Annotated in this window: 52 protein-coding genes; 31 read left to right on the top strand and 21 right to left on the bottom strand. The window is 74.5% G+C overall.

Annotated elements, in window-relative coordinates; genetic code table 11:
• The first annotated feature begins 508 nt into the window (after window positions 1–508).
• Window positions 509–1,234, top strand: a complete 726-nt coding sequence (locus ABT015_RS32565) for a DUF4097 family beta strand repeat-containing protein (RefSeq protein WP_350885607.1) — start codon at window positions 509–511, stop codon at window positions 1,232–1,234.
• A 144-nt stretch (window positions 1,235–1,378) separates the two neighbouring features.
• On the opposite strand, the gene ABT015_RS32560 is transcribed toward ABT015_RS32565, so the two are convergent.
• From ABT015_RS32560 to ABT015_RS32545, 4 genes are all read right to left on the bottom strand, one after another.
• Window positions 1,379–2,029: a hypothetical protein gene (locus ABT015_RS32560; RefSeq protein ID WP_350885605.1), complete on the bottom strand. Its 651-nt coding sequence runs from the start codon at window positions 2,027–2,029 to the stop codon at window positions 1,379–1,381.
• 208 nt (window positions 2,030–2,237) lie between these two features.
• Window positions 2,238–2,912: a response regulator transcription factor gene (locus ABT015_RS32555; RefSeq protein ID WP_350885603.1), complete on the bottom strand. Its 675-nt coding sequence runs from the start codon at window positions 2,910–2,912 to the stop codon at window positions 2,238–2,240.
• Window positions 2,909–4,234: a sensor histidine kinase gene (locus tag ABT015_RS32550; protein WP_350885601.1), complete on the bottom strand. Its 1,326-nt coding sequence runs from the start codon at window positions 4,232–4,234 to the stop codon at window positions 2,909–2,911. Before ABT015_RS32550 ends, ABT015_RS32555 begins: the two co-directional genes overlap by 4 nt.
• 222 nt (window positions 4,235–4,456) lie before the next feature.
• Window positions 4,457–6,646, bottom strand: a complete 2,190-nt coding sequence (locus ABT015_RS32545; RefSeq protein ID WP_350885599.1) for an MMPL family transporter — start codon at window positions 6,644–6,646, stop codon at window positions 4,457–4,459.
• Between the two features lie 425 nt (window positions 6,647–7,071).
• Here ABT015_RS32545 and ABT015_RS32540 point away from each other — a divergent pair, with 425 nt between their 5' ends.
• The 3 genes from ABT015_RS32540 (at window position 7,072) to ABT015_RS32530 (ending at window position 10,341) form a co-directional block, all read left to right on the top strand.
• Window positions 7,072–8,196 carry a DegT/DnrJ/EryC1/StrS family aminotransferase gene (locus tag ABT015_RS32540; RefSeq protein WP_350885597.1) on the top strand — a complete coding sequence of 375 codons (1,125 nt, stop codon included), beginning with the start codon at window positions 7,072–7,074 and terminating at the stop codon, window positions 8,194–8,196.
• A gap of 111 nt (window positions 8,197–8,307) precedes the next feature.
• Complete coding sequence (locus tag ABT015_RS32535; RefSeq protein WP_350885595.1) at window positions 8,308–9,249, top strand: NAD-dependent epimerase/dehydratase family protein; 942 nt, start codon at window positions 8,308–8,310, stop codon at window positions 9,247–9,249.
• A 12-nt stretch (window positions 9,250–9,261) separates the two neighbouring features.
• On the top strand, window positions 9,262–10,341 hold the full coding sequence (locus tag ABT015_RS32530; protein WP_350885593.1) for an MGDG synthase family glycosyltransferase: 1,080 nt from the start codon (window positions 9,262–9,264) through the stop codon (window positions 10,339–10,341).
• A gap of 108 nt (window positions 10,342–10,449) precedes the next feature.
• Here the strand turns inward: ABT015_RS32530 and ABT015_RS32525 are convergent, their stop codons facing one another.
• From ABT015_RS32525 to ABT015_RS32510, 4 genes are all read right to left on the bottom strand, one after another.
• Entirely contained in the window at window positions 10,450–11,187 is a 738-nt protein-coding gene (locus ABT015_RS32525; protein WP_350885591.1) for a polysaccharide deacetylase family protein, read from the bottom strand.
• Between the two features lie 5 nt (window positions 11,188–11,192).
• Entirely contained in the window at window positions 11,193–11,924 is a 732-nt protein-coding gene (locus ABT015_RS32520) for an SDR family NAD(P)-dependent oxidoreductase (RefSeq protein ID WP_350885589.1), read from the bottom strand.
• Between the two features lie 135 nt (window positions 11,925–12,059).
• Entirely contained in the window at window positions 12,060–12,986 is a 927-nt protein-coding gene (locus tag ABT015_RS32515; RefSeq protein WP_350885587.1) for a DMT family transporter, read from the bottom strand.
• 98 nt (window positions 12,987–13,084) lie between these two features.
• Entirely contained in the window at window positions 13,085–13,888 is an 804-nt protein-coding gene (locus ABT015_RS32510) for an SAM-dependent methyltransferase (protein WP_350885585.1), read from the bottom strand.
• A gap of 223 nt (window positions 13,889–14,111) precedes the next feature.
• Here ABT015_RS32510 and ABT015_RS32505 point away from each other — a divergent pair, with 223 nt between their 5' ends.
• Both ABT015_RS32505 and ABT015_RS32500 read left to right on the top strand, forming a co-directional pair.
• Window positions 14,112–14,786: an RNA polymerase sigma factor gene (locus ABT015_RS32505; protein ID WP_350885583.1), complete on the top strand. Its 675-nt coding sequence runs from the start codon at window positions 14,112–14,114 to the stop codon at window positions 14,784–14,786.
• A gap of 86 nt (window positions 14,787–14,872) precedes the next feature.
• Window positions 14,873–15,520, top strand: a complete 648-nt coding sequence (locus ABT015_RS32500) for a hypothetical protein (protein ID WP_350885581.1) — start codon at window positions 14,873–14,875, stop codon at window positions 15,518–15,520.
• Between the two features lie 30 nt (window positions 15,521–15,550).
• Here the strand turns inward: ABT015_RS32500 and ABT015_RS32495 are convergent, their stop codons facing one another.
• The 4 genes from ABT015_RS32495 to ABT015_RS32480 form a co-directional block, all read right to left on the bottom strand.
• Window positions 15,551–17,281, bottom strand: a complete 1,731-nt coding sequence (locus tag ABT015_RS32495; protein WP_350885579.1) for a condensation domain-containing protein — start codon at window positions 17,279–17,281, stop codon at window positions 15,551–15,553.
• 158 nt (window positions 17,282–17,439) lie between these two features.
• On the bottom strand, window positions 17,440–18,219 hold the full coding sequence (locus tag ABT015_RS32490) for a hypothetical protein (RefSeq protein ID WP_350885577.1): 780 nt from the start codon (window positions 18,217–18,219) through the stop codon (window positions 17,440–17,442).
• A gap of 4 nt (window positions 18,220–18,223) precedes the next feature.
• Window positions 18,224–18,514 (bottom strand): phosphopantetheine-binding protein, encoded by a 291-nt coding sequence (locus ABT015_RS32485; RefSeq protein ID WP_079136143.1) that lies wholly within the window; start codon window positions 18,512–18,514, stop codon window positions 18,224–18,226.
• A gap of 69 nt (window positions 18,515–18,583) precedes the next feature.
• Window positions 18,584–19,516, bottom strand: a complete 933-nt coding sequence (locus tag ABT015_RS32480) for a 3-oxoacyl-[acyl-carrier-protein] synthase III C-terminal domain-containing protein (RefSeq protein WP_350885575.1) — start codon at window positions 19,514–19,516, stop codon at window positions 18,584–18,586.
• A gap of 144 nt (window positions 19,517–19,660) precedes the next feature.
• Here ABT015_RS32480 and ABT015_RS32475 point away from each other — a divergent pair, with 144 nt between their 5' ends.
• The 4 genes from ABT015_RS32475 to ABT015_RS32460 all read left to right on the top strand — a co-directional run bounded on the left by ABT015_RS32475 (window position 19,661) and on the right by ABT015_RS32460 (window position 23,082).
• Entirely contained in the window at window positions 19,661–19,984 is a 324-nt protein-coding gene (locus tag ABT015_RS32475; RefSeq protein WP_350885573.1) for a hypothetical protein, read from the top strand.
• Window positions 19,981–21,174: a glycosyltransferase gene (locus tag ABT015_RS32470; protein ID WP_350885571.1), complete on the top strand. Its 1,194-nt coding sequence runs from the start codon at window positions 19,981–19,983 to the stop codon at window positions 21,172–21,174. Before ABT015_RS32475 ends, ABT015_RS32470 begins: the two co-directional genes overlap by 4 nt.
• Before the next feature lie 146 nt (window positions 21,175–21,320).
• Window positions 21,321–22,295: an ATP-binding cassette domain-containing protein gene (locus ABT015_RS32465; RefSeq protein ID WP_350885569.1), complete on the top strand. Its 975-nt coding sequence runs from the start codon at window positions 21,321–21,323 to the stop codon at window positions 22,293–22,295.
• Window positions 22,296–22,317: 22 nt separating this feature from the next.
• Window positions 22,318–23,082: an ABC transporter permease gene (locus tag ABT015_RS32460; protein WP_350885566.1), complete on the top strand. Its 765-nt coding sequence runs from the start codon at window positions 22,318–22,320 to the stop codon at window positions 23,080–23,082.
• Window positions 23,083–23,165: 83 nt separating this feature from the next.
• On the opposite strand, the gene ABT015_RS32455 is transcribed toward ABT015_RS32460, so the two are convergent.
• The 4 genes from ABT015_RS32455 to ABT015_RS32440 all read right to left on the bottom strand — a co-directional run bounded on the left by ABT015_RS32455 (window position 23,166) and on the right by ABT015_RS32440 (window position 27,440).
• On the bottom strand, window positions 23,166–24,464 hold the full coding sequence (locus tag ABT015_RS32455) for an aminotransferase-like domain-containing protein (protein ID WP_350885564.1): 1,299 nt from the start codon (window positions 24,462–24,464) through the stop codon (window positions 23,166–23,168).
• Entirely contained in the window at window positions 24,461–25,396 is a 936-nt protein-coding gene (gene lipP1, locus ABT015_RS32450) for a LipP1 family hormone-sensitive lipase (RefSeq protein ID WP_350885562.1), read from the bottom strand. Before lipP1 ends, ABT015_RS32455 begins: the two co-directional genes overlap by 4 nt.
• Window positions 25,397–25,501: 105 nt before the next feature.
• Window positions 25,502–26,296 (bottom strand): class I SAM-dependent methyltransferase, encoded by a 795-nt coding sequence (locus ABT015_RS32445; RefSeq protein WP_350885560.1) that lies wholly within the window; start codon window positions 26,294–26,296, stop codon window positions 25,502–25,504.
• A gap of 49 nt (window positions 26,297–26,345) precedes the next feature.
• Complete coding sequence (locus ABT015_RS32440) at window positions 26,346–27,440, bottom strand: alpha-hydroxy acid oxidase (protein ID WP_350885558.1); 1,095 nt, start codon at window positions 27,438–27,440, stop codon at window positions 26,346–26,348.
• Between the two features lie 181 nt (window positions 27,441–27,621).
• Between ABT015_RS32440 and ABT015_RS32435 the strand changes: the two genes are divergently transcribed.
• The 12 genes from ABT015_RS32435 (at window position 27,622) to ABT015_RS32380 (ending at window position 39,399) form a co-directional block, all read left to right on the top strand.
• A complete protein-coding gene (locus ABT015_RS32435; protein ID WP_350885556.1) occupies window positions 27,622–29,058 on the top strand; it encodes a class I adenylate-forming enzyme family protein in 1,437 nt (478 codons plus the stop codon).
• A 33-nt stretch (window positions 29,059–29,091) separates the two neighbouring features.
• Entirely contained in the window at window positions 29,092–29,373 is a 282-nt protein-coding gene (locus ABT015_RS32430; protein WP_350885554.1) for a phosphopantetheine-binding protein, read from the top strand.
• Window positions 29,370–29,624, top strand: coding sequence for an acyl carrier protein (locus tag ABT015_RS32425; RefSeq protein ID WP_350885552.1), 255 nt, complete (start codon window positions 29,370–29,372; stop codon window positions 29,622–29,624). The genes ABT015_RS32430 and ABT015_RS32425 overlap by 4 nt, the downstream gene beginning before the upstream one ends.
• Window positions 29,621–30,769, top strand: a complete 1,149-nt coding sequence (locus ABT015_RS32420) for a beta-ketoacyl synthase N-terminal-like domain-containing protein (protein WP_350885550.1) — start codon at window positions 29,621–29,623, stop codon at window positions 30,767–30,769. The genes ABT015_RS32425 and ABT015_RS32420 overlap by 4 nt, the downstream gene beginning before the upstream one ends.
• A gap of 61 nt (window positions 30,770–30,830) precedes the next feature.
• The gene (locus tag ABT015_RS32415; RefSeq protein WP_350885548.1) at window positions 30,831–31,448 is read left to right on the top strand and encodes a hypothetical protein; all 618 of its coding nucleotides are present in this window, start codon (window positions 30,831–30,833) and stop codon (window positions 31,446–31,448) included.
• A 267-nt stretch (window positions 31,449–31,715) separates the two neighbouring features.
• The gene (locus ABT015_RS32410) at window positions 31,716–33,338 is read left to right on the top strand and encodes a class I adenylate-forming enzyme family protein (protein ID WP_350885546.1); all 1,623 of its coding nucleotides are present in this window, start codon (window positions 31,716–31,718) and stop codon (window positions 33,336–33,338) included.
• Window positions 33,335–34,591 (top strand): beta-ketoacyl-[acyl-carrier-protein] synthase family protein, encoded by a 1,257-nt coding sequence (locus ABT015_RS32405; protein ID WP_350885544.1) that lies wholly within the window; start codon window positions 33,335–33,337, stop codon window positions 34,589–34,591. The genes ABT015_RS32410 and ABT015_RS32405 overlap by 4 nt, the downstream gene beginning before the upstream one ends.
• A gap of 42 nt (window positions 34,592–34,633) precedes the next feature.
• Window positions 34,634–35,620: a 4-hydroxyphenylpyruvate dioxygenase gene (gene hppD, locus ABT015_RS32400; RefSeq protein ID WP_350885542.1), complete on the top strand. Its 987-nt coding sequence runs from the start codon at window positions 34,634–34,636 to the stop codon at window positions 35,618–35,620.
• Between the two features lie 33 nt (window positions 35,621–35,653).
• Window positions 35,654–36,568 carry a phytanoyl-CoA dioxygenase family protein gene (locus ABT015_RS32395; RefSeq protein ID WP_350885540.1) on the top strand — a complete coding sequence of 305 codons (915 nt, stop codon included), beginning with the start codon at window positions 35,654–35,656 and terminating at the stop codon, window positions 36,566–36,568.
• Window positions 36,565–37,605, top strand: a complete 1,041-nt coding sequence (locus ABT015_RS32390) for a thiamine pyrophosphate-dependent dehydrogenase E1 component subunit alpha (protein WP_350885538.1) — start codon at window positions 36,565–36,567, stop codon at window positions 37,603–37,605. The genes ABT015_RS32395 and ABT015_RS32390 overlap by 4 nt, the downstream gene beginning before the upstream one ends.
• Entirely contained in the window at window positions 37,602–38,570 is a 969-nt protein-coding gene (locus ABT015_RS32385) for an alpha-ketoacid dehydrogenase subunit beta (RefSeq protein WP_350885536.1), read from the top strand. The genes ABT015_RS32390 and ABT015_RS32385 overlap by 4 nt, the downstream gene beginning before the upstream one ends.
• Window positions 38,571–38,610: 40 nt before the next feature.
• Window positions 38,611–39,399: a DUF3050 domain-containing protein gene (locus tag ABT015_RS32380; RefSeq protein ID WP_350885534.1), complete on the top strand. Its 789-nt coding sequence runs from the start codon at window positions 38,611–38,613 to the stop codon at window positions 39,397–39,399.
• 54 nt (window positions 39,400–39,453) lie between these two features.
• Here the strand turns inward: ABT015_RS32380 and ABT015_RS32375 are convergent, their stop codons facing one another.
• Window positions 39,454–40,725, bottom strand: a complete 1,272-nt coding sequence (locus ABT015_RS32375; RefSeq protein WP_350885532.1) for an acyltransferase — start codon at window positions 40,723–40,725, stop codon at window positions 39,454–39,456.
• A gap of 214 nt (window positions 40,726–40,939) precedes the next feature.
• Here ABT015_RS32375 and ABT015_RS32370 point away from each other — a divergent pair, with 214 nt between their 5' ends.
• From ABT015_RS32370 to ABT015_RS32355, 4 genes are all read left to right on the top strand, one after another.
• Complete coding sequence (locus ABT015_RS32370) at window positions 40,940–43,351, top strand: ABC transporter ATP-binding protein/permease (protein WP_350885530.1); 2,412 nt, start codon at window positions 40,940–40,942, stop codon at window positions 43,349–43,351.
• A gap of 129 nt (window positions 43,352–43,480) precedes the next feature.
• Window positions 43,481–44,071: an SH3 domain-containing protein gene (locus ABT015_RS32365; RefSeq protein WP_350885528.1), complete on the top strand. Its 591-nt coding sequence runs from the start codon at window positions 43,481–43,483 to the stop codon at window positions 44,069–44,071.
• A 110-nt stretch (window positions 44,072–44,181) separates the two neighbouring features.
• Complete coding sequence (locus tag ABT015_RS32360) at window positions 44,182–45,168, top strand: serine/threonine-protein kinase (RefSeq protein WP_350885609.1); 987 nt, start codon at window positions 44,182–44,184, stop codon at window positions 45,166–45,168.
• A gap of 52 nt (window positions 45,169–45,220) precedes the next feature.
• The gene (locus ABT015_RS32355; RefSeq protein ID WP_350885526.1) at window positions 45,221–45,595 is read left to right on the top strand and encodes a DUF1304 family protein; all 375 of its coding nucleotides are present in this window, start codon (window positions 45,221–45,223) and stop codon (window positions 45,593–45,595) included.
• 21 nt (window positions 45,596–45,616) lie between these two features.
• On the opposite strand, the gene ABT015_RS32350 is transcribed toward ABT015_RS32355, so the two are convergent.
• On the bottom strand, window positions 45,617–46,999 hold the full coding sequence (locus tag ABT015_RS32350) for a streptophobe family protein (RefSeq protein WP_350885524.1): 1,383 nt from the start codon (window positions 46,997–46,999) through the stop codon (window positions 45,617–45,619).
• A gap of 464 nt (window positions 47,000–47,463) precedes the next feature.
• On the opposite strand from ABT015_RS32350, the gene ABT015_RS32345 reads away from it, so the two are divergent.
• Window positions 47,464–48,711, top strand: a complete 1,248-nt coding sequence (locus tag ABT015_RS32345; RefSeq protein ID WP_350885522.1) for a DUF6777 domain-containing protein — start codon at window positions 47,464–47,466, stop codon at window positions 48,709–48,711.
• Window positions 48,712–48,777: 66 nt separating this feature from the next.
• Here ABT015_RS32345 and ABT015_RS32340 read toward each other — a convergent pair whose 3' ends face one another.
• Window positions 48,778–49,221 (bottom strand): winged helix-turn-helix transcriptional regulator, encoded by a 444-nt coding sequence (locus ABT015_RS32340; RefSeq protein WP_350885520.1) that lies wholly within the window; start codon window positions 49,219–49,221, stop codon window positions 48,778–48,780.
• Window positions 49,222–49,357: 136 nt separating this feature from the next.
• Between ABT015_RS32340 and ABT015_RS32335 the strand changes: the two genes are divergently transcribed.
• Both ABT015_RS32335 and ABT015_RS32330 read left to right on the top strand, forming a co-directional pair.
• Window positions 49,358–50,623: an MFS transporter gene (locus ABT015_RS32335; RefSeq protein WP_350885518.1), complete on the top strand. Its 1,266-nt coding sequence runs from the start codon at window positions 49,358–49,360 to the stop codon at window positions 50,621–50,623.
• Window positions 50,624–50,689: 66 nt separating this feature from the next.
• A complete protein-coding gene (locus tag ABT015_RS32330) occupies window positions 50,690–51,142 on the top strand; it encodes a hypothetical protein (RefSeq protein WP_350885516.1) in 453 nt (150 codons plus the stop codon).
• 73 nt (window positions 51,143–51,215) lie between these two features.
• Here the strand turns inward: ABT015_RS32330 and ABT015_RS32325 are convergent, their stop codons facing one another.
• Together ABT015_RS32325 and ABT015_RS32320 are read right to left on the bottom strand one after the other, a co-directional pair.
• Window positions 51,216–52,808 (bottom strand): LCP family protein, encoded by a 1,593-nt coding sequence (locus ABT015_RS32325; protein ID WP_350885514.1) that lies wholly within the window; start codon window positions 52,806–52,808, stop codon window positions 51,216–51,218.
• Window positions 52,801–53,376: a DUF6542 domain-containing protein gene (locus tag ABT015_RS32320; RefSeq protein WP_350885512.1), complete on the bottom strand. Its 576-nt coding sequence runs from the start codon at window positions 53,374–53,376 to the stop codon at window positions 52,801–52,803. The genes ABT015_RS32325 and ABT015_RS32320 overlap by 8 nt, the downstream gene beginning before the upstream one ends.
• A gap of 259 nt (window positions 53,377–53,635) precedes the next feature.
• On the opposite strand from ABT015_RS32320, the gene ABT015_RS32315 reads away from it, so the two are divergent.
• Complete coding sequence (locus tag ABT015_RS32315; RefSeq protein WP_280680643.1) at window positions 53,636–53,842, top strand: antitoxin; 207 nt, start codon at window positions 53,636–53,638, stop codon at window positions 53,840–53,842.
• Window positions 53,843–53,926: 84 nt separating this feature from the next.
• Window positions 53,927–54,610: a transglycosylase SLT domain-containing protein gene (locus tag ABT015_RS32310; RefSeq protein WP_350885510.1), complete on the top strand. Its 684-nt coding sequence runs from the start codon at window positions 53,927–53,929 to the stop codon at window positions 54,608–54,610.
• Window positions 54,611–54,764 lie beyond the last annotated feature (154 nt).

Genomic DNA, 54,764 nt, shown 5'->3' with positions numbered 1-54,764 from the left:
CAGACCGCCGCCCCACCCGCGTCCACGCACTCTGCACCCAACACGGCATCACAGCAACGGCCTGACCCAGATCAAATACTTCGCCAGCAGAGTCGACCCGCCGACTTCCTGTGCGACCGGCGAGTCGGAGGCACCCGACGGAGAAGAAATATACCGACCGGTCTACAGATTTCTTTCTACCCAGGAGGACGCCGGGCTCGTTTCCGTGCAGGAAGTCGGACCCGCCGACTTCCTACGCGGAAAACAGCTCCGCAGCCGCCTCCGGAAAATATATAGGCCGGTCTACAGATTTCTTCCCGGGGCGACGGCTGGGGCGACAGCGGGCGCGGGCGGGCCCAGGTGGGGGTGGGTGGGGCGGCACCGGGGGCTGACTGGAGTCGCTTTAGGGGGGTTAATACCACCGACCTGGGCCACCACGTGCGGTTACTGTCGTCGGGACGGCTCCGGACGGGGGCGGTCACCAGGGGCTATCGCGCAACAAGCAGCGCAGGACACATGGGGGACGAACATGGGCAGGTACCACCGTTTCGCGGGGGCTCTCGTGGTCGCAGGGCTCTCCGTCGGGGTGCTCAGCGCCTGCAACCCGATCGGGACCAACTTCACCGACGACGCCACCGTCACGGACAAGATCACCGGCATCCGGCTGGACAGCGACGCCGGGGAGGTGACCGTGCGCGGCAAGGCCGGCGCCACCCAGGCCGCCGTTCACCGCAACATCACGTACCGGAGCGACAAGCCGGGCGCGAGCACCCGGGTGGACGGTGGCGTGCTGGTGCTCGGCGGCTGCGGACGCAACTGCTCGGTGGACTACACCGTCGAGCTGCCGCCGGGGCTGCCGATCACCGGGGGGACGTCGGCGGGCGGGATCAAGCTCACCCAGGTCGGAGACGTCTCGGTGCACACCAGCTCCGGCGACATCACGCTCGACGACGTGGCCGGGCCGGTCGATGTGCGGACCAACAACGGCGAGATCAAGGGCACTTCGCTCAAGGGCGACCGGGTCAGCGCCAAGACCGACAACGGCGGGATCAAGCTCACCCCCGGCAAGGCCCAGAACATCACGGCGAAGACCTCCAACGGCGAGATCAACGTGACCGTGCCGACCGCCTCCTACCACGTCACCGCCTCGACCGACCTGGGCGAGAAGCACATCGGCGTCCAGAGCGACCCGAACGGCCAGTACAAGCTGGACCTCGGGACGAACATCGGCGAGATCACCGTCAAGACGGGCTGACCGACCCGGTCGGCTGGGCCGCCAACGGGGCGCCGTGACGGCCGAGTTCGCACCGGTGCGCGGCCGCCCGGCCCCGCCGGGGGGCGTAGCGGGGCCGGGGCGCGGCGGGGCCGGGGGCAGGGGCGGGGCCGGGGGCAGGGGCGGTCAGAGACCGACCTGCACCTCGGCGCGGTGCCGGATGTACTCGTCGGGGTGCGCCCTCGCGATGGCCACCGCGGCCTCCACCAGGTCGTGCAGCCGCGACGGGTAGGCACGCGGCACGAGCGGCAGCCCGGGGAGGATGCAGCGCCGCACGTCCAGGTCCTCGTTGGCGACGAACTCCCGCAGCGCGGCCTCGTACCAGGCGTCCCGCACGGTCGACCCCTCGTCGGCGGCGGCCGTGCTGCGGCCGTCCCCGACCGACAGGGACGTCCAGTACCAGGCCCGGGCGGCGCCGGCACGCTCGGCGTCGGTGCCGGTGTGCAGGTAGCCGAGCAGGGTCAGCCGTACCCGGCGCTGGCCGAAAGCGAGCAGGGCCGGCTCGACGAAGCGCCGGTTGAAGCTCGGGTTGGGGTCGTAGACCGCCGCCTCCAGCAGCGCCTCGAAGTACTCCTCGGGCAGGTCGGTGCGCCCGGAAAGCGCCTTGTGGACCTCCCACCGGGCCGCGCTCGGGAAGTCCGCGCCGTGCGCGGCCTCAGCCCCGAGCAGGCGGAGCAGACGCGTCAACCGCAGGTCGAACTCCTGCGATCCGTCCGCCGTGCGCCCGGGCAACGGCTGGAGAATCCGCACCTCGCCTGCCGTGTCCTTGGTTTCCACGAACACCCTCCTCATCCTGAGTCATCGGCAGACTACTCGCTGATACACCAGTTCGGAGGTCGTTTTCGGGCAGGCTGGAATCCAGATCACCGACATATGGCCGGAGTTTGACGGTCGATCAGTCCTGCCACCGCCGCAAACCAGGCGAGTTGGACGGACGGGCCGATGGACGAGTCGGCGGACGAGCCGGCCGGCGGACCTTCGCCGGTCAGGCCGGACGGCCCGGCGGGACCAGGCCGGACTGGTAGGCGATCGCGACGAGTTGGGCCCGGTCCCGGGCGTCCAGCTTGGCCATCGCGCGGTGGACGTGGGTGCGGACGGTGAACGGGCTGACGAACATCCGCTCGGCGATCTCCTCGTTGGTGAGCCCGGTGGCGGCCATCGACATCACCTCGCGCTCGCGCGCGGTGAGCACGGACAGCCGCTCGGCGGTGCCGCCGGCCGCCGGATCGGGCTGGGCGAGGAACTGGTCGATGACGGCCCGGGTGGCGGCGGGCGAGAGCAGGGCGTCCCCGGCGGCGACGGTGCGGACGGCCGCGAGCAGTTCCGCCGGGTCCGCGCCCTTGCCGAGGAAGCCGCCCGCGCCGGCCCGCAGCGCCTGGGCCACGTACTCGTCGATCTCGAAGGTGGTGAGGATCAGCACCCGGGTGCCGGCCAGTTCCTCGTCGCCGCAGATGGCGGCCGTCGCACCGAGGCCGTCGGCGCCGGGCATGCGGATGTCCATCAGGACGATGTCGGGGCGGGTGGCGCGGGCGAGTTCGACGGCCTGGTGGCCGTCGGCGGCCTCTCCGACCACCTCCATGTCGTCCTCGGCGTCGATCAGCACCCGGAACGCACCGCGCAGCAGCGCCTGGTCGTCCGCGAGCAGTACCCGGATGGTCATGCGTGGTCCTTCTCTCCTCGAACGGCACGGTCGGCTCGAACGGCACGGTCTTCCCGGACGGCACGGTCTTCCCGGACGGTGCTGACGGCGCGGCCGACACAGCCACCACGACCGGCGCCGTCGTCCCGGGCGCCGGTGCGCAGCGGAAGTTCGGCGGTGACCAGGAAGCCGCCGTCGGGCCGGCTGTCGGCGGTGAGGCGGCCGCCGACCGCGCCGGCCCGTTCGCGCATGCCGATCAGCCCGAAGCCGCCCTCGCCGGGGGCCGGGTGGGGCAGCAGGGCCTGCCGGGGGCGGGCGCTGGTCGGCGGGCGTCCGTTGGCGACGCTGACGGCGACCCGGCTGCCGCTGTAGGCGAGGGTGATCTCGGCACCCGCGCCCTGGGCGTGCTTGGCGACGTTGGTCAGGGACTCCTGGACGATCCGGTAGGCGGTGAGGTCCACGCCGGGCGAGAGCGCGCGGGCCTCGCCCTCGACGGTGAGCCGTACCGGCAGGCCGGTGCGTTCGAAGGCGTTGATCAGTTCGGGGAGCCGGTCGAGGCCGGGGGCCGGTTCGAGCGGCGCGGGCTCCTCGGCGCGGCGCAGCAGGCCGACGGTGGCGCGCAGCTCCTGGAGCGCGGAGCCGGTGGCGTCGGTGATGTGGCTGAGCACCTCGCGGGCCTGGGTGGGGTGGCGGTCCATGAGGTAGACGGCGATGCCGGCCTGGGCGTTGGCGAGGGCGATGTGGTGGGCGACGACGTCGTGCAGGTCGCGGGCGATCCGGATCCGCTCGTCGGCGACCCGGCGGCGGGCCTCCTCCTCGCGGGTGCGTTCGGCGCGTTCGGCCCGTTCCTCGATGGCGGCGAGGTGGGCGCGGCGGTTGCGGATGGAGTCGCCGAGGGCGCCGGGCAGCAGGGCCCAGGCGAGGACGCCGAGCCGTTGGCCGATCGGGCCGCCGCCGTCGCCGATCAGCGAGGTGCCGGTGAGCAGGACGGCGGAGGCGATCGAGGCGCGCAGCGCGGTGGCCCGGTCGGTGCGGACGGCGAGGAAGTAGAGGGCGAGCAGCAGCGGGGTGGCCAGCCCGGGGGTGAGGCGGGGGGTGGTGAGGATGAGGGCCATCGTGCAGATCAGCGTGATGAGGACCACGGTCCGCGGGTACCGGCGGTGGGCGAACACGGTGACGGCGGAGGCCAGCGCGATGGCGGCGCTGAGCGGCCTGAAGGAGATGACGTGGCCTGTCTGGTCGACGGTGACGCCGATGCCGGTCATCGCGAACAGTACGGCGCCGCCGACGGCGTCGAGCAGCCGGGGGTGGTCGCGGCGCAGCCGCTGCCAGGTGTCGCTCATCGTGGTGCTCTCCGGGTCGGGGGTGCCCTGGCGGCACCCTCGCCGGGTTCTGCCAGTTCGTGCCGAACCGCGCCCTGCCGGGCGGGGTGGGCCGGGTCGGGGGCCGCCGTGTGCGTGGGCGGACCCCGACAGCAACGGTAACGGTAGGGATCGAACCGTTGTCCGGGCCGGGGCCCGTCCCGTGGGTCGGGACGGGCCCCGGCCGGGCCTCGGGGGGCGGGCCTAGACGCCGACGGACTCCCGGGCCGGGGCCGGTTCGGGGGCGGCGGTCTGCAGCTTGCCGCCCTCGACGTCGATGTCCGGTATCAGCCGGTCCAGCCAGCGCGGCAGCCACCAGGCGCGGCGGCCGAGCAGGGCCAGGACGGCCGGGACGATGGTCATCCGGACCACGAAGGCGTCGAAGGCGACGGCCGCGGCGAGCCCCAGACCCATCATCTTGATCATCGGTTCGCCCATGCCGATGAAGCCCGCGAAGACGGCGATCATGATGAACGCGGCGGCGGTGACCACCCGGGCGTTGTGCCGGAAGCCGGTGACGATGGCCTCGTCGGGCTGCTCGCCGTGGACGAAGCCCTCGCGGATCCGGGTGACCAGGAACACCTCGTAGTCCATGGCGAGGCCGAAGACCACGCCGACCATGAAGATCGGCATCATGCTCATCACCGGACCGGTCTGTTCGACGCCGATCAGGTTGGCCAGCCAGCCCCACTGGAAGACCGCGACGACCGCGCCGAGCGCGGCGGCCACCGAGAGCAGGAAGCCGAGCGCCGCCTTCAGCGGGACGAGCACCGAGCGGAACACCACCAGCAGCAGGACGACGGCGAGGCCGACGACCACGGCGAGGTAGGGCACCAGCGCGTCGGTGAGCTTCTGCGAGACGTCGATGTTCATCGCCGTCGTGCCGCTGACCAGGATCGTCGCCCCGGTGGTCGTCTTGAGGCCGGCGGCGTGGCCGCGGATCGTCTGGACCAGGTCCTTGGTCTCCTCGGCGCTCGGACCGGTGGCCGGGACGGCGTTCAGCAGGGCGGTGTCCCCCGCCTTGTTGAACATCGGCGGGGTGACGGAGACCACGCCGGGCAGCGCGGAGACCGTCTTGGCGACCTCGCTCGCGGCGGCCTTCGGGTCGGGCGTGCCCTTGACGTCGACCATGACGGTCAGCGGCCCGTTGAAGCCGGGGCCGAAGCCCTCGGACAGCAGGTCGTAGGCGCGGCGCTGGGTGGTGGAGGTCGGCTTGGACTCGTCCCCGGGCAGGCCGAGCCGCAGGTCGAGCGCGGGGGCCGCGAGCACGCCGAGGCCGATCACGCCGCCGAGCAGCACCGCGAGCGGGCGGCGCAGCACGAACTTGGCCCAGCGGGAGCCGCCGTTCTCCTTCTTCGGCTGGACGCCGCCCTTGCGGGCCTTGCGGGGCAGCACCCGGCGGCCGATGAAGCCGAGCAGCGCGGGGACCAGGGTGAGCGCGACCAGGACGGCGATGACCACCGTGCCGGCCGCGGCCATGCCCATCTTGGCGAGCATAGGGATGCCGACCACCGAGAGCCCGGCCAGGGCGATCACCACGGTGAGCCCGGCGAACACCACGGCGGAGCCGGCGGTGCCGACGGCCCGGCCGGCCGCCTCCTGCGGGGTTCGGCCCTCGGCGAGCTCGGCCCGGTAGCGGGAGACGATGAACACCGCGTAGTCGATGCCGACCGCGAGGCCCAGCATCATCGCGAGCGTGCTGGTGGTGGAGGACAGGCCGAGCGTGCTGCCGAGCCCGGTGATCAGGGCCATGCCGAGGCCGACCCCGATCACGGCGGTGAGCAGCGGCAGGCCGGCTGCCACGAGCGAGCCGAAGGTGATCACCAGGACGACCGCGGACAGCGCCATGCCGATCATCTCGCTGCTGCCGCCGGCCTCGGGCTTGGCCATCAGCGCGTTGCCGCCGACCTCGACCTTGAGCCCGGCGTCCCGCCCGTGCTGGGCGGCCTGTTCGAGGGCGTCGGTGGCGCCCTTGGACAGCTCGCCAGCCTTGGCGGAGTAGCTGACGGTCGCGTACGCGGTGGTGCCGTCCTTGGAGACGGTGCCGGCCTTGAACGGGCTGACCGCGCCGGTGACCTCGTCGGCGTGGGCGAGCTCGGCGACCGTCCGCTCCACCGCCTGCTGGTTGGGCTCGGCGGTGATCTTCTGTCCGGACGGGGCGACGAACACCAGGCGGGCCGAGGCGCCGTCGGCGTGGCCGCCGGGGAAGCGCTCGTTCATCAGGTCGAAGGCCTTCTGCGCCTCCGTACCGGGCATCGCGAAGCCGTCGTCGGGTGCGGCGGGCGCCTTGGCCGCCAGGACTCCGCAGACCGCCAGCACGGCGACCCAGAGCAGGGTCACCAGCCGGCGTCGGACGAAGGCCCAGCGGCCCAGGCGGTACAGGAACGTGGCCACGGAAGAGTGGACTCCTTCGGATCTCGGTCAGCGTGCGCACCGCGGCCGCCCCGGCGCCTTTCGGCGCGGACCGCCCGCAGCATGACCCATCCTTGATCGCCGACCCCTCCTCCGTCGTCGTCCCTGCGCAGGCCGTTTGCGTACTGCGGACGCAGTACGGCCCCTCCCCGGACGGCGGAAGCGCATCAGCTGTGGTGGGAGCGCTCTGGCGCACTCCCGACGGCGACGACGGAGCGGCGACGGGGCAGCGGCAGGGCGGCGAGGGGCGGCGACGGGGGCCGGGCGCCGTCACCCGGGCGGGCGGCGACGACGGGCCGCGGCCCGGCGGGCGAAGTAGCGTGATGTGCCGGGCCCGACACATTTCGTAGGGTTCGGCCCCATCTGACCCGATCGGTGCTGACCCCAGCCCGCCGCCGGAGGTGCCCATGGGCGTTCCAGCCGCCCGCATCGTGTTCGACGAATCCGACCGCGCGGCCGTCGCCGAGGCGGTGACGGAGATGCTCACCACCGGCGCCCTCACCCTGGGCCCGTGGACCGAGCGCCTGGAGCAGGCCTTCGCCGCCGAGCACGGCGCCTCGCACGCCGTCGCGGTGAGCAGCGGCACCGCGGCGCTGGAGGTGATCCTGCGCACGGTCGACGTCCGGGGCCGCGACGTCGTCGTACCGGCCGTCACCTTCTACGCGACCGCCGGCGCCGTCCTGCACGCCGGCGGGCGCCCGGTGTTCGCCGACGTCGACCCGGCCACCCTGGCACTCTCCCCCGAGACGCTGGAGGCGGCCCTCACCCCGGATACCGCAGCCGTCGTACTCGTCCACATCGGCGGACTGGTCACCCCGCGGGTCGAGGAGCTGCGCGCGCTCTGCGACCGGCACGGCGTCCCGCTGGTCGAGGACGCCGCACACGCCCACGGCAGCAGCCTCGACGGGCGCTGCGCCGGGACGTTCGGCCTGGCCGGGGCCTTCTCGTTCTACCCGACCAAGGTCACCACCAGCGGCGAGGGCGGCCTGATCCTCACCGAGTCGCCCGAGCTGCGCGACGAGGCCCGCACCTACCGCGACCAGGGCAAGGGCTCCTTCACCACCAACCACCACGTCCGGCTCGGCCACGCCTGGCGGATGAGCGAGCTCAGCGCGGCCGTCGGCGCCGTGCACCTGCGCCGGCTCAAGGAGTTCATCGAGACCCGCCGGGCCGTCGCCCGCCGCTACGACGAGGCGCTGGCCGGGCTCGACGGCCTGGAGCCGGTGCTCGAACCCTCCGGCTGCCGCGGCAACTACTACAAGTACGTGGCACTGCTGCCGCCCGGGGTGGAGCGCGCCGCGTTCAAGCGGGCGGTCGCCGAGGAGTACGGCGTGCGGCTGTCCGGCGAGGTGTACGACCTGCCGCTGCACCTGCAGCCCGTCCTCGCCCCCTACCGGCGCGGGCCGCTGCCGGTCGCCGAGGACGTCTGCGCGCGGCAGGTGTGCCTGCCGGTGCACTCCGACATGACCGGGGACGAGACGGAGCAGGTCATCGAGGCCGTCTCCGCGGTGCACCGGAGACTCGCCGGATAGCCGGGGCGGGGTCGACCCCGCCCCGGCGGGCGCGCCGAGGCGCTCGACACGGAGTGCGAGAGACGGAGTGCGAGAAGGCGCTCGACACGGAGCCCGACAAGGAGAGAGATCGTGCGGATAGCCGTCACCGGGGGATGCGGATTCATCGGGTCACACGTCGTGGACCACCTGATCGCGGCCGGCCACGACGTCCTCGCGGTGGACACGACCGACAAGTACCTCAACCCCGACGCCGAACACGCCCGGCTCGACATCCTCGACCTCGCGGCCCTCACCTCCGCGCTGGCCGGCAGTGAAGTGGTGTACCACCTCGCCGCGATGGCCGACGTCGAACAGGTCTCCGCCGACCCGGTACGGGCCGTACGGACCAACATCGACGGCACCGAGGCCGTCCTGGAGGCCGCCCGGCGCAGCGGGCTGAGCCGCACCGTGCTGGCGAGCACCGTCTGGGTCTACGGCGCCGCTCTCACCGACGAGCAACTCGACGGCTCAGAGCAGGAGTTGGACGAGCACGTGCCGATCGAGCTGGAACACAGCGGCCACCTCTACGTGGCCACCAAGCTCGCCGCCGAGATGCTGGTGCACAGCTACCGCGAGCTGTACGGGCAGCACTTCACCATCCTGCGCTACGGCATCCCGTACGGGCCCCGGATGCGCGACGAGCTGGTCGTCGCCCGGTTCGTCCAGGCCGCGCTCACCGGGCGGCCGATCACCATCGCCGGCGACGGGCGGCAGAGCCGCAACTTCGTCTACGTCGAGGACCTCGCCGACGCCCACGTCCGGGCCCTGTCCCCCGCCGCCGAGGACCAGACCTTCGCCCTGGAGGGCTCCACCGCCGTCTCGGTGCGCGACATCGCCGACACCGTCGACGACCTGCTGGGGCCGGTCTCGATCGAGCACATCGACGGCCGCAAGGCCGACTACACCGGGCGGCGGATCTCCTGCGCCCAGGCCAAGCGCCTGCTCGGCTGGTCTCCGCACACCAACTTCGCGGACGGCGTGCGCCGTTACGCCGACTGGTACCGGGCCGCAGCAGCCTCCGCCGCCTCCTGAGCGGGCCGCCCGATGCCGCACGCCCTGCTCGTCTCCGGCTCCCTCGGCCAGGGCCACGACGTGATGGCCCAGGCCTGCGCCGACACCCTGCGGGCCCGCGGCTGGACCACCCACACGGTCGACGCGATGGCCCTGCTCGGGCAGCGCTCCGGCGCCGCCGGGGAGGCCGTGTTCCGGCGGCTGCTCGACCTGCCCGGCGTGTACGACGCCTTCCACTTCTCGGCGTTGCGTCCCGGCGCCCGGCTCGCGCTGCTCGCCGACGCGGCCGCCCGCAGCCGGCTCGTCCCGGCGCTGCGCGAACTGGTCGCGGCGCAGCGGCCGCAGCTGGTGGTCTCCGTGTTCGCCACCGCCACCTCGGCCGTCAACCGGCTGCCGCAACGGGACTTCCGGCACTTCGTGTTCTGCACCGACGTGACGCCGCACCGGCTCTGGGTGCAGGAGGGCACCGACCTGTTCCTGGTCACCTCCGAGGTCGCCGCCTGCGCCGTGCGCCGCTACCGGCCGGACGCCGCCGTCACCGTCCTGCCCGCTCCGCTGCGGGAACCGTTCTACCGGCCGCCCGGCCGGGCCGAGGCGCGGGCCGAACTGGGCGTCCCGGCGGGCGGGCGGTGCGTGCTGCTGATGTCCGGCGCCTGGGGGCTCGGACCGCTCGCCCGCACCGCCGCCGCGCTCGCCGCCGCCGGGCCGCACGTGCTCGCCGTCGCCGGGCGCAACCGGGAACTGGAACGGCGGCTGCGGGCCGCCGCCCGCCGGGAGTCGCGCCTGCACCCCTTCGGCTACACCGACCGGATCCCCGCCCTGATGGCCGCCGCCGACCTCGTCGTCACCAGCTCCGGCGACACCTGCAGCGAGGCCCGCGCCCTCGGGCGGCGGCTGCTGCTGCTCGACGTCGTCCAGGGCCACGGCCGCGACAACCTCCAGCACGAGTTGGAACTCGGCCACGCCGACGTCGCCTCCGCCCGCCCCGCCGAAGTGGTCCGCAACGCCCTCGCCGCCCTCGCCCGCCCCGCGCCCGCCCCCTCCCCCGGCGCCACCCCGGAGCCCTGGCGCACCGGCTTCACCGCGGCCCTGGCCCAGGTGGGGCTGGCGTAGCCGACGAGCGGGGCAAGGTCGCGGGCGCCGCGCCGGACGGCCTCGGGCAATCGCCGTCGAGACGGGGGTTCGTCGTCCGCCCGGCGCTCGGGGGCGGGTGCCGGGCCGTCAGGCGCGGGCGGGCGCGGGGACGGCGTGGTCGCGGAGCGGGCCGAGGGTGAGCGAGTGGGCGCGGCAGTGGGCGGCGATCAGCGGGAGAGCGGCGAGGGTGGCCCGCCAGGAGTCGGGGGCGGAGGTGCAGTCGGAGTCGTGCAGGAGGAGGGTCGCGCCGCCGGTGAGGCCGGGGCGGGCGGTCGCGTAGACGGAGGCCCCGGTCGCCTCCGCCGTCCAGTCGCGGCCCCAGGCCGTCCACAGGACGCTGCGCAGGCCCAGCCGCCGGGCGGCCAGGGCCGGGCCGGCCGTCAGCACCCCGTACGGCGGGCGGTACCAGTGCGGGCGGACCCCGCACAGCGCGGTCACCGCCTCGGTGGCGCGGCGCAGTTCACGCAGGTCACGGGCCGGGGCCGGGTACCACTGCGGCCGGTGGTGCCAGCCGTGGACGGCCACCTCGTGGCCGCGCAGCACCAGCTCCCGGCCGAGGGCGGGGGCGCGCTCCAGCATCGGGCCCAGCAGGAAGAAGGTCGCCCGGACACCGCCCAGGGCGTCCAGCGCGTCCAGGATCTCCGGGGTGCCGCGCGGGTCGGGGCCGTCGTCGAAGGTCAGGGCGACGTGGCGCGGGTCGGCGCCGTAGCCGGCGGTTCGGCGGGCCAGCGTGCGGCGCAGCGCCGGGAGGCGCACCGCCGCCGGGGCCAGGTGCGCGAACTCCACCGCGGCCGCTGTCGCGAGCACCCGGGTCGCGGTGTTCACCCGGCTCACCCGAAGCGGGAGGCCATGCGCCGGAACACGCCCGGCGCCACGCCGTGGATCCGGGCCGGGAAGCCGAGCCAGTGCGGCACGAAGAGCCGGTCGCGCCCGGTGGTGATGGTCGCGACCACGGTGTCGGCGACCCGCTCCGCCGGGACGGGCCGTGGCCGCTCCCGCTGGTAGGGCGTGCCGCGCCGGTCGAAGAACGGGGTGTCCACCGGGCCCGGCAGCACCAGGCGCACCCCCACCCCGGTGCCGCGCAGCTCGTACCAGAGGCTCTCCGCGAACATCGCCAGTCCGCCCTTGGTCGCCGCGTACCCCGACTCGTCGCGCACGCCGACCTGGCCGGCCATCGAGCCGAGCAGCACGATCCGGCCCCGGCGGCGCTCCAGCATGCCCGGCAGGAGCAGGCGGACCAGCCGCAGCGGGGCGGCGAAGTTGACCTCGATCATCCGGTCCAGGACGTCCGAGGGGGTGTCCGCGAACGGTCCGCGCCACCCCAGGCCCGCACTGGCGACCAGCGCGTCCACCCGGCCGGTCTCCGCGAGGGCCGCCTCCGCGAGCCGGGTCGGGCCGTCCGGCTTGCTCAGGTCCTCGGGCAGGACGCGGCCGCCGGTCCGGGCGGCGACCTCGTCCAGGCGGGCGCGGTCCGTACCGGACAGCAGGGTCCGCCAGCCGGCGTCGGCCAGGCGGACGGCCGTGGCCAGGCCGATGCCCGAGGAGGCGCCGGTGACGAGCACGACCGGAGGGTCGGCGGACCCCGGCCGTCGGGGGCCCGACTGGGCTTCGTCCGCCATCGCGCACCTGCCGCTCCGTGGGCGTGTCACCGTCCGAATTGTCCGGCAAGTCACCTTCGCACGGCGGCACCACCCGGGCTACCGGGGCGGGGCGGCCGGCTCCGCGTCCGCCTCCGGATCCGGACCCGGTTCAGGGTCCCGGTCCGCCGCGCCCGGCCGCCCGGCGGCCACCTCCGCGGACTGCCCCTCCAACTCCCCGAACCTGGACAGCAGGAAGGTGCCGCCCACCGCCACCGCGAAGCCCGCCAGCGCGCACCACTCGAACCCCGGACGCGCCGCGTCGCCCAGCGCCGCCACGCCCACCAGCGCCGGGCCGAAGGTCTCGGCGACCGTCCCGGCGGCGGTCGCGGCCGTGACCGTGCCGCGCTGCAGGGCCAGCGCGTACGCCAGGTAGCCACCGAGGCCGCCCACCGCGAGCGCGTACGCCGCCGGGTCGGTGAGGACGGTGACCAGGCTCGACGCGTCCATCACCCGCACCGCCAGGCTCGTCACCCCGAACCCCACCCCCGCCAGCAGCCCCAGGCCGGCCGCCGCCACGGTGCCGGCCCGGCGCACCAGGACGAGGGTCAGCAGCAGCATCACGGCGGTCGTCGCGAGCAGCACCCAGTGGAACAGCGGCGGGGCGTGCTCCCGGCCCTCCCGGCCCGACCCCAGCGCCAGCAGCGTCAGGCCGACCACCACGGCGACGATTCCCGTCACGTCCCCCCGGCGCAGCCGTGCCCCGAGCAGCCGGACGGCGGCGAGCGCCGTCACGGCCAGGCTCGCGTTGGTGACGGCCTGCACGAGGAACAGGGGCAGGCTGCGCAGCGCCACGATGCTCAACGCGAAACCGACGATGTCCAGTGCCGTGCCGAGCAGGAACTCCCACGACCGCGCCAGCGCGGCCAGCAGCCCGGCCCGCACCCGGTCCGCCTGTGGCGCCGACCGCGCCCCGCGCGCCTGGAACACCGCCCCGAACCCGAAGCACACGGTCGCGACCAGGGCGGTGGTGAGTCCCAGCAGCATGCCTCTCCCAGCCTCACGGGCAGCATCGATCCACCACCAGTCTGTCCCCGGGACGGCGGGGCCGCACGGGTGGAAGGGGCTGGACCGGGCGGGAGGGGTCAGGGCTTGAGCGCCACGGCCGCGTAGGCGGCGGCCTCGGGGGCGGTGGCCGGCGGGTCGGTGGGGGTGGGCCGCCAGTGGGGGGTGGGGACGATCCCGGGGGCGATGAGGCTCCAGCCGTCGAAGAAGCGGGTGAACTCGGGGAGCGTGCGGGCCTGGGCGGCGGTGCCGGCGGATTCGTAGATCCGGACCAGGCCGGCGATCTCGGCCGGGGCGAAGTCGGGGGTGACGTGGGTCATCACCAGGGCGCTGCCGGGGGCGAGGGCCGCTTTGAGGTGCTCGACGAGCTCGTGGGCGCCGCGGGTGTCGGGGACGAAGTGCAGGAGGGCGTTGAGGGAGAGTGCGACGGGCCGGGCGAGGTCGATGGTGTCGCGCAGGCCGGGCGAGGCGAGGAGGCGGACGGGGTCGGCGATGTCGGCCTCGACGTAGGCGGTGCGGCCTTCGGGGGTGCCGGTGAGCAGGGCCTGGGCGTGCGAGAGCACGATCGGGTCGTTGTCGGCGTAGACGACGCGGGCGCACGGTTCGACACTCTGGGCGACCTCGTGGAGGTTGGGCGGGGTGGGGATGCCGGTGCCGATGTCGAGGAACTGGTCGATGCCGGCCCGGGCGAGGGCGCGGGTGGAGCGGTGGACGAAGGACCGGTTGGCGCGGGCGGTGACGCGCAGCCAGGGTGCGACGGCGAGGGCGTGCCCGGCGGCCTCGCGGTCGGCGGCGAAGTTGGTGAAGCCGCCGAGGTAGTAGTCGTACATCCGGGCCGAGTGCGGCATGTTGAGCCGCAGGTCGACTCCGTCGTAGCGGCTCATCGCGTTCCCCTTGGCGTCGCGGACACCTGTCGATCGGTGCCCACCGTATCCGGAGGTCGAGCGCGGACCGCCGCGCTCCAACCAGTCGACTGATCCCATCGGATGACGATCTGTGTTCGGAATGCGGCCTGGAGTGACGGGCCGGATGGACTGAGGATGGGCGCAGACAGCCCGACCCTCGAGTGGCCCGCCGAGCTGCCGGCGGCCACGGAAAGCAGGCTCGATGACGATCGACAGGGGCGCCCCCGTGCGCGGGTACCGGGGAGGGCCCACGCTGGAGCGCGCCGACGGCCCGGAGTCGGACCGGGAGGCCGGTGGCGACCTCGGCCTCCGACTGGACCTCACCTACGCGTCGTTCTGCGAGACCCATGAACCCGCTTGGCACGCTCTCGCGTTGACCAGGATAGGCGGCCAGGCGGACGCCGCGCTGGTGGTCGAGGCCGTGAAGGCGGACCTGGCCCGCTGCTGGCCGCAGGTGCTGCGGTTCGAGGAGCCGGCCGCGTACGCCTGGAGGTTGGCGAACCGGCACGTCTCGGACTGGATGTCCGCCGAGGAACCGGTGGCGGTGGAGGCCGTCACCTTCGCCGCCGTGATCGGCGCGTTCAAGCAGGTCGCGAACGGGCTCCTGCACAGCGAGGCGGACGAGGTGCGGCTGTACGCGGCGATCCTCGAACTCCCGGACCGGCAGCGGGATGTGATCATCCTGCGGTACCTGCTGGGCCTGCACGTCAAGGTGATCGCGGCCTACCTGGGGCGGCCGGTGGCGACGGTGCACTCCAACCTGCGGCACGCGCGGGAGCGGCTGGCGCGCCGGCTCGGCGTGGGCGAACTGCCCGACCGCTCGGGCGGACCGGCCGACCGAGCGGGTGAACTGCCGGACCACGCGGGTCAGCTGTGACGCCCGGGCCGGACGCGGACCCGCCCGGCGGGGCGGGAACGAGCGGCGGGGCAGGTGCGAGCGGCGGGGGGCGTGCGGTGGTCCACGTGCCCCGGCCGGAACGCGCGCACGCCGAGCGCATCGCAGCACTGCGCCAGGCCCGGCTCACGGCCGCGCCGACACACCTGCCGTCGGAGTTCGAGCAGGCCGCCTTCGAACTGGGCCTGGTGGTGGCCCTGGTACTGGGCACGCCGGACGCCTCCCGGGGGCTCGACCTCCTGGTGAACGCCCGCCGGATCCAGCCCGAGGGCGCCGAGGTGTTCGCCGCACTGCTGTACGCCACCGGGCGGGAGGAGGGCGCCGAGTTCTGGTGGCGCTTCGCCGCCGGATCGGGCTGCGGCACGGCGGCGTACTGCCTGCACCTGCACCATCTGAAGCTCGGCGAGAACGACGACGCCGACTACTGGCGGGCCTGGTCGGACCAGTTGGCGGCGACCGGACGCCCCTCCGGGCCGATGCCGTTGCGGATGACCAGGCCGCTGCTGCCGGACGACGTGCGGCGCGACATCCTGTCCCGGGTCCACCACGGGCTGGCGCCGCAACTGCCGCCGCGGCTGGTCGCGGTGATCGACCGGCTGCCGTTGCAGGGCGACGAGGACGAGGAGGAGGTGCCGAGCCCGTGGGGGCTCACCTCGGGGGCGACCTCGGCGTGTTCGTGGGACGTCCGGTGGGACGGCGAGGACCCGTTGGAGTGAGCCCGCCCGCGTCTGCCCGTGCTCCCCCGTTCAGGTGAGCACCGTCTGCCGGGCGGCGATGTCCGGGTCGCGGCCGCCGCCGGAGGTGACGGTCTCCGCCCCGGGGCCGGTGTGCCGGACGACGTAGTGGTGCGGCGCCATCGCCGTGTCGCGGCCGGGCAGCGCGGCGACCACCGCGTGGTGGGCGACGGCCGGGGTGAGTTCGCGGTCCGCGCTGGTGAGCCTGGCGGTCAGCCTTCCTTCGTCCAGCGCCAGTTCGATTTCCGCCCGCGCGCCGAGGGCGGCCTCCAGCAGGGCGCGGACGGCTGCCAGGTCGATCCAGGTGCCGTCGACCAGGTGCCACTCCCCGCTCCGGTCGGGCGTCGGCACGCCGTCGACGCCGGGCAGGGCGTCGAGCGGCACGGGCCCGCGGACGGCGGCGGCGAGGACGGCGAGCAGCGCCCGCGCGAACTGGTCGGTCTCGTCCGGGTCCAGCACCTGCGGGCAGCTGATCAGGGCGAAGTCGAGGCTGCCGCTGATCCGCAGGATGGTGAACATCAGCCGGACCGGCAGCTGTGGGGCGGGCAGCCGGATCAGTTCGGGGTCGGCGGCCGCGGCGGGTTGGGCGTCCGCGACGGCGGCGGGGATGGTCAGGCTCAGGTCGTTCACCACGACATGGCGGGGGAAGCGGCTGCCGCGCAGGTGGGCGCAGTCCTCGATGAGCCGCCAGACCTGTTCGGCGTCCAGGGTGCTGTGCCAGTAGGCGCTCAGCGAGGCCGCCTTGGCCCGGCCGATCAGCTGGTCGAGGTCGGCCGCTCCGGTGTCGAGCAGGATCAGGGCGTCCTGCGCCAGGGTGCCGACGTGGTCGACCAGGGCGGCGCGCTGACGGTTCGCGGAGAGCGCCGAGAGCGCCAGCCCGGTGCGGCCCGAGCGGTGCGCGACGAGCGCGGCGAAGGCGGCGAGCAGGACGACGGACGGGCTCGCGCCGGTGCGGCGGCAGACGGCGGCGAGGTCCTCGGCGGCGCTGCGGGAGCGGACCAGGACTGCGGAGAGGTCGTGCGGGGGGCCGGTGATCCGCGCGTCGGCGAACACCACCTGCAGGCCGGTGGCGAGGCTGCGGGCCCAGTACCGCAGGGCGGCGGCCGACTTGCGGCGGCCCTGCGCGCTCCGTTCCGCGTCCGCGATCCGCAGCGGGGTCGGGGCGGTGACCGGCGGGAGGTCCTTGCCGGCGGCGAGGTCCAGCCAGTCCTGGATCAGCAGCGCGGTGGCGGCGCCGTCGGCCCCCGCGTGGCAGACCACCGCGACCAGCCGCAGCAGTCGCTCGCCGTCCGCGACAAGGGTGAGGCGCAGCCGCGGGGCGGCCGCCAGGTCGAACGGAACGGCGACGTCGGCCCGGCCCAACTCCGCTGCAAGTAGGTCAAGTTGTGCGTCGCTGCGGCCGCCCGCCTCGATCACGGTGACGGTGAACCGGCCTTCCGGGTGCACCACCTGGCGCTCCGGGAAGCCGTCCTCGCCGGGGCCGGCGGGGAAGGAGGTGCGCAGCGACTCGTGCCGTTCGACGAGCCGGCGCAGGGCGGCCAGCCCGGCCGACACCGAGGTGCCGTCCGGGACGGGCCAGAGCGAATCCTTGTTGATCTGCTCGGGGGCGTCACGCCCGATGCACCGGATCATGTTGTCCTGGCCGAGCGTGAGCGGCCCCGAATCGACAGTCGAACCCTCGGCCGGGGCCTCGTACCGGACCTCGATCCGCCTACTGGTCTGTGTCTCGCCGTACGGGGTCACGTCGTACGCGCCTTTCGGCTCACCGGGGAAGGGTTCAGCGGGAGTGCGATCGGGACGCTACCAGCGACCTCGCTCGCTGGTCCAGACCAATCGTCCACCAAACCGAGGGTCGTCAATTCCTTTGTGAGACAGGAGAGTTGGCATGAACCGAACCATGACTACGGAAGGGTCAACGTGCTCAGCACGCCGAGCCGGCGGTCCAGGTCGGCGACCACGACGGGGCGCCCCTGCGCCCGCCAGGCGGGCAGCTGCTCGGCGAGCTCCGCCCAGGCCCCGGTGAACGGCTGGGCCGCCGATTCCTCGGCACCGGCCAGCCCGGGGCCGAGCACGAACACCGGGTCGGGCCCCAGCTCGGCGGCCCGCGCCCGCACCGCCGCGTCCGGCAGCTCGGCACCGGGCAGCTGCTGGACGGTCATGTCAGGCCCGGGGGCCTCCTCGCAGACCAGCACCACCACGCCGTGCCGCTCCGGCAGCGCCACCGGCGCGGCCGGTTCGTGGTGCAGCGCGGTCTGCTCGGCGAGCACCACGACCGCCCGACGGCAGGATCCGGTGCGGTGGTAGTCGACCGCGAGGCGCAACGCGGTGAAGGCCGCGGCGACGCCCTGGTCGCAGACCGCGAAGGCGAGCGGCGTGCCCGGACAGGATCGGCTGAGCGCCAGCGAGGACGGCGCACCCGGTCGGACGTCCGGGGTGTCGAAGGCCAGGATCAGCAGGTCGACGGGCTCGTCCTCGGCGAGCGCCTCGCGCAGCAGGTCGGCGGCCAGCTCCTCGTAGGAGTGGCCGACGCCCTCGCGCAGCAGGTCCTCGCGCAGCGGCAGGCCGTAGGGGCGGACGAGGTCGGAGACGAACACCCGCAGGTCCGGGTCGAGCGAGGCCTCCGAGCGGCCGTCGAAGCGCCGCGCGAGCGCCCGGGTGATCCGCAGGCCGTGGTCGGCCACCCGGTCAGTCCTCGGGGATGACGTGTCCGGCGACGTAGTCGGCCAGCTTGGTGACCGAGCGCAGGTCGTCCTCGGTGATCTGCTCGACGTCCACCTGGATGTCGAGCGACTCCTCCAGCTCCAGGATGAGCTCGATGGTGCCGGCGGAGGTGAGGCCGAGGTCGTCGAAGAGGCAGGCGTTCTCGGGGATCTCGGGCAGTTCGCGCTTGAGGACGCGGGGCAGCAGCTCGCCGATTCCGGTGCGGATCCGCTCGCGCAGCTCGGGGTCAGTGGTCTGGACCACAGGTTCTGACATGGGTGTCCCGTCCCGTCGTACGTGGGAGAGTGGTCTGGCGTGGGAAAGATGGACGAAGCCGACGCTTCGTCAGCAGCGGACCGCCATCGCGGAGAAGGTGGCTCCGACACCGGCGGCGGCGATCAGGTAGTGGTCGCCGCGGCGCAGCAGCCCCCGCGTGGTGGCGGTGTGCAGATTGATGAGGCTGTCCGCAGCGAAACTGTGCCCCACCGACAGCACGTTGTCCAGCACCACCTTGTCGAGCGGATAGCCGATCCGGCGCGCTACCATCCGCCACGACGCCTGGTTGACGTTGTGCGGAAGCACCGCGGCCAGGTCGGAGAGGTCCAGGCCGGCCTCGTCCAGGGCGGACTCGATCGCCTCCACCATCACGTTCGGGTACTCGCGCTGGTAGCGCGCCAGGAGGTCCGCGTCCTCGGCCAGCCGGCCGTCGAACTCCGGGCGCTGGCGCACCGCGAAGGAGAGCACCCGGTGGCGCTCGCCGTCGGCGCTCACCAGACAGGCGGCCGCGCCCTCGGCGAAGATACCCGTCTCGGGCACCACCTGGGCGTCCTTGGTGAAGGTCTTCTCGCCCGCCAGGACGAGCGCCAGCGCCCGAGGGTCGGGCTCGGCGGCGAGCAGCCGGCCGGCCAGGTCGATGGCCAGCAGGCCCACCGCGCACGCGTGGTGGGTCACCGTGAAGGCGTTGGCGTGCGCGAGGCCGCGCGGGGCGAGCAGGTCGTGCAGTGGGTTGAGCGGGTAGGGCACCGCCACCGGCATGCTGCGCGCGTGGATCACGAAGCGGACGTCCCGTTCGCGTCCGCGCAGCTCAGGCAGGTTGTCGAGGGCGGAGTCAAGCAGGTCGGGCAGCGTCCCGGACGGGTCCAGACGTAGCTGGTCCAGTCCGTGGAAGCGGCGGAAGAGTCGAAGTTGACGTGGGGTCAGGCCGATCCGCTCACCAACCGCCTCGATGGGCACGGCGTGCGGGGGGAGGTGAACGGCCACTGCCTCCAGTGCTGTCACGCGGGCTAGTATTCCGACGCCCGCCTGGTCGCACAAGTGATCTCGGGCCCTTCACCGTCGCGTTCGCCTCGGAGGCCGCCGAATCCGCCTGCGGGACCGACGCGTTCACCCCCCGTGCCGTCGAACAGGTGGGAGACCCCTTCGATGTCCGATGCCATTTCTCACACGTCGTCCGACCGTGAACCGCACCGCCCCTCCGCGCCGTTGCACCCCGAGCTGGTCGCGCTGCTGGCCGAGGCCGCCGGGGCGCCGCCCGGCTGGGCCGACCGGCTGACCCCGGACGCCCGGCTGGACGGCGACCTGCTGCTCGACGAGGGCGAACTGGCCGCGCTCGCCGGGCGCCTGCGCGAACGCTTCGGCCCGGCGGCCGACCTGGCCCGGCTGCGCGCCGGGCTGGACCTGGCCGCCCTGGAAGCGCTGACCGTCGCCGACCTGCAGAAACTGATCCCCGAGGAGCGTGCGCGATGACCCGGTTCCTGCTGGTGATGCCCCCGTTGACCGGGCACGTCAATCCCGCGGCGGGCATCGCCGCCGAGTTGACCGCGCGCGGGCACGACGTCGCCTGGACCGGCACCGAGTCGGTGCTGCGCCCGCTGCTCGGCCCCGGGGCCCAGGTCCTCGGCACCGGCACCCGGGCGTTCCGGGCGCAGGGCGGGCACGGGCTCGCCGCGCTGCGTTCGCTCTGGGAGGGCTTCATCGTCCCGTACGCGCGGTTCACCGCGAAGCCGCTGGACGCGATCGTGCGGGAGTTCCGGCCGGACGTCCTGCTCGTCGACCAGCACACCCCGGCGGGCGCGCTGGCCGCCCACCGGCACGGCCTGCCGTGGGCGAGCTTCGCGCCCGGGGCGATGGAACTGGGCCGCCCGTACCGGGCACTGCCGCAGGTGGAGGCCTGGATGACCGGCCTGCTGCGCGGGTTGTGGGAGCGCGCCCGGCTGCCCGCGCAGGAGTACGTGGACCCGCGCTTCTCCCCCGCCCTGGTGCTGGCGACCACCGGCCCCGCGCTGACCGGTGACGACGCGCCGCCCCCGCATCACGCGCTGGTCGGCCCGGTCCAGTCCGCCCGGCCGGCCGATCCGGACTTCCCGTGGGAGCGGCTGCTGCCCGGGCGCCGGCGGGTGCTGGTCACCATGGGCACGCTGGCCGGCGAGCTGGGCACGGACTTCCACGCGCGGGCCGCCCGGGCGCTGGAGCTGTGCGGCGACGACGTGCAGCCGGTGTTCGCCGCCCCGCGCGAGCTGCTGCCCGAACTGCCGCCGCAGGCCGTCGCGGTGGACCGGGCGCCGGTGCTGGAGCTGATGGCGCGCGGCGCGCTGGACGCGGTGCTGTGCCACGGCGGGATGAACACCGTCGGCGAGGCCCTGACGCACGGCCTGCCGCTGGTCACCGCACCGATCCGGCACGACCAGCCGTTCGTCGCGGCGCAGGTGGCGGCGGCCGGGGCGGGGCTGCGGGTGCCGTTCGCCCGGGTGACGCCGGAGCGGCTGGCGCAGGCCCTGCGGGCCGTCCTGGACACGGCCGACTACCGGCGCGGCGCGGTTCGGGTCGGCGAGGCGCTGCGCGCGGGCGGCGGGGCGGCCGCTGCCGCGGACCGGCTGGAGGCCCTGGCGGCCCGCACCGGGCGGGACTTCCGGCAGCCGCTGCCGGGGGCCCTGTAGCAGACCGGAAGATCAACGTCCATTGGTCTAGGCCATTGTCTCCGGGCCGGGATTCGTCCTAGGGTGGCGCCCAGCACCGCCTTCGCAGGTGCCGAGCACCGCCTTCCCAGGTGCCGTGGCAGCCCATCCCAGCACGGGAGTTCCGGTTGATCGAGACCACGGGACTGCGCAAGTCCTACCGCAAGAAGACCTCCCGCAAGAGCGGCGGGAACCCCACCGTCGACGCCGTGCGCGGCATCGACCTGTCCGTCGACGCGGGCGAGATCTACGGTTTCCTCGGGCCCAACGGCGCCGGGAAGACCACCACCCTGCGCATGCTGGCCACCCTGATCCGCCCGGACGGCGGTCAGGCCAGCATCGCCGGGGCCGACCTCTTCACCGACCCGGCCGGTGTACGCCGCCGGATCGGCTATGTCGCCCAGGGTGGCGGCACCACCGACACCGTCAGCGCCCGCGAGGAGTTGGTGCTCCAGGCCCGGATGTACGGCGCCGCCAAGGCGCAGGCCGTCCAGGCCGCCGAGGGCGCGCTCAAGGCCTTCGACCTGGCCGACTTCGGCGACCGCCCGTGCGCCACCTACTCCGGCGGCCAGCGCCGCCGGGTGGACATCGCGCTCGGCGTCATCCACGAGCCCCGGGTCCTGTTCCTGGACGAGCCCACGGTCGGGCTGGACCCGGCCAGCCGGGCGTACGTGTGGGAGGAGATCCGCCGGCTGCGCACCGAGGGCATGACCGTCGTCGTCACCACGCACTACCTCGACGAGGCCGACGCCCTGTGCGACCGGGTCGCGATCGTCGACCACGGCCAGGTGGTGGCCGAGGGCACGCCCGAGGTGCTCAAGCGCGAGATCTCCGGCGACGTCGTGCTGCTCGGGCTGGAGCCCGGAGAGGGCGTCGCCGAGCGGGCCGCCGAGGTGCTGCGCCCGCAGCCCTACCTGCACCGGCTGGAGTTCGGCGGGGAGGACGGACTGCGGCTCTACCTGGAGGACGGCGCCGCGGCCATCCCGCAGCTGCTGCGCGCGCTGGACGGGGCGGGCGTGACACCCGGCACCGTCCAGCTCCAACGCCCCAGCCTGGACGACGTGTTCCTGGCCCGTACCGGCCGTTCGCTCCAGCAGTCCTGATCCGCCCACTCCTGGGGAGACCATGAAGCTCGCCCGCGACACCTGGCTGGTCTTCCAGCGCCAGGTGCTGCTGATGATCCGCACCCCGATCTGGATCGCCGTCGGGATCATCCAGCCCGTGTTCTACCTGCTGCTGTTCGCCCCGCTGTTGAAGAAGGTGCTCGCCCCCGACGGTGCCAGCAGCTACGCCGACGCCTACCAGGTGTACGTGCCGGGCCTGCTGGCGGTGCTGTGCATCTTCGGCGGGCTGTTCACCGGCTTCAGCCTGCTCGGCGAGCTGAGGGCCGGCATCATCGAGCGCTCCCGGGTGACACCGGTGAGCCGGCTGGCACTGCTGCTCGGGCGGGCGCTGCGGGAGATGGTGGCGCTGCTGGTGCAGGCCGTCCTGATCACCCTGATCGCGCTGCCGTTCGGGCTTCGGGTGAGCCCGCTGAACCTGCTGCTCGCCTACCTGCTGCTCGGGCTGCTGGCGCTGATGACCTCGGCGATCTCCTACGGCATCGCGCTGATGGTGCCGACGGACGCGGCGATGGCACCGGTGGTGAACACCCTCGCGCAGCCGATCGCGCTGCTCTCGGGGGTGCTGCTGCCGCTCACCCTGGCGCCGCACTGGCTGCAGCAGACCGCCAAGTGGAACCCCTTCTACTGGGCGGTGGAGGGCATGCGCGCGCTGTTCTCCGGCCACCTCGGAGACAGTGCGGTGTGGCAGGGCCTGCTGGTCGTCGTGGTGATGACCGTGCTGTCGGTGTACTGGTCGGCCCGGCTGTTCTCCACCCGGGTGCGCTGAGGCACGACGCACGAGGACGGAACACGTGCACGAGGAGGGGCCCGGCTCACGAGCCGGGCCCCTCCTGCTGTCGCCGGCGCCACTCAGGAGGCGATGAACGCCGCCAACTTCGCCACACCGTCGATGATCTGAGCCTGCGTCAGCGAGCTGATCGAGAGCCGAAGCCGGTGCTCCCCGCCGCCCGCCGGGTAGAACGGCGCCATCGGCGTCCACAGCACCCCGTACCCGCGGGCACAGCGCTCCATCGCCGCGTCGTCGGCGGCGAACGGGACGGTCAGCACGGCGAAGAAGCCGCCCTCGGGCCGGTTCCAGGACACGCCCGAGCGGCGCCGCTCGGAGGCCGGGAAGTGCCGGTCCAGCTCCCGCAGCAGGGTGTCCATGCCCGCCGCGTAGTGGGCCGTGGCGGCGGCGTTGGCGGCGCGCAGCCGGCAGTCGTGGCGTAGCAGCATGCCGCCGATGACGGCCTGGCTGAGCGCGGGCGTGTTGACCGTCGTCATGCTCTTCAGCTTGGCCAGTTCGTCCGCCAGCAGGGTGCGCCGCCCGCCGGGGCCGGCCACTTCCTGGTCGGCCACGACGTAGCCGAGGCGGGCGCCGGGGAAGCAGGTCTTGGCGAAGGAGCCCAGGTACACCACCTGTCGGCGGCGGTCGAGCGCCTTGAGCGTCGGCCGCTCCCCCGGGTCGCGGGCGAAGAAGCCGTACGGGTTGTCCTCGATGACGAGCAGGCCCTCCTCGGCGGCCGTCTCCAGCAGCCGGGTGCGGGCCGCGACGGGCATGCTGGTGCCCGAGGGGTTGGCGAAGTCCGGGACGACGTAGAGGGCGCGCGGGCGTCGGCCCTCGGCCCGCACGGCCCGGGCGGAGGCGCGCACGGCCTCCGGATCGGGGCCGCCGGCCGGGCCCTCGGCGACGGGGAGGGTCGTCAGGTCGAGCAGCCGGGCGGCGCCGGTCACGCCGACGTAGCAGGGCGAGCTGACCAGCAGGACGTCGTCCGGGCCGGCGCACAGCGCGCGCAGGGTGAGCAGCATGCCCTCCTGGGCGCCGACCGTCAGCACCAGGGACTCGGGGGCCACCGCCAGGCCCTCGTCGTTGGCGAGGGTGCGGGCGACCAGGTCGGCGATGATCCCCTTGGTGGGGCCGTACTGGAACAGCGCGGTGCGCACGGCGTCCCGGTCGAGGCCGCGGGCCGCCAGGTGGGCGAGGTAGGTGTCCAGGTAGGCGGGGACGTCCTCGGGTTCGAAGAAGCCCTCGTAGGGGCGTCCGGGGGCGAAGGAGACGGCGTCGGGGTAGCGGGTGGTGACCTCGTTGAGGAAGGTCATCGCGTCCAGCAGCGGGTCGGCCAGGCTGGCGTGCAGGTCGGCCAGGGGCAGGGGCTCGGGCGCGCTCACCGCAGGGCCTCGCGCAGCCGCTCGGCGGCGTAGCGCTGGGCGTCGGCGGCCGCGTCCAGGGTGCCGGTCATGGCGAAGAAGCCGTGCGGCATGCCGGCGTAGCGGCGGCTCTCCACCGGGACGCCGGCCGCGCGCAGCGCCTCGGCGTACTGCTCGCCCTCGTCGCGCAGCGGGTCGTACTCGGCGGTGATGACGGTCGCGGGCGGCAGTCCGGCCAGGCGGGGAGCGCGCAGCGGGGAGGCGTGCGGGTGGGCGCCGTCGGCGGGGTCGGCCAGGTAGTGGCCCCAGTACCAGTCCACCGAGCGGCGGTTGAAGAGCATCGGGTCGTCGTGCTCGCGCAGCGAGGGGGTGTCGGCGGCATGGTCCGTGTTGGGGTAGACGAGCAGCTGGTGGCGCAGGGCCGGGCCGTTCTCGTCGCGGGCGATCAGGGTGAGGGCGGCGGTGAGGTTGCCGCCGGCGCTGTCGCCGCCGACGGCGAGCCGGCCCGGGTCGACGCCGAGTTCGCCGGCGTGTGCGGCGAGCCAGTACAGCGCGGCGCGGCAGTCGTGGACGGCCGCGGGAAAGGGGTGTTCGGGGGCGAGCCGGTAGCCGACGGAGGCGGTGACGCAGCCGGCCGCGTTGGTCAGCCGGCGGCAGATCGCGTCGCTGGTGTCCGGCGAGCCGAGGGCCCAGCCGCCACCGAACAGGTAGAGCAGGGCCGGCAGTTGACGGACGGGCGGCTCTGGGCGGTAGAGCCGCAGGGCGAGTTCGCCGCCCGGGCCGGGGATACGGTGCTCCTCGACGGCGGCGACCGGCTCGGGGCTCCCGGCCGCGGCGCGGATGTCGGCGAGGTCGGCGGCGCGGGCCTCGGCCAGGGTGAGGGTGTAGAGCGGCGGCGCGCCGCTGCTCGCGCGCCGGGCGCGCAGCGCCTCGGCCTGGGGGTGCAGGGGCATGGGTGGTCCCGTTCGGTACAGATCCGGTGCGGAGGCGTCGGCGGGCGGACTCGGGGTCTGAGGGCTTCAGGGTCCAGGGCTCTGCGAGACCGAGGACCCGAGGGCCTAGCGGTCGGCTTCGACGTAGACGGTCTCGTCGGTGCGGAACGCGGTGTCGAGGTCGGCGACGTCGGGGCGGGCACCCTGGCGGTAGGCGCAGTGGCGGATCCGCTCGGGTTCGAAGCCGGCGAGGGTGAGGACGTGGCGCAGCTCGTCCAGGTCGTAGATCCACTGGTGCCCGTAGTAGCGGAAGATCTGGTTGACCAGGAAGGCCGGGCGGGCGGGCATCGGCGGGCCGAAGCCGAGGGTGGTGAGGCGGCGGCGGTGCTTGGCGAGGAAGCCGTCCCCGTTGGCGTAGCCGGCCAGGTAGCGGGCGAGGTCCGGGGTGGTGAGGCGCAGCACGCCGCCGGGGCGCAGGACGCGGCGCACCTCGCGCAGCCAGCCGACCGCGACCGGCATGGTGACGTGTTCGATCAGGTGCTCGGCGTAGACCCAGTCGACGCAGGCGTCGGCGAAGGGCAGCGGCCGGCCGATGTCGAGCTGGGTGAACCAGCGGTCGCCGTCGACCCGGTAGAGGGTGCCGGGTTCGGTGGCGGCGCCGGGGCTGCGCAGGGCGGTGAGGTCGGTGCCGAGCCCTTCCGGGTGGGCCGTCCGGAAGGCGGCGAACTCGATTCCGGTGAGGCCGAGTTCGCGGAACTCTGCGTGGTCGCGGGGCAGCCCGCCGGGGTGCGCTTCGAGCGTGTCGCAGGTGGCGACCTGCTCGCTGAAGGCGTCCAGGCGGGTGGCGAGGCCGTCGGGGTCGTCCCAGTCCCAGCCGGGGAAGGGGTCGTTGCGTTCGGTCGCGGGGGTCGGTTCGGTCATCTGCTGTTCTCCATCCAGTAGGGACAACGTGGTGCAGGTGGTGCGCGGTTCAGCCGACCGGGCAGGGCCACGGGGCGAGGGCCGTGCGGTCCAGGTCGGCGAGCCGGGGGCGGCCCAACAGGGCCATGGTGTGCTCCAGTTCCTCGCGCAGCAGGTCGAGGACGCGGTGCACGCCGGCCTCGCCCTCGGTGGCGAGGCCCCAGAACACCGGACGGCCGACCAGGACGGCGCGGGCGCCGAGGGCGAGCGCGACGGCGATGTCGGCGCCGGTGCGCACCCCGCCGTCGAGCAGCACCGGCAGGTCGGCGGGTACGGCGTCGACGACCTCGGGCAGTGCGGCCAGGGAGGGCAGTGCGCCGTCGAGTTGACGCCCGCCGTGGTTGGAGACCACGACGGCGTCGGCGCCGTGCTCGGCGGCGAGCCTGGCGTCCTCGGCGGTCAGGATGCCCTTGAGGACCAGCGGCAGCCGGGTGCGGGCGCGCACCCAGTCGAGGTCGGCCCAGGTCAGGGTGGGGTCGAACTGTTCGCGGGCGTGCTCGGCGATGCCCGAGCCGCCGTCCGTCGCGCGGTGGCTGGCCGACATCAGATCCTGGTCCAGGTTGACGGCGCGGACGGCGGGCGGGATCGCGAAGCCGTTGCGCAGGTCGCGCAGGCGGCGGCCGATCCTGGGGGCGTCCACGGTCAGGACGAGCGCGGAGTAGCCGGCCGCCTCGGCGCGTTCGACCAGGGCGGCGAGCGCGGCGCGTTCGCGCAGCCAGTACAGCTGGAGCCAGAGCGGGCCGGTGGCGGCGGCCGCGATCTCCTCCAGGGTGCGGCTGGCGAACATGCCGGCGACCAGCAGGGCCCCGGCGCGGCCGGCGGCGCGCGCGGTGGCGGTCTCGCCCTCCGGGTCCACCAGCCGGTGGTAGGCCATCGGGGCGATGCCGACCGGCAGGCCGAGCTGCGCGCCCAGCAGCGTGCGCCCGGGCGAGCAGTCGGAGACGTCGACCATCGTGCGCGGGCGCAGTGCATAGCGCGCGAACATTTCCCGGTTCGCCGCCACGGTGCGTTCCGTGCCGCTGCCGCCCTCGATGAAGTCCCATATTTCCGGGGAAAGTTGCGCGCGCGCGGCGTGCTCCATCCCGGCCAGCGTGAGTTCTCCCACGGGCGTCCTCGATTCCGGGCGGCCACGTGTGGACCAGCCCCGGTTCGGCAGCGTAGGAGCAACAACCACATTGGTATAGACCTTGATTTGACCAAACGTCTGTGCAATCGTCTGGCAACGGAATTGACCGTTTTGGTTGTGAACGGCGTTCATGTCAAAATCCCCTCACTTGTGTGGAGCGGTGTTGACCGGCATTTCCCCCTCTTCACTTCCGCCTTCCTCGCCGCCGCACGCCGACGCCCCGGACGCCTGGGTCGACCGGCTGTTGCTGGCCGGTCCCGGAGGCGAGGAGTGCCTGCATCTCGGCGGACCACTCGACCGGGACGCCCTGCGCGCCCTGGTCGACGAACAGGCCGCACACCTCGCCGCGGCCGGACTCGGCCCCGGCGGCACCGCCGCGCTACGGCTGCCGCCCTCGGTGGCGTTCGTCACGGTGCTGCTGGCGTGCTGGCGGCTCGGCGCCCAAGTGGCCCTGCTGGACCACCGTTTGACGGACCACGAGGTCGACGCGGCGGTGACGCGGCTGGCTCCGCAGGTCCTGGTAGGCTCCGCCCACCGGCCCGCGGCGGCCCTGCGCGGCTTCTCCGAGGTCGAGCCGGTGGCCGTCCGGCTGCCGGACGGGCTCCCGGCCCGCACCGGGCACGCGCTGATCCAGCTCAGCTCCGGATCCACCGGCCCGGCCAAGGTCATCGCCCGCACGGCCTCCGACCTGATCCGCGAACTCGACTGCTACCACCGGCTGGTGGAGTTCCCCGGCGAGGGCGAGCGGGTCGTCCTGCTGTCCTCCGTGGTGCACGTGCTCGGCCTGGTCGGCGGACTGCTCAACAGCCTGCACGCCCGGGTCGCGCTCACCGTGCCCGAGCGGATGACGGCGGCGGGCATCCTCGCCGCGGTCGCCGCCGGCGACCGGCCGACCACCGTCATCGGGGTGCCCTTCCACGCCGAACTGCTGGCCGGCGCCGTCACTCCCCCGGCGCTGCCGGGGCTGCGGCGGATGATCGTGGCCGGCGAACTGGTCCGCCCGGGCCTGCCCGCGCTGTTCGCCGCCCGCTACGGCGTCCCGCTCGGCACCATGTACGGCATGACCGAGACCGGAGTCATCGCCACCGACCTGTCCGGCACGCTCCACCCGGCCAAGCAGCCCGTCCACGGGATGCGGCTGAGGCTGGTCGCGGGCGAGCTGCGGATCGGCGCGGAGTCCTCGCCCTACCCGGGGCTGGACGACCCGACCCGCTGGTCGGACGGCTGGCTGCACACCCGCGACGCGGCCGAACTCGACCCGGCCACCGGCCTGGTCACCGTCCTCGGCCGCCTGGACTCGCAGGTCTCGATCGGCGGCCTCAAGGTCGACCTCACCGAGGTCGAGCAGACGCTCACCTCGCTGCCCGAGGTCCGCGAGGCCGTCGTGGTCTTCGAGGACGGCGCGATCGAGGCCTACCTCGCCACCGAACCCGACGCCGACCTCGCCCTCGTCCAGGACGGGCTGGCCCGCCGGCTCGCCGCCTACAAGCGGCCGCGACGGCTCGCCCTGCTGCCCCGACTCCCCCGTACCGCCACCGGAAAACTCCTGCGCGACCCGGCCGCCCTGCGCACCACCGCCACGGCCGCCGCGCTCTGATCCACCGCACGCACCCCGACAAGGAGCCACACCATGCAGGACCGCGTCCGCGAGTTCGTCCTCGCCTCGCTCACCGAGATGCAGTACGACGTCTCCGAGGTCACCGGGGACACCGACCTCGGCCCGGCCGGGCTGGACCTCGAATCGCTCGCGCTGGCCGAGCTGTCGGTGCAGGTCGAGGACGAGTTCGGGATCAAGTTCGACCTCGACGAGATGGAGACCACCGCGCTGATGACGCTCGACGAGTTCACCGCCGACGTCGTCAAGCGGATCGCCGCCACCACCGCCACTGCCACCGCCGGCAGCCCGGCGTGAGCGGCTCCGCCCTCCCCGACCGGGCCGAGGTCCGCGCGATGCTGGCGGCGTTCGGGCAGCGCGCCGCCGACACCGTGCCCGACGACCTCGGATCGCTCGAACTCACCTGGCTCATAGCCGAGTTCGAGCAGCGCTACGGCATCCAGGTCGACCTCGACGACGACCGCTTCGGCGCCGTCCGGACAGTCGACGACGCCACCGAACTGCTGCGTTCGGCCGTCCTGGCCGAACGTGTGGGCGCCCGGCCGTGACCACCGGCGCGCCCTCCGCGCACCGGCCGCGCGGCCGGCCGGTGGTCACCGGGCTCGGCGTGCTCAGCGCCGCCGGGCGCGGACTCGGCCCGCTGACCGAGGCCGCCGCCCACGGCAAGACCGCCTTCGGCCCCGTCACCCGCTTCGACGTGAGCGCCCGCCGCACCACCCGGGCCGCCCTGCTGCCCGACGACGTGCCGCTCGCACACACCTTCCCGCTGGCCCGCGCGGTGCTCGACGCCGTCGGCCAGGCCTGCCGCCAGGCCGGACTGACCGCCGCCGACGGCGCGGACACGCCCGTCCTGCTCGCCCTGCACAGCGACGAACGGACCAGGGGCACCGCCGACGCGGTGGCCGCCGGCGTCCGCGCCGCCTGGGGCACCGGGGGCGTCACCCGGGTGTACACCGGCGCCTGCGTGGCAGCCGCGACCGCCGTCGCGGACGCCGCGGCGCTGGTCGCCACCGGGCGGCACGAGCGGGTCCTGGTCGCGGCCGGGCACCTGGTCGAGCCGGGCGTGTTCGCCGTCTTCGACGCCGGCCGCGCGCTGGCCCGGGACGGCGAACTGCGCCCGTTCAGCACCGGCCGCACGGGCACCCTGCTCGGCGACGCGGCCGCGGCCGTGCTGGTCGAGGCCGCCCCGGCCGCCGAACGGCGCGGCGCCGCCGCCCTCGCCCGGCTGGCCGGCTGGGGCCGGGCCGGGGACGCCCACCACGTGTGCCGCCCCGAACCGGACGGCGCCGGAGTCGCCCGGGCCGTCGAGGCCGCGCTCACCCGCGCCGGCGTCGCCCCGGCCGAGGTCGGCTACGTCAACGCCAACGGCACCGGCTCCACCCTCGCCGACCAGGCCGAGGCGAGCGCGCTGCACCGGGTCTTCGGCGCGCACACCGCCGAACTCCCGGTCAGCTCCAGCAAATCCGTCCACGGGCACGCCCTGGAAGCCTCCGCCCTGCTCGAACTCGCGGTAACCATCGGCGCTTTGGGCAACGGCCTGCTCCCGGTCAACGCCGGCTGGCTCGGTCCGGACCCTGACGTCGGCCTGGACCTCGTCCTGGACGGCCCCCGCGCCGCCCGCCCCCGCTACGCACTCAGCCTCAACTCCGCCTTCGGCGGCGCCAACACCGCCCTGCTGGTGGCCCCCGCATGACCGGCCACCGGCCCCCGCCCGCCGTCCGACGGCGCCGACCCCGTACCCCGGCACCCACACCATGACCACCGACGCCACACCTCCCGACGCGACAGACCCCGACTCCGCAGACCCCGACTCCACGAGCTCGGGCCCCGCACCCACCCCGGCCGCCGCCCGGCTGCGGGTCCTCGCCGAGGCCCGCCGACCCGACCCCGGCTCGGCCGACCCCGACCTGGCCGGCCCGCCGCCACCGCTGCCCGGCTTCGCCGCCTCCGGCTTCAACCCGCTGGTCGCCGACACCGCCGACCGCTGCCTGCGCGCCCACCACGGCGCCCCGCCCGCCCCCGGACGGACCGCACTGCTGCTGGCCAGCGCCGGCGGCGACCGCGCCACCGCGCGGGCCATCGACCAGAGCGCCGAACCCGGACGGCGCCCCGCGCCCCTGCTGTTCTTCCAGTCCAACCCCAACGCCGTCCTCGGGCACATCGCCGCCCGCTGGGGCCTGACCGGCCCCGTCGTGGCGATCAGCCCGGCCCACGCCGTCCCCGGACAGGTGCCCGCGGACGCGCTCGACCTCGCGGCGCTGCTCCTCGCGGACGGCGACGCCGACCAGGTGCTGGTCATCGCCGCCGAACCGGGCGACGACGGACCGGGCGAGGCCGCCGGACACGCGGTGGCCGTCCTGGTCACCGGCTGACGCCCTGGTCACCGGCCGAGTCACCGCCTCGGTCACCGGCTGAACCGTCCGGCCACCGCCGCCCGTTCCCATGAACGAGGCCCGACGACTGAAGCAGCCGCACCCGGCAGACCAGCACCCGGCCCCGTCACCCACCCAGGCCCCGTCGCACCCGCCGACAGCCCACCGACACCCGCCGACACCCTTCGCCGCCCGCGCGGCCGCCCGACCCACGCCAACCGATCAGCCGCCCGGGCCGTCTCCGGCCCCGAGGGAGGGATCCACCCCGTGACCATCCGCAGTGTCCGCAGCCTGATCGCGGACGACCCCGACGTGGGCGCCGGCAACGTCCTGACCGCCCGGCTCGCACTCGGCCTCGGCCTCGACGAACCGCTGCTGACCTTCGACACCCCGGTGGACGACCACCCCGCCTGGCAGCCGCTCACCCTGCGCGAGCTCGACCGCGCCGTCCGGGCCCGCGCCGCCGCCCTGCACGCCCTCGGCATCACCCGGCGCGACCCGGTGGTGGTCTTCGCGAGCGACGCCGCCGACCACGTGCTCGCCTTCCTCGCCCTGACCCGGCTCGGCGCCATCCCCGCGCTGCTCAACCCCAACGTGGACGGCGAGCGGGCCGCCCGCTACATCGCCCGCCTCGGCGCCGTCGGGGTCCTCGCCGACCCGGCCCACCTGGCCGCGCTGGCCGGCCACGACCCCGGCGCGCCGCTGCTGCCCGAGATCTCCACCCTCGGCGCGGGCGACCCGGACGCCGCCCCCGAGCCGTACCGGCACTGGTCCGGCGACCCGGTGGCGATCACCCACTCCTCCGGCACCACCGGAATGCCCAAGGCCGTCGTCCACTCGCACGCGAGCCTGTACGCGGCGATCCGCCACCGGCTGCGGCTGCCCCGCCCGCAGGGCCAGGACCGGATGCTCAGCGCACTGCCCGCGCCGCACGCCGCCACCCTGATCGCGCTCAACCTGGCGCTCAGCTCGCACACCGAACTCGCCGTGCTGTCCCGGCAGTCCGGCGCCGGCGTGCTGGACGCGATCGAGCAGTGGCGGCCCACCGGGGTGATCGGCTTCGCCGCCACCTGGGCCGAACTCGCCCACCACGACCTCGCCGCCCGGGACCTCGCCACCGTCGCCCTGTGGTGGAACACCGGCGACTGCGCGCACGAGGTGCACATCCGCCGCCTGATCGCCGCCGGCAGCCGGGAGTCCGTCACCCGCGCGGGCCGCACCCGGACGCCGGGCTCGCTGTTCGTCGACGGCCTGGGCTCCACCGAGATGGGCCACTCGCACTTCTTCATCACCCACGGCCCCGGCACCGAGCGCTACGGGCGCTGCGTCGGGCGCCCGCACGCCTTCGTCGACTGCGAGGTGGTCGGCCCGGACGGCGAGCCGCTCGGCCCCGGCGAGGTCGGCGAACTCGCCACCTCCTCACCGACCCTGGCACTCGGCTACTGGAACGACTCGGCCACCACCTTCCGCACCCGGATCCGCGGCCGCTTCCTCACCGGCGACCTGATGTACCGGGACGAGGAGGGCTACTACTACCACGTCGACCGGGCCGTCGACTCGGTCGAACTCGGCGACGGCAAGCGGCTGTTCACCGCCATGTCGGAGGAGCGGGTGCTGGCCGCCCGCCCGGACGTGGCGGACTGCACGGTGGTCGCCGTGCGGGACGGCGAGCGCGTGGTCACCGACGTGCTGCTGATCCTCGCCGCCGACGCCGACCCGACCGCCGACCGGACCAAGGACGTCATCGCCGCCCTGGACGAGGCCGCCGCCGCGACCGTGCGCCAGGTCCTGGTCGTCTCCGGGGACGACATCCCCCTCGGCCCCACCGGCAAGGTCCGCAAGGTGCTGCTGCGCCAGCGCTACCTCGACGCCGCGGCCGGTGCCCGATGACCCGCCGCGAGGGCGCCGTCGTCACCGGCCTCGGCCTGGTCTCGCCGCTCGGCCGCAAGCCCGCCGAGGTGTTCGACGCGCTCAACGCCGGGCGCTCCGGACTGACCGCCGTCCCCGAGGGCCACGCGGCGCACGGCTGGCTGCCCGCCGCCGGGATCGCCCCCGCCGTGGACGGCCGCGAGGTGCTGCCGCCCACCGAGACCCGCTGCGTGGACCGCTTCGTGCTGCTCGCCCTGGCCGCCGCCGACGACGCGCTCGCCGACGCCGGTCTGGTCGTCGGCCGGGACGCCGACCCGCACCGCACCGCCGTGGTGCTGGCCACCGGCGGCGGCGGGCTGGAGACCTTCGAGCAGCAGTCGCACCGCCGGCTGGAACGCGGCCGCCCCGGCGTCAGCCCGTACCTGCTGCCGGGCATGCTCTCCAACATGGCCACCGCCCGGATCGCCATCAAACACGGCATCCGCGGCTACAGTTCGGCCGTGGTGACGGCCTGCGCGGCCGGTGCCCAGGCCGTTGCCGAGGGGCTGCGGCTGATCCGCTCCGGCGACGCGGACGTGGTGGTGTGCGGCGGCACCGAGTCCTCGCTGCACCCGACCATCGCCGCCGCCTTCACCAACGCCCGTGCGCTCGCCCAGGGTTGGGAGGATCCGGAGCAGGCCAGCCGGCCCTTCGACACCCGCCGCAACGGCTTCGTGCTCGGCGAGGGCAGCGCCGTCCTCGTCCTGGAACGCGCCGACCACGCCGACGCCCGCGGCGCCGCCGGGTACGCGGACGTCATCGGCTGGGGCGCCTCCACCGACGCCCACCACCCGACCATGCCCCGCCCCGACGGCTCCGGCGCCGCCGACGCGATGCGCTCCGCGCTCGCCAACGCCGGCCTGGCGCCAGGCGACATCGACTACGTGAACGCCCACGGCACCGGCACCAAGCTCGGTGACGTGGCCGAGACCGCCGCCCTGCACGCCGTCTTCGGCGCGCACCCGCCCGCGGTCAGCTCCACCAAGGGTGCCACCGGCCATCTCCTCGGCGCCGCAGGCGCGTTGGAGGCGGCGGTGACCGCCCTGGCGGTGGCGAGGGGGACGCTGCCGCCGACACTCAACCTGACCGACCCCGACCCGGCCTGCGACCTGGACCACGTCCGGGGCGGGGCCCGGTCCGCACCGGTGCGCGCCGCGCTGAGCAACGCCTTCGCCTTCGGCGGCCACAACCTCAGCCTGATCCTCGGCCCGGCGTCCACCCGGGCCGCCAAGTAGCGCGCCGATCCACGCCCTTCCATCCCTCCGGGGGAGATCCCGTTGTCCATCCAGTCCATCACCCACGTCGAGTTCCACTGCGCGGACGCCGACAAGACCGCGGCCGGGCTCTGCGCCGACTTCGACTTCACCGCCGACGCCCCGGAGACCGCACCGGACGGCGCCCGCACCATCCGGCTGCGCCAGGGCTCGATCCGGATGCACCTGGCCTCCGCCGCCGACCCCGACCACCCGGTGGCCGGCTTCGTCGCCCGGCACGGGGACGGCGTCGCCGCCCTCGCCCTCGCCTGCACCGACCCGCAGGCCGCGCTGGAGCGCGCCGAGCGGCACGGCGCCCGCGTGCTGGACCGGGACGGCGGGCTGATCGCCGGCTTCGGCGACACCGCCCTGAGGTTCGTGCCGCTGCCCACGGCCGAACCCGCCGACGAACCGGGCCTGCTGGACGCCCTGGACCACGTCGCGATCTGCGTCCCGGCCGGCGAACTCGCCGACGCCGTAAAGTTCTGCGAGGCCGCGCTCGGCTTCCACCGGATCTTCGGCGAGTACATCGAGGTCGGCCGGCAGGCCATGGACTCCAGCGTGGTGCAGAGCGCCTCCGGCGAGGTCACCTTCACCCTGATCGAGCCGGACACCACCCGGCGGCCCGGCCAGATAGACGAGTTCCTCGCCTCCCACGACGGCGCCGGAGTGCAGCACCTGGCCTTCCGCACCGGCGACATCGCCACCGCCGTCCGGACCGCCCGGGCCAACGGCGTGGAGTTCCTGAGCACCCCGGGCGCCTACTTCGACGCCCTGGCCGAGCGGTTCGGCGAGACGGCCATCCCGGTGGAGACCCTGCGCGACCTGCACGTGCTCGTCGACCAGGACCACGGCGGCCAGCTGTTCCAGATCTTCGTCCGCTCCACCCACCCGCGGCGGACGTACTTCCTGGAGCTGATCGAGCGTCAGGGCGCCGGCACCTTCGGCACCGCGAACATCAAGGCCCTGTACGAGGCCGTCGAGCGGCAGAGCTCCGACGCCGCCGTCTGACCGCCGCCCACACCTCAAGAAGGGGCACACCCCATGACCACCGCCGTCGAGTTCCGCCTCAGCGAGGCCGAACACGCCCTGCTGCCCACGCCCGAGGAGGTGGCCCACTACCGCGAGCACGGCTGGTACCTGTCCCGGAAGCTGTTCAGCGACGAGGAACTGGACACCCTCCAGGCCGCCACCGAGCACTACTACGGCGGCCACCGCGACCGCGAACTGCCCGCCCGCCCGCCGCGCCTGGCCGCCTGGGACCCCTCGCAGGGCCCGATCCAGCGGCACAACGACTACGTGCACTACGAGAGCGACGCCATCGGCGCGATCCTGCGCAAGCCGCTGATCGGCGCGGTCGCCGCCCTGCTGGCCGGCGCCGAGGAGATCCGGGTGTTCCAGGCCACCCTGATCTACAAGCCGCCGGTGCCCGGGGAGCCGAGCAACCAGGTGCCCTGGCACTTCGACAAGCACTACTGGCAGACCTCCACCTCGGAGGAGATGCTCACCGCGTTCATCCCGTTCCACGACTGCCGCGAGGAGAACGGCACCATCACCATGGTGGACGGCAGCCACCGCTGGCGGGAGCTGGACTCCGGCGAGGACTCCACCCGCCACTTCGCCGACCGCGACCGCACCGAACTCGACGACATCCTGGCCGCCAACGCCGCCCACAACGGGCAGCAGGTGCGCACCGTCCCGATGCACATCCCGCGCGGCCACATGTCCTTCCACCACTGCCGCACCTACCACGGCAGCGGCCCCAACCTGGCCTCCTTCCCGCGCCGGGCCGTCTCGCTGCACCTCCAGGACGGCGCCAACGAGTACCGCCACCACACCCGGGCGGACGGCGGCCCGGTGGTGTACAACCACGACGTGCTGGTGCGCCGCACCGCCGACGGCCGGCCCGACTACGCCGACCCGCAGTTCTGCCCGACCATCTGGCGAGGGGCGCGGTGACGGCTTTCCCGGCGGCCCCGCCCCCCGGCACCACGGCTCCCAGCACCACGGCTCCCGGCACCGCGCCGCTGGACACGCCCGCCGAGCGCTACCGGATGCTGCGGCTGATCCGCGGCTTCGAGGAGTTGGCGCTCGGCCTGGTGAAGGCCGGCGCGATCCCCGGCGGCATCCACCCGTACATCGGCCAGGAGGCCGTCGCGGTCGGCGTCTGCTCGGCGCTCGGTCCCGCCGACCGGCTCACCAGCACCCACCGCGGCCACGGCCACGTGCTCGCCCGGGGCGCCGCACCGCACCGGCTGCTCGCCGAACTCGCCGGCCGCGTCGACGGGTTGAACGGCGGCCGGGGCGGCTCGATGCACGCCGCCGACCTCTCGCTGGGCATCCTCGGCGCCAACGGCATCGTCGGCGCCGGCGCCCCGATCGCGGTCGGCGCCGCCTGGGCCGCCCGCCAGGCAGGCGACGGCCGGGTGGCCGTGGCCTTCTTCGGCGACGGCGCGCTCAACCAGGGCGTGCTGCTGGAGTCGTTCAACCTCGCCGCGATGTGGCGGCTTCCGGTGGTGTTCGTCTGCGAGAACAACGGCTACGCCACCACCCTGCCCGCCGCCACCGCGGTCGCGGGCAGCGCGACCGGGCGGGCGGCCGCCTTCGGCATCCCCGCCGAGGAGGTGGACGGCATGGACACCGAGGCCGTCCGCGCCGCCGCCCTGCGCGCGGTGGAGCGGGCCCGCTCCGGCGGCGGCCCCGGCTTCCTGGAATGCCGCACCTACCGCTACGAGGGCCACCACACCATGGAACGCCGGATGAAGCTGCACTACCGCACCCCCGAGGAGGTCGAGGCCTGGCGCGCCCGCGACCCGCTCCCCCGGGCCGCCGCCCAGCTGGAACAGCCGGCCGTCGCCGAACTCGACGACGCGGTGGCCCGCCAGCTCGCCGACGCCGAGGAGTTCGCCCTCGCCTCCGAACACCCCGACCCGGCGGGCGCGTTGGACCACCTGTACGCCGACGGCCTGCGGCCCCGGGCCGGGGCGGTGGCATGACCAGGCTCTCGTACACCAAGGCCCTCAACCGGGCGATCGCCGACGAACTCGCCGACGACCCGGCGGTCTGCGTCTTCGGCGAGGACATCGGCGCCGGGATGGCCGGCCCGACGCTCGGCCTGCTGGACCGCTTCGGGCCCGAGCGGGTCGTCGACACCCCGCTGTCCGAGCAGGCCTTCACCGCCATGGCGATCGGCGCGGCGCTCACCGGGCGGCGCCCGGTGCTGGAGTTCCAGATCCCCTCGCTGCTGTTCCTGGTCTTCGAGCAACTCGTCAACCAGGCACACAAGTTCTCGCTGATGACCGGCGGGCAGGCGAGCGTCCCGCTGACCTGCCTGGTGCCCGGTTCGGGCTCCCGGGACGGCTGGGCCGGCCAGCACTCCGACCACCCGTACAGCCTGTTCGCGCACGCCGGGGTGAAGACCGTGGTGCCCGCCACCCCGACCGACGCCTACGGGCTGCTGCGCTCGGCGATCCGCGACCCGGACCCGGTCGTGGTGTTCGCGCCCGCCGCCGCCCTCCCGGTGCGCGAGACCGTCACCTGGGACCTCGCGCCGATCCCGCTCGGCCGGGCCCGGATCCACCGCCCCGGCACCGACGTCACCGTGGTCGCCGTCGGACACCTGGTGCACGACGCGCTCGCCGTGGCGGACGAGGTCGCCGAGGACATCTCGGTCGAAGTCCTCGACCCCCGCACGCTGTACCCCCTGGATTGGGCCGCGCTCGCGGCCTCGCTCGAACGCACCGGCCGGCTGGTCGTCTTCGACGACTCCAACCGCAGCTGCGGCTTCGCCGCGGAGGTGCTGGCCACCGCCTCCGAGGAGATGCGCCTGATCGCCCCGCCCCGCCGGGTCACCCGCCCCGACGGCGCCGTCCTGCCGTTCGCCCCCGCCCTCGACCGTGCCCTCCAGCCCGGCCGCGAACAACTCCGCCACGCCCTGCACGCCGTCCTCAAGCATCCCTGAGACCCCTGACCCCTGAGACCCCTGAGCAGAAGGAGCCGCCTTGTCCACCAACCGCTACCACTGGGACCGTTCACACCCCGGCCTGACCAGCCTCCATCAGGCCATCGACCCGCTGCGCCGCGAGGTGGTCGGCCACGGCGTGTACGGCGGGCTGACCAGCATCGGGCGCGTCCGCACCTTCCTGGACAGCCACGTCTTCGCGGTCTGGGACTTCATGTCGCTGCTGAAGAGCCTGCAGCGCGACCTCACCAGCGTCGAGGTCCCGTGGGTCCCGAGCGGGCCGACCGCCAGCCGCCGGCTGATCAACGAGATCGTGCTGGTCGAGGAGAGCGACGAACTCGGGGAGGGCTACACCAGCCACTTCGAGCTGTACGTCGAGGGCATGCGGCAGGCCGGCGCCGACCCGGGCCCGGTGGAGGAGTTCCTGGGGCTGCTGGGCACCGGCACCGCCGTCCCGCAGGCGCTGAAGGCCGCCGCGGTACCGCAGGCCGCCGTCGACTTCACCGGCACCACCTGGTCGATCATCGAGAACGCGCCGGTGCACTGCCGGGCCGCCGCCTTCGCCTTCGGCCGCGAGGACCTGATCCCGGACATGTTCGCCCAGGTGGTCGGCATCGACGACCCGGACGGCGTGCTCACCGTCTTCAAGGACTACCTGGCCCGGCACATCGAGGTGGACGGCGAGCAGCACACCCCGATGGCGATGCAGATGCTGATCGACCTGTGCGGCGACGACCAGGCCAAGTGGGACGAGTGCGCCGAGACCGTCCGCACCGCGCTGCGCGCCCGGGTGCAGCTGTGGACGGCGATCGAGGCCGCCTTCGCGTAGCGCGGCCGAGCGCGGCTCACCCCGCGCGTCACGCCCCACGCGGCGCGGTACGGCTCAGATCACCTTCGGGACGGCGGCGGCCGACGCGGGCATGTCGTCCGCCGCCGTCCGGAAGCGGTGCAGCGCGGCCCGGCCCTCCGCCCCCCGCACCCGGGCGGCGAGCCGGGCCGGCAGCACCACGGTGGTCAGGTATCCGGCGCCGCCGAACCCCTCGACCGTCCAACTCACCCAGGGCAGCGGATAGTTGGCGGCCGGGCTGAAGAACACCGGCCGGTGCCCCTGGAAGCTCACCCGATAGGCCCCGAACCGGCTCCAGTTCGAGAAACTGAACCGGCGCTGCTGCGGGTCGAAGCCCAGCGGCACGCAGTCCCGCAGCCGGGAGCGGCCGAGCGAGGCCAGGAAGCCGAGATTGGAACGCAGGTTGAGGTGGGCGGCCGGGAACTCCTCGACCGCCGCCCGCAGCGCGCCCGCGAGCGCCGCCGGGCCGTCCTCGGGCCGGTGCGACACGTGGACGTCGCCCAGCAGGTTGCCCACCAGGGCGGGCGAGAGTCCGAGCCAGCGCCGGGCGTTGACCGGTACGGTCAGCCAGCGCTCCTCCTTGTCGCCGTCCAACTCCCTTATGGCGCTGACGACATGGGCGCAGAGCACGTCACCTGAGGAGAGCCGGCGGCCGGCCGTCGCGCTGAACTCCGCGCGCATCCGCTCGACTTCGGCGTCCCCGAAGTAGATCTGGACGGTCCGGTTGGCCCGCGGACCGACCGACACCTCGCGGGCCAGCAGCTGCGCCTGCGCCGTCGAGGGCACCCGGAAGCCGGGCCGTCCGCAGTCCTCGGCCGGGAGCACCCGGTCCAGCAACTCATCCTGGTCCTCGACCAGTTCGGCCTCCGGCAGCTCCTCGTCCTCGACCGCCGCCGACCAGATCCGCAGCAGCAGCATGAAGCTGTGCAGATCGCCGATCGCGTGGTGCCAGGAGCAGCCCAGCACCGTCCCGCCGTCTCCGGTGCGGGTGACCCGGACGGTGAGCAGCGGCACACCGCCGCCGCGCGCGGCCGGAGCGTCCACCGGATCGACCAGTTCGGAGCCGGCGGCCGTCACCCGGCCCATCGCCTCGGCGAGCGTGCCGTCCACGGTGTAGACGTCCAGCGGGACGCCGGAGTCGTCGCAGACCGCTTCGAGGGCGCCTCCCCCGCCGGTGCGCAGCCGCCCGGCGAACACCGGCACCCGGTCGAGCGCGCGGGCCAGTCCGGCGGCCAGCCGGTCCTCGTCCAGCGCCTGGTCGAAGTAGAGCACGACCGAGACGGCGAGATCCGCCAGCATGGTGTCCATCAGGCCGCAGTGCAGCACGGTTCCTGGGGCGCGGCCGGCCCTGACAGTCCGGGATCTTCGCAACACCGGCCAACTACTCATGCGTTCCGTCCCCGATTGTTCTGCGGGTGGCGAGCGGGCACGCCGAACGATAGTGCCGCGCCGTCACAGTGGTCCAGTCCAATCCCAGGATCCGGAAAGGCCGCTGGACTGCTGCGGCGATAGAATGCCCAGCATGGGAGAGCGCCCGGGCGCACCCACCGCGCCGCCCCTCGTCCTGGTCACCGACACCGGGTCGCTGCTGATCGACCCGGCCCTGGCCTACCGCCTCGGCCGCGACCCGACCAGCGAGGTCGTCCTGGACGACCCCCGGGTCTCCTGGCACCACGCCGTGCTGCGGGCCACCGACGGGCACTGGCTGCTGGAGGACGCCGGCAGCACCAACGGCACCTACGACCAGGGCCGCCGGGTCGAGCGCGAGGACATCGGCCCCGGCACCCGGCTGCGCTTCGGCGACCCGGCCGACGGCCCGTCCGCGACCTTCGCCGGCCTGCCCCGCCACGACCCCGGCGAGCGGCCCTCCCTGCTCGCCCCGCGGGCCTCCGGCACCTTCCGCAGCCCCAGCTCGGTGCTCCAGCTGCCCGGCCGCACGGTCCGGATCGGCCGCTCGCACGACAACGACCTGGTCCTGGACGACCTGGTGGTCTCCCGCCACCACGCCGAACTGCGCGAACTGCCCGACGGCGGGCACGAGATCGTCGACCTGGACAGCCACAACGGCACGTACCACAACGGCCGCCCGGTGCAGCGGGCAGCGGTCGGCCCGGCCGACATCGTCGGCATCGGCCACTCCGCGCTCTGCCTCGCCGACGACCACCTGGTCGAGTACACCGACACCGGCGAGATCTCCCTGGACGTGCGGCACCTGGTGGTCCGGGTCGGCTCCGACCACCGGGTGCTGCTGGACGACGTGAGCTTCCCGCTCGCCGAGAAGGCGCTGCTGGCGGTGGCCGGCCCGAGCGGCGCCGGCAAGTCCACCCTGCTCAACGCGCTGACCGGGCTGCGCCCCGCCGACGAGGGCACCGTGCTGTACGACGGGCGCGACCTCTACCGCGACTACGCCGAACTGCGCCGCCGGATCGGCCTGGTGCCGCAGGACGACATCCTGCACACCCAGCTCACCGTCCGCCGCGCGCTCGGCTACGCCGCCGAACTGCGCTTCCCCGGCGACACCGCGAAGCACGAGCGGGAGGCCCGGGTCGTCGAGGTGGTCCACGAGCTGGGCCTGGCCGGCCGGGCCGACCAGGTGATCGGCAGCCTCTCCGGCGGCCAGCGCAAGCGGGTCAGCGTCGCGCTGGAGCTGCTCACCAAGCCCTCGCTGCTGTTCCTCGACGAGCCGACCTCCGGTCTGGATCCGGGCATGGAGCGCTCGGTGATGCACATGCTGCGCGGACTGGCCGACGACGGCCGGACGGTGGTCGTGGTGACGCACAGCGTGCTGAGCCTGAACGTGTGCGACCGCCTGCTGGTGCTCGCCCCCGGCGGCCGGACGGCCTACTACGGCCCGCCGGGCGAGGCGCTGGCGTTTTTCGGCTTCGCGGAGTGGCCGGAGGCCTTCGAGGCCTTCGAGAACGAGGACCATCGGGCCTGGCAGCGCCGCTTCCGCAGCTCCCCGCAGTACGAGCGGTACGTCGCCGCCGAGGCGGTGTCCCTGACGCCGGCCGTGGCACCGGCCGCGACACCGGGAGCACCGGAGACGGCGGGAGCACCGGAGGCGGCGGGGCCGGCGCGGGCACCGGCGGCCGGGCGGGACCCGATCGGCTGGGAGAAGCCGCAGGGCTGGTTCTCCCAGCTGGGCACCCTGGTGCGCCGGTACACCGCGGTGCTCGCGGCCGACCGGCTGTTCCTGACCATCATGGTGGCGCTGCCCTTCGTGATCGGCCTGATGTGCCGGGTGATGGCCGGCTCCCGGCTCACCCCGGACAACGCCGTGAACTGCCTGCTCACGCTGTGCATCGGCGGCCTGCTGACCGGCGCCGCCAACTCGGTGCGCGAGGTGGTCAAGGAACGGGCGATCTACCGCCGCGAGCGCGTGGTCGGACTGTCCAGATCGGCGTACCTGGTCTCCAAGGTGGTGGTGCTCGGCACGGTCACGGCCGCCCAGGCCGTCGTGCTGACCGTGGTCGGCCTGGCCGGGGTGGACCTCTCCTGGGCGGTGCCGACCGGGGTGGTGATGCCGCAGCTGCCCGAACTGATCATCGCGGTCGCGCTGCTGGCGTTCTCGGCGATGATGCTCGGTCTGGTGGTCTCGGCGATCGTGGACAAGGAGGAGGCCACCATGCCGCTGCTGGTGCTCCTCTCGGTGGTGCAGATCGTCTTCAGCGGCCTGATGCTCAAGCTGCACGGCGTGCCCGGGCTGGAGCAGTTCGCCTGGCTGATCCCGTCCCGCTGGGGCATGGCCGCGATGGCCCGCACCGTCGAGCTGCACGGCATCTTCCCGAGCGCGATCACCGCCGACCCGATGTTCCGCCACGAGCGCGCCGGCTGGCTGTTCGACATCGCGGTGCTGCCCGGCCTCTCGGTCGCGTACGGGCTGCTGGTGCTGGTCCTGCTGCGGCGGCACGAACCCGCGATCATGCGGCGCTGAGTCCTGGACAGCGGCCCCGGGCCCCGGCCGACCACCGCCGGTAGAGTGGGAACCGACCTGTGGTGCGAGTCCCATCGCGATGACCGCGCGCAGCCGCGGGCTCGCGCGGCGGAGGAAATGTAGCCGCCCATGGACGAGTTCGCGTTCCGCCCCACCCACGTCGCCCCGCCGGCCGGGATGGCCACCTGGGCGGCCCCGGACCCGGCCCGGCCCGCCACCCGGCTGGACGCGCTGCTGCCGGTGCGGGTGGTCGCCCGGCAGGGCGACTGGGCGCAGATCCTCTGCTCCAACGGCTGGACGGCCTGGGTCGACGGCCGTCTGCTGGTCGCCCTCCCGGAGCCGCCGCCCACCGCCGGGGGCCCGCCCACCCGGACGGCGGACCCGCGCCCGGCGCTCGTGGAGGCCGAGGCCGCGGTGGCCCGCTACCGGGCCCTGCTGGAGGACCTCGCGGCGGGCACCCTGGACCTGGAGGCCTTCCGGGAGCGGACCCGCGGCCTGCGGATCGGCCTGGTCGTGGACGCGGAGGCGCTCTGGGTCTTCGACGCGGTGCGCGACCGCTGGTGCTACTGCGACGGGCTCCAGCTCCAGACGTACGCGGCCACCGACCGGCCGGTGCCGGGGCCGTCGCCCACACCGCCCCCCGCCCCGTCGCCCGCCCCCGCCGCACCGCCGGGGCCCGCGCCCGGTCCGCACGCCCCCACCCGGCCGGGCGCGCCGTGACCTCGGCCGAACGGGTGCCCGAGGACCACCCCGGCCGCCCGGGCCATATCGATCAGCCCGGCCAGCTCGACCACCCCGACCGGCCGTCCGCCCCCGGCCTGCCGGCCGGCATGGTCGGGCGCCGGATCGCGGGCTACCGGCTGGAGCGTGAGATCGGCCGCGGCGGCATGGCCGTGGTGTACCGGGCCAAGGACCTGCGGCTCGGCCGGACCGTCGCGGTCAAACTGCTCGCCCCCGAACTGGCCCGCAACGAGGTGTTCCGGCAGCGCTTCATGCACGAGTCCGAGGCCGCCGCCGCGATCGACCACCCGCACATCATCCCGGTGTTCGAGGCCGGCGAGCACGACGGCATCCTGTTCATCGCGATGCGCTACGTCGAGGGCGGCGACCTGCGCGGGCTGATGAACCGGGGAGGCCCCTTCTCGGCCGAGCGGACCGTCCGACTCGCCCTGCAGATCGCCTCCGCGCTCGACGCCGCGCACGACCACGACCTGGTCCACCGGGACGTCAAGCCCGGCAACGTGCTGGTCGCCGCCGGGACGGACAGCGAGCACCCCGAGCACCTGTACCTGGCGGACTTCGGCCTCACCAAGAAGTCCCTCTCGCTGAGCGGCCTGACCAGCGTCGGCCAGATCGTCGGAACGCTGGACTACGCCGCGCCCGAGCAGATCTCCGGCAAGCCGCTGGACGGGCGCTGCGACCAGTACGGCCTCGGCTGCGTGGTCTTCGAGATGCTCGCGGGCGCACCGCCGTTCCGCCGGGAGAGCGACGTGGCACTGCTGTGGGCGCACCTCAACGACCCGCCGCCCACGCTGCGCGGCCACCGCCCGGATCTGCCGACCGCCGTCGGGGCGGTGGTCGCCCGGGCGCTCGCCAAGGCCCCCCAGGGCCGCTACGCCAGCTGCCTGCAGTTCGTCGCCGAGCTGCGCGCGGCCACCACCGTCGTGCCCGGCCACAGCGCCGCACCAAGACCGTGGAGCGGGAGCGGGCCGCCCACCCGGGTCGTCCAGGCGGCCGTCCCCGGGCTCGCCGCGGCGGCCGTCGTGCCCGAGCCGCCCGCGTGGGCCGCCCCGGTCGTCCACCCGCCGCCGTGGTGAGCGCCGTACCACCCACCGCCATCCGCCATCACCCCCCAGGAAGCCGACCGCCATGAACGCCGTGAGCCAGGTCTTCGCCGTGATCGCCGCCGCGGTCCACCTCCTCGCGTGGCCGCTGGAGAGCTTCCTGTACGGCCATCCACGGGTGCGCTTCCTCCTCACCGGCAGCACGGCGGACGCGCCGGAGGTCCGGCTGTGGCGCTTCAACGTCGGCTTCTACAACCTGTTCCTGGCGCTCGGCCTGGTCGCCGGACTCGTCCTGCTGCACACCGGGCACGCCGCCTCCGGCCGCGCCGTGATCAGTTACGTCGCCGCGTTCATGGTCGCCGGCGGGATCACCCTCTTCGCCTCGGAGCCGAAGGTCTGGCGCGGCGCCCTCGCCCAGGCGCTGCCGGCGGCGGCGATCCTCATCGCCGAGGCATTCTGAGCGCGCACCGCCCGGTAGCCGTCACCCCGCCCCCGGCACTTCGCCGCCCGAGACCTCGCCGCCGGGCACGTCGTCGCTGGAGACCTCGCCCCGGCGGCCGGTGCGGGCGGCCAGCAGGGCGCCCAGCGCGCCGGTCAGCAGGCCCCAGCCCGCCGCCAGCGGGACGGCCGTCCACAGCACCGGGCTCAGGGTGAGGCTGCCGCTGCCGAGGCCGGCCAGCGGGTTGGCGCCGCCGAGGAGCGAGCCGATCAGGTCGCCGAGGCCGCCCTGGCCGACGCCGACGCCGAGCACCGACAGCCCGTAGTCGGCGTCCGCCCTGGTCCAGAGCCCGACCAGCAGCACCGTCACCGCGCCGGCCAGAGCGAACCGGACGGCGTGCTGCCAGAGCCGGACGGTGCGCGGCGAGCGGTACGCGGCGAGGAAGCCGGCCGCGAGCAGCAGCACGGCGGCCAGCGGCAGTAGCCACCAACTGCGCGCGTCCTGGTCGGCGAGGGTGCCCAGGCTGATGGTGGCCTGCTGCCCGTCCGGCGCCCGCAGCACCTCGGCGAGTGGCCTGGGCACCGGCAGGCCGAGCGCGCCGCTGAGCCGCCCGTGCCACTGCGCGCCGAGCCCGACACCGAAGGCCAGCCAGACCAGGTCGGGCAGGGCGAGCAGCAGCACGGCCAGGGTCTGCCGGGCGTTGCCGTGCACGATCGCGGTCAGCACCCCGGCCGCCAGCCCGATCACCAGGTACGCCAGCAGGACCAGCCAGAGCGCGAACGCGGCCGGGCGGACGGCCAGTTGGTAGGGCAGCAGGGCGCGCGGCAGCGGTGCCCGCCGGGACACCGCGAAGGTGCCCGCGAGGACGACGAGCAGCCAGGCCAGCCCGATGCCGACGGTGCTCGGGGCGTCCGCGTGGAAGCCGACCTCCGGGGTGAGCCCGAGCACGCCGCCGATGGTCTGCGCCAGGTCGCCGCCGAGCGGAACGTCGAAGGTGTGCCGGGCGCCGAGGGTGAGCAGCACGAGGGCGACCAGCCAGATCACCACCGTGCGGGCGATCCGGCCGAGCAGTTCACCGCCGCCGGCCACCGCGCGGAACCGCAGCTGACGCAGGAACACCTCGGCCATCACCACCGCGCCGGCCAGCGAGACGGACAGCGGCATGGCACTGATCCCGGCGTCCACCGCGGCGAACTGCCCGGCTCCGCCGTCGAGTTGGACGGCTCCACCGACGGCCAGCACCACCGCCCCGGCCAGCACGGCCGGGAAGCCGCCGCCCGGGAGGTCGTCGGCGCCGGCCAGCCAGAGGCCGAGCGCGGCCACCGCCGCCATGGCGGCGAACCCGGCCAGCACCACGGCGAGCGCGTCCAGCCAGCCGCGCAGGGCACCGGGCGGGCCCGCGACCCGGGTGGTGGGCTGCTGCATGGCGCCTCCTCGGTGCGTCGGGCTTCGCGTTCCAGGGTGGCCGACAGGTGACGGGCACGCTCGGCGACGGATCCCGCACCTGCTGTTGCGGCGGGTGGGGGGCCGGGGGGAAATGGAGGCCAGTGGCAGGAGCTTCCCGGGTCGGCGCGCCAGTCGGCCGCCTGCGAAACGGAGCCTCGATGAGTTCCCAACCGCCGCCGTCCGGCCCTCCGAGCGAGCCGCCGAGCGAGCCGCCCCACGGCCCCCCGTCCGGGCCGCTGGCCGGTCCCCCGTCGGGCGGCGGCCGGTTCGGGCCGCCGTCCGGGTCATCCGGCCCGTCCGGGCCGTCCGGCCCCCCGTCCGGGCCGCCTGGTCCGTCCGGGCCGTCGGGTCCGTCCGGGCCGTCGTCCGGGCCGTCGGGTCCGCCGTCCGGCGAGGGTCGGGGGCCGCGCACGCCGTGGTGGCGCTCCGGGCGGGGGCTCGCGTTGGCCGCCGGCACGCTGGCGGTCGCCGCGGTGGCTGCGGTGCTGATCGTGAACAGCCAGGGTGGCGGTCACCACGACACCCTGCCGGTCGCCAACGAGGTGGCCCTCCAGGCCCCGGCCGACCCGGGGCCGGATCCGTTCACGCCATCGGTGGAAACCCAGGGCGTGAGCGCCCCCGCCCCTGCCCAGGCGCCGCAGTCCGGGCAGGCACCGCAGTCCGCCCAGGCGCCGCAGTCCGGGCCGGGCGGCCGGTCCACGGCCGCCTCCCCGGCGGTGATCCACAGCGTCGAGGGCAGCTCCGCCGGGCTGTACGGCGGGACGATGACCAAGCCCAGCTGCGACACCGAGCGTCTGGTCGCCATGGTCTCCAACGGGGACGCCGGCCGCGCCTGGGCCTCCGCCGCGGGCATCCAGCAGTCCGACGTCCCGTCCTACCTGCGCTCGCTGACCTCGGCCTACCTGCGGGTGGACACCCGGGTCACCAACCACAACTACCGGAGCGGCGCCGTCGTCGAGTACCAGTCCGCGCTCCAGGCCGGCACCGCCGTCCTGGTGGACGCCCAGGGCGTGCCCCGGGTGCGCTGCTCCTGCGGCAACCCGCTGAAGCCGCCGGTGCTGGTGAGCGACGCCACGTACACCGGGAAGGCATGGGCCGGCTTCCACCCGACCACGCTGGTCGCCGTGGTGCCCGCGCCGCACCCGGTGACCGAGATCATCCTGGTGAACATCGAGACGGGCGGCTGGTTCTCCCGGCTGACCGGGCGGATCGACGTGGTCGACCGGAACGTCGGACCGCCCGGGGGGCCGCTGGCGCCCGGCATCCCGCCGCCGGGGAAGATGACGCCCACCACGCCGGCGGGCACGGCCTCGACCTCCTCCACGTCCTCCGGGGCGACCTCCGGGTCCGGCTCGGCGACGACCTCGGGTTCGACCTCATCCGGGGCGACATCCTCGGGCACCTCGACCGGGACGGGCTCCGCCTCGGCGACGTCGTCCACCTCCTCGGGCGCCCCGACCGGAACGACCAGGACGAGCGGCACCTCGTCCGCGTCCGCAGGCCCCTCGACCGGCTCGTCCACGGGTTCGTCCACCACCAGGACGCCGAGCCGGACGCCGAGCACCAAGGCCCCGGCGACCACGACCGGCTCCACCACGACGAACGCCACCAACGGCACCGCCCCCGGCACCACGGCGACGGCCACCGAACCCCCGAAGACCGCGACGGCCGGGAGCGCCACCCCCAGCTGATCCGCCCGATTCCCCGGCACCACCGGCCGCCACCGGCCGCCCACCCCCCGGTGACGGCGGCGCGCCTCAGGGCAGCAGCACCTCGGCGTCCTCGGGCCCCAGCACCCGGCCGTCGGCCGTACGGACCTCCATCGTCTCGATCGGCGCGCCCGTCCCGCGTTCCACCAGCCGGGCGCGCGGCTCGCCCTCCGCGAAGAACCACTCGTCGCCCCACTGCCGCAGCGCGGTGATCACGGGGAAGAGGGCGCGCCCCTTCTCGGTCAGCACGTACTCCTGGTACGGGCTGCCGTCTGCGGCCGGAGCGAGCTCGAACACCCCGTTGGCGACCAGGTTGGCGAGGCGGGCCGAGAGGATGTTCCTGGCGAGGCCCAGGTTCTTCTGGAACTGCCCGAAGCGGCGCAGCCCGTCGAAGGCGTCGCGGACGATCAGCAGCGTCCAGCCGTCGCCGACGACGTCGAGCGGGCGGGCGACCGGGCAGGTCGACTCCTCGTGCGTGGTGCGCTTCGGCACTTCTCCCACCTTCCACCGGTCGGCGCCCAGCCTATCGGCGAGTCACGTGGTTGCTTATTGAAACCACAGTATGCCAGGGTGGCGTGGTAGCACTTTGAAACTAGTTGGTCGTGCCCGCCACCAGGAAGACCCGCCCATGACCTCGCCCACCCGCGCCACCGCCGCCGCCACCGCCGAAGCGCCTCCGCGCGGCCTGCCACCCGCCGCCGCCTGGCTCCTCTCCGTCGCCTGCGGCCTCGCCGTCGCCAACGTCTACTACTCGCAGCCCCTGCTCGACCTCATCGCCGCGGACTACGGCATCGACCCGGCCACCATCGGCCTCGTCGGCACCCTCACCCAGACGGGCTACGCGCTCGGCCTGCTGCTGCTCGTCCCGCTCGGCGACCGCGTCAACCGCCGCACCCTCACCACCGCCCAGCTCGGGCTCTCGGTGCTCGCCCTCGCCGCCGTCGCACTCGCCCCCTCCGCGCCGCTGATGCTCGCCGCGATGGCCGCCGTCGGCGTCCTCGCGGTGGTCGCCCAGGTCGTCGTCGCGTACGCGGCCTCGCTCGCCGCGCCCGCCGACCGGGGCCGGGTGGTCGGCACCGTCACCAGCGGCATCGTGGTCGGCATCCTGCTCGCCCGCACCGTCGCCGGCACCATCGGCGACCTGGCCGGCTGGCGCGCGGTCTACGTGGTGTCCGCCGTCGCCACCGGCGCGATGGCCCTCGCCGTCGCGGTCGTCCTCCCGACCGAACGCCACCAGCCGTCGGCGCGGACCAAGCAGACCGGGCAGACCTCGCAGACCTCTCAGACCTCGCAGACCGCACGGATCAGCTACCCCCGGCTGATCGGCTCGGTGTTCACGCTCTTCGCCGAGGAGCCCGTGCTCCGCGCCCGGGCGGTCCTCGCGCTGCTCACCTTCACCTCCATCACCGTCCTGCTCACCCCGATGGTGCTCCCGCTCGCCGCCCCGCCGTTCAGCCTCAGCCACACCCAGATCGGGCTGTTCGGCCTGGCCGGCGCCGCCGGGGCTCTGGGCGCAGGCCGCGCGGGCCGCCAGGCCGACCTCGGCCGGGCCGAACGCACCGCCGGCATCGGTCTGTCGGCCATGCTCGCCGCCTGGATCCCGGCGGCCCTGCTGCCGAACTCGGTGTGGTGGCTGGTGCTCGCCATGGTGGTGATCGACTACGGCCTGCAGTCCGTGCACGTGGTCAACCAGCACCTGCTGTACCAGGTCCGCCCCGAGGCGCAGAGCCGGCTCACCGCCGGGTACATGCTGCTCTACTCCGCCGGCTGCGCGGCGGGAGCGATCGGCTCCACCGTCGTCTACGAGCGCTGGGGCTGGACGGCCGTCTGCCTCCTCGGCGCGGCCACCAGCCTGGCCGCCCTGCTCTACTGGCTTGCCAGGAAGCAGAATTGACGCAGCCTCGGAACCGCTCCTCCCGCTGGGCCGACAGCGCGTCACGGGGCGGGTATCGTCCCGGCCATGAAGGCAGTGTTACGCCGGGTGTGGTCCCTTCCGTTGGCGGGCGCGGTGGTCTCGCTGCTGGTGCTCTGCTGGAGCCTGTTCGCCGCGTCCGCGCAGTGGCGGGCCGCGAGCCGCATCGACGCCGCGCCGCTGCGGGTGGACGGGACGGTCAGCGCCGTGGCCCTGCGCAAGGGCGGCTGGCTCTACACCGTCACCTACCGGGTGGGGGATCGCGACTACCGCACGTCGGCGCTCGGCCTCAAACGGGTGGAGAAGCCGCACGTCGGGATGACCGTCCCCCTGGAGGCGGCGGCGGACGACCCGGCCACCGTCCGCGTGGCCGGTGACCACTACCCCAACGACGACATGCCCGCGACCTACGTGCTGGCCGCGGTGGGCGCCACGGCGGTCCTGCTGTGGCTGGTCGGCCTGCTGGTCCAGCGCGCCCGGGGCCGGACTCCCCACCCGTGACGGCCGGTTCGGCCGCCGGGCCGGTTCGCCCACCGCCTCGCGGGTGCGGCCGCGCGGCGCCCGCCGCCGCCCGTCAGTCCACGCAGGGGATGCCGCCCGCCTTGACGGCGGGGCCCTGCATGGGGAGGCCGGCGACGGGGTCGGTGGCCGCGTCGCCCGGCCCGGTGGCGGCGGCGGAGGGGCTGGGGGTGCGGGTGACGGCGAGGGTGACGACGATGTGGCCGGGGGCGACGACGGCGGCCGCGGTGGCGGTGACGCCGTAGCGGGTGGCGAGCTGCTGGGCGTCGGCCTTGGCGCCGCCGCCGTAGGTGACGGTGGTGGCCCTGGTCCTGGCGGCGGCGTCGCCGATCCTCCCCGGCTGGTAGCCGAGTTCGGTGAGGGCCTTGGACTCGGTGGCGGCCGCGCCGGCGCCCGCGGCGGCGTTGACGTCCACGACGGCCCTGGTCGCGGTCGGGGAGGCCGCGGACGGCGAGGGGGTGGCGGTCTCGGCGGCCGTCTCGGTGGGCGCGGGGACGGCCTGGACGGGCGCCGGCTCGCGGTTGAACAGCTGCCGGACGATCTTCTTGATCAGCTCCGGGTTGACGGTGTTGACCTCCTGGCCGCCGACGGTCTTGAACCCGGTGATCGGCAGGGTGTTGAACTCGACGTTCCCGCCGGTGAGGTTGGGCGCCTGCTGGGCGAAGTCGAGGATGTTCCACTCGTTGTCGATGACGACGTCCTTCTTCACCACCCCGAACAGCTTCTGCATCTGCCCGAAGTCGTTGAGGATGCCCTGCTGCTTGAGCCGGTACTCGACGGAGGAGATGAACGCCTGCTGCCGGTGGGTGCGGTCGAGGTCGCCGTTGGCGAGGTGGTGGCGCTGGCGGACGAAGGAGAGGGCCTGGGCGGCGTTGAGGGAGCTGATGCCGGCGGGGAGCTTGAGGCCGGTGCCGCCGCCCTCGTGGGCGGCGGTGCGGGCGGTGATCGGATCGTCGACGGGGTGGTTGAGGCAGACCTGGATCGGCTCGACGGCCTTGGCGATGTCGTAGAAGCCGATCAGGTTGACCTCGGCGAAGTGGTCGATCGGGACGTCGAGGAAGCTCTGCACGGTCTGGATGGTGGCGGAGCGTCCGGCTTCGCGGCTCTGCCGTTCCAGGTCGGCCTTGGAGAGCCCCTTGCCGGCGAGTTTCTGCTCGGCGGCCACCTTGGCGATGCCGTAGGCCTCCTTGATCTTGTGCATCTTGCCGTCGGCGCCGGCGGTCTGCACGTAGTCGTCGCGCGGGACGGACAGCGCGGTGACCTTGCCGCCGTTGGCCGGGATGTGCAGGACGATCAGGGCGTTGGTGTTGTAACCGCCGATCTCGCTCGACCCGGCGTGCAGTTCGTCCTCGACGAACTGCTTGGGCAGGTCGTTGCCGTCCATGTCCTTGCGGCTGTCGAGGCCGATCAGCAGCAGGTTGACGGACTTGTCGAGGTGGGGCGGGGCGTTCTTCTTGGCCTCGCTCAGCGCGGTGGACTTGGTCATGCCGTCGTCGAGGCTGCGGTACTCGTACCAGGTGAAGCCGCTGGCGCCGAGGACGGCGACGGAGACGGTGCAGGCGAGGGTGCGCCCGGCGACGGTCAGCGGGGCGGCGCCGCGGCGCGGGGCGCGGCCGCGCGGGCGGAGGCGGGCGACGCGTTCAGCCACGACGGCTCCTTCCGGCCGGGGTGCCCGTACTGCGGGGCCGTCGGCGGTCGAGCGCGACGCGGACCGCGACGACCAGCAGCGCGACCCCCACCGCCGCCGCCATCACCGGGAACGCCCCCACCACCCACCGCAGCGCGCCGGTGCCGAGCTGCTTGCCCTGGTACGCGTCCCGGTTCGCCAGGTACTCGATGCCGGCCGCGCCGAGCAGCACCACGAGCGGGGCCGCGGTGACGACCCACCAGCGGCCGGCCCGGCTGCACAGCGCCGCCGCGGCGCCCGTCCCACCGACCGCACCGACCGCGAAGAGCACGCCGACGCCGGGCCCGCCGAGTTCGTCCGCGACGCCGCCGAGGACGGGCAGGCCGACGGCGGTGAGCAGCACCGGCAACCGGCCGGCCCGGCGGGCCTGCGGCCGGCGGCGCGAGGCCGCGGGCCGTGGCGGGCGGGCGGCGGGCGGCCCGGCGGGCTCCGCCCGGTCGGCCGCGCGAGAGCGCTGCGCGGGCAGGGCGGGGTCCTCGGTGCGCGGTCCCGCGTCCTGGTACGGCGTTCTCGCCCGCTGCCCGGCCATGCGCACTTCCCTCGCTCGTTTCGGCTGCCGCGGCGCGTGCGCGCCGCTGTGCGTGCCGGGACGCGTTCCGTCCTGGTGGCGGTTCCCAATTTCTACAGTGCTGTAGAAGTTGGGCTGGAGCATACAAATCCATTTCAGCAAAGTCATCCGCCGTCCTTCGGCAGCGGCCGAGCGCCCGGTGGGCCGTCGTTAGGATGGTCATGATCCCCCGCCACGTCGGCACACCATCAGGAACGCGTCAGAGGAGCAGAGCGTCACCATGTTTGAGAGTCTGAAGAACCTCGCGGACAAGGCCACCGACCTCGCCCGCGAGCACAGCGACGTGCTCGGGCAGGGCCTGGACAAGGTCGGCGACGTGATCGACGACCGCACGGACGGCAAGTACAGCGGCCAGATCGACACCGGCGTCGAGAAGGCCAAGGGCTTCCTGCGCAACCTCGACGGCGAGCAGAAGCCGGCCGAGTAGCCTGCCACCGGGCACGGTCACCGGCACGATCGGCAGTACGACGGTCGAACAAGGACACGGGCGGACGGGGAGGGGTCGGCAGCGATGAGCGAAGGGCAGCAGGGGTCGCGCTGGGGGCGCTGGCTGGTCGTCGGCGTACTCGTCGCGGCCGGGTGGGGCATCGTCCGCGGCGGCGACCACCCCACCACGGCGTCGTCCGACGCCTCCCCGTCGGCCACCCCCTCCCCGGACGGCGCCGCGCCCTCCGCGTCCGCGCCTGCCTCGACCGCGCCGCCGAAGCCGTCCGGCCGCTACGACCCTGCCGACTACGCGGCCCCGGTGCGCCGGTACGCCGCCGAGGCCGGGGTCGACCCGCAGCTGCTGATGGCGATCCTCTACAACGAGTCGTACAAACCGCACGACCCCGAGCTCGAACGGGCCTGGCAGCGCGGCAAGCCCGAAGCCTCGTTCGGCATCGCCAACATGCACCGCGCCGCCTTCGACGACACCAAACCCGGCCGCTTCGCCGACCGCCGGTGGGAGGAGCTGCCGGACGACCGCGACCTGGCCGTCCAGGCGGCCGCCTGGCACCTGCACGACCTGGCCGGGCAGCTCCCGGCGCGGCCGAGCGCGCCGCTGAACCACGACGAGCTCCTCGCCCTCGGCTACAACGCCGGCGCGGGCAACATGCTGGCCTTCGCCCGGGGGGTCAAGGTGGGCTCCCAGGCGCAGTCCTACCTCGACCGGCTGCACGACAACTGGGCCAAGTCCGGCACGGCCGTCCAGTAGCGCGGCCAGTAGCGCGGCCAGTAGCGCGGCCAGTAGCGGGGGGGGGGGGCGGGGGGGGGGGGGGGGGGGCCGGGGTGGGATGTGGTGGAGGGGGGGGGCGCCCGGAGGGCGGCAGGTCGGCGCGGGTGGGGCGCCCACAGGGGATGCCCCCCCC

The organism is Kitasatospora sp. NPDC094016, from assembly GCF_040304045.1.
GTDB lineage: Bacteria > Actinomycetota > Actinomycetes > Streptomycetales > Streptomycetaceae > Kitasatospora.
This window is presented reverse-complemented; position numbering and strand designations above follow the sequence as displayed.

What these genes read in the sequence shown, in the direction of transcription:
- ABT015_RS32565 (WP_350885607.1), top strand. Translation starts at nt 509, where the DNA reads ATGGGCAGGTACCACCGTTTCGCGGGGGCTCTCGTGGTCGCAGGGCTC.
- ABT015_RS32555 (WP_350885603.1), bottom strand. Translation starts at nt 2,912, where the DNA reads ATGACCATCCGGGTACTGCTCGCGGACGACCAGGCGCTGCTGCGCGGT.
- ABT015_RS32550 (WP_350885601.1), bottom strand. Translation starts at nt 4,234, where the DNA reads ATGAGCGACACCTGGCAGCGGCTGCGCCGCGACCACCCCCGGCTGCTC.
- ABT015_RS32540 (WP_350885597.1), top strand. Translation starts at nt 7,072, where the DNA reads ATGGGCGTTCCAGCCGCCCGCATCGTGTTCGACGAATCCGACCGCGCG.
- ABT015_RS32530 (WP_350885593.1), top strand. Translation starts at nt 9,262, where the DNA reads ATGCCGCACGCCCTGCTCGTCTCCGGCTCCCTCGGCCAGGGCCACGAC.
- ABT015_RS32515 (WP_350885587.1), bottom strand. Translation starts at nt 12,986, where the DNA reads ATGCTGCTGGGACTCACCACCGCCCTGGTCGCGACCGTGTGCTTCGGG.
- ABT015_RS32510 (WP_350885585.1), bottom strand. Translation starts at nt 13,888, where the DNA reads ATGAGCCGCTACGACGGAGTCGACCTGCGGCTCAACATGCCGCACTCG.
- ABT015_RS32505 (WP_350885583.1), top strand. Translation starts at nt 14,112, where the DNA reads ATGACGATCGACAGGGGCGCCCCCGTGCGCGGGTACCGGGGAGGGCCC.
- ABT015_RS32485 (WP_079136143.1), bottom strand. Translation starts at nt 18,514, where the DNA reads ATGTCAGAACCTGTGGTCCAGACCACTGACCCCGAGCTGCGCGAGCGG.
- ABT015_RS32475 (WP_350885573.1), top strand. Translation starts at nt 19,661, where the DNA reads ATGTCCGATGCCATTTCTCACACGTCGTCCGACCGTGAACCGCACCGC.
- ABT015_RS32470 (WP_350885571.1), top strand. Translation starts at nt 19,981, where the DNA reads ATGACCCGGTTCCTGCTGGTGATGCCCCCGTTGACCGGGCACGTCAAT.
- ABT015_RS32460 (WP_350885566.1), top strand. Translation starts at nt 22,318, where the DNA reads ATGAAGCTCGCCCGCGACACCTGGCTGGTCTTCCAGCGCCAGGTGCTG.
- lipP1 (WP_350885562.1), bottom strand. Translation starts at nt 25,396, where the DNA reads ATGCCCCTGCACCCCCAGGCCGAGGCGCTGCGCGCCCGGCGCGCGAGC.
- ABT015_RS32445 (WP_350885560.1), bottom strand. Translation starts at nt 26,296, where the DNA reads ATGACCGAACCGACCCCCGCGACCGAACGCAACGACCCCTTCCCCGGC.
- ABT015_RS32430 (WP_350885554.1), top strand. Translation starts at nt 29,092, where the DNA reads ATGCAGGACCGCGTCCGCGAGTTCGTCCTCGCCTCGCTCACCGAGATG.
- ABT015_RS32415 (WP_350885548.1), top strand. Translation starts at nt 30,831, where the DNA reads ATGACCACCGACGCCACACCTCCCGACGCGACAGACCCCGACTCCGCA.
- ABT015_RS32405 (WP_350885544.1), top strand. Translation starts at nt 33,335, where the DNA reads ATGACCCGCCGCGAGGGCGCCGTCGTCACCGGCCTCGGCCTGGTCTCG.
- ABT015_RS32395 (WP_350885540.1), top strand. Translation starts at nt 35,654, where the DNA reads ATGACCACCGCCGTCGAGTTCCGCCTCAGCGAGGCCGAACACGCCCTG.
- ABT015_RS32385 (WP_350885536.1), top strand. Translation starts at nt 37,602, where the DNA reads ATGACCAGGCTCTCGTACACCAAGGCCCTCAACCGGGCGATCGCCGAC.
- ABT015_RS32375 (WP_350885532.1), bottom strand. Translation starts at nt 40,725, where the DNA reads ATGGACACCATGCTGGCGGATCTCGCCGTCTCGGTCGTGCTCTACTTC.
- ABT015_RS32370 (WP_350885530.1), top strand. Translation starts at nt 40,940, where the DNA reads ATGGGAGAGCGCCCGGGCGCACCCACCGCGCCGCCCCTCGTCCTGGTC.
- ABT015_RS32365 (WP_350885528.1), top strand. Translation starts at nt 43,481, where the DNA reads ATGGACGAGTTCGCGTTCCGCCCCACCCACGTCGCCCCGCCGGCCGGG.
- ABT015_RS32360 (WP_350885609.1), top strand. Translation starts at nt 44,182, where the DNA reads ATGGTCGGGCGCCGGATCGCGGGCTACCGGCTGGAGCGTGAGATCGGC.
- ABT015_RS32355 (WP_350885526.1), top strand. Translation starts at nt 45,221, where the DNA reads ATGAACGCCGTGAGCCAGGTCTTCGCCGTGATCGCCGCCGCGGTCCAC.
- ABT015_RS32350 (WP_350885524.1), bottom strand. Translation starts at nt 46,999, where the DNA reads ATGCAGCAGCCCACCACCCGGGTCGCGGGCCCGCCCGGTGCCCTGCGC.
- ABT015_RS32335 (WP_350885518.1), top strand. Translation starts at nt 49,358, where the DNA reads ATGACCTCGCCCACCCGCGCCACCGCCGCCGCCACCGCCGAAGCGCCT.
- ABT015_RS32330 (WP_350885516.1), top strand. Translation starts at nt 50,690, where the DNA reads ATGAAGGCAGTGTTACGCCGGGTGTGGTCCCTTCCGTTGGCGGGCGCG.
- ABT015_RS32320 (WP_350885512.1), bottom strand. Translation starts at nt 53,376, where the DNA reads ATGGCCGGGCAGCGGGCGAGAACGCCGTACCAGGACGCGGGACCGCGC.
- ABT015_RS32315 (WP_280680643.1), top strand. Translation starts at nt 53,636, where the DNA reads ATGTTTGAGAGTCTGAAGAACCTCGCGGACAAGGCCACCGACCTCGCC.
- ABT015_RS32310 (WP_350885510.1), top strand. Translation starts at nt 53,927, where the DNA reads ATGAGCGAAGGGCAGCAGGGGTCGCGCTGGGGGCGCTGGCTGGTCGTC.